Source organism: Actinopolyspora biskrensis, from assembly GCF_013408175.1.
Taxonomy (GTDB): Bacteria; Actinomycetota; Actinomycetes; order Mycobacteriales; family Pseudonocardiaceae; genus Actinopolyspora; species Actinopolyspora biskrensis.
The window spans coordinates 399467-457137 of sequence record NZ_JACBYW010000003.1; the positions used below are offsets into that span (position 1 = coordinate 399467).

53 protein-coding genes, 1 tRNA gene and 1 pseudogene (2 of these 55 running past the window's edge) are annotated in these 57671 nt (G+C 67.8%); 26 read left to right on the forward strand and 29 right to left on the reverse strand.

Annotated elements, in window-relative coordinates:
* The 3 genes from paaB to paaZ form a co-directional block, all read right to left on the reverse strand.
* Nucleotides 1–98 carry the 5' portion of a 1,2-phenylacetyl-CoA epoxidase subunit PaaB gene (gene paaB, locus FHR84_RS10245; RefSeq protein WP_246300413.1) on the reverse strand. It extends 256 nt beyond the left edge of the window, so only the first 98 of its 354 coding nucleotides appear in the window; its start codon is at nucleotides 96–98; the stop codon falls past the left edge of the window.
* Nucleotides 95–1063, reverse strand: a complete 969-nt coding sequence (gene paaA / locus FHR84_RS10250; RefSeq protein WP_179535222.1) for a 1,2-phenylacetyl-CoA epoxidase subunit PaaA — start codon at nucleotides 1061–1063, stop codon at nucleotides 95–97. Before paaA ends, paaB begins: the two co-directional genes overlap by 4 nt.
* A 94-nt stretch (nucleotides 1064–1157) precedes the next feature.
* A complete protein-coding gene (gene paaZ / locus FHR84_RS10255; protein WP_179535223.1) occupies nucleotides 1158–3203 on the reverse strand; it encodes a phenylacetic acid degradation bifunctional protein PaaZ in 2046 nt (681 codons plus the stop codon).
* Nucleotides 3204–3453: 250 nt separating this feature from the next.
* Between paaZ and paaI the strand changes: the two genes are divergently transcribed.
* From paaI to FHR84_RS10280, 5 genes are all read left to right on the forward strand, one after another.
* Complete coding sequence (gene paaI / locus FHR84_RS10260; RefSeq protein ID WP_179535224.1) at nucleotides 3454–3891, forward strand: hydroxyphenylacetyl-CoA thioesterase PaaI; 438 nt, start codon at nucleotides 3454–3456, stop codon at nucleotides 3889–3891.
* 89 nt (nucleotides 3892–3980) lie between these two features.
* A complete protein-coding gene (gene paaK, locus FHR84_RS10265) occupies nucleotides 3981–5237 on the forward strand; it encodes a phenylacetate--CoA ligase PaaK (protein WP_179535419.1) in 1257 nt (418 codons plus the stop codon).
* 82 nt (nucleotides 5238–5319) lie between these two features.
* The gene (locus FHR84_RS10270; RefSeq protein ID WP_179535225.1) at nucleotides 5320–5931 is read left to right on the forward strand and encodes a TetR/AcrR family transcriptional regulator; all 612 of its coding nucleotides are present in this window, start codon (nucleotides 5320–5322) and stop codon (nucleotides 5929–5931) included.
* Between the two features lie 93 nt (nucleotides 5932–6024).
* Entirely contained in the window at nucleotides 6025–7701 is a 1677-nt protein-coding gene (locus tag FHR84_RS10275; RefSeq protein ID WP_179535226.1) for an APC family permease, read from the forward strand.
* 22 nt (nucleotides 7702–7723) lie between these two features.
* Nucleotides 7724–7945 carry a hypothetical protein gene (locus FHR84_RS10280; protein ID WP_179535227.1) on the forward strand — a complete coding sequence of 74 codons (222 nt, stop codon included), beginning with the start codon at nucleotides 7724–7726 and terminating at the stop codon, nucleotides 7943–7945.
* 446 nt (nucleotides 7946–8391) lie between these two features.
* On the opposite strand, the pseudogene FHR84_RS22380 reads toward FHR84_RS10280, so the two are convergent.
* Nucleotides 8392–8574, reverse strand: a pseudogene (locus tag FHR84_RS22380) (helix-turn-helix domain-containing protein); the annotation flags it as partial.
* Nucleotides 8575–8713: 139 nt separating this feature from the next.
* On the opposite strand from FHR84_RS22380, the gene FHR84_RS10285 reads away from it, so the two are divergent.
* From FHR84_RS10285 to FHR84_RS10300, 4 genes are all read left to right on the forward strand, one after another.
* Complete coding sequence (locus FHR84_RS10285) at nucleotides 8714–8923, forward strand: DUF397 domain-containing protein (RefSeq protein WP_179535228.1); 210 nt, start codon at nucleotides 8714–8716, stop codon at nucleotides 8921–8923.
* 279 nt (nucleotides 8924–9202) lie between these two features.
* Entirely contained in the window at nucleotides 9203–10876 is a 1674-nt protein-coding gene (locus FHR84_RS10290; RefSeq protein ID WP_179535229.1) for an APC family permease, read from the forward strand.
* A gap of 193 nt (nucleotides 10877–11069) precedes the next feature.
* Nucleotides 11070–11996, forward strand: a complete 927-nt coding sequence (locus FHR84_RS10295; protein ID WP_179535230.1) for a lipid kinase — start codon at nucleotides 11070–11072, stop codon at nucleotides 11994–11996.
* 328 nt (nucleotides 11997–12324) lie between these two features.
* Nucleotides 12325–12516 (forward strand): hypothetical protein, encoded by a 192-nt coding sequence (locus tag FHR84_RS10300; RefSeq protein ID WP_179535420.1) that lies wholly within the window; start codon nucleotides 12325–12327, stop codon nucleotides 12514–12516.
* An 89-nt stretch (nucleotides 12517–12605) separates the two neighbouring features.
* Here FHR84_RS10300 and FHR84_RS10305 read toward each other — a convergent pair whose 3' ends face one another.
* The 4 genes from FHR84_RS10305 to FHR84_RS10320 form a co-directional block, all read right to left on the reverse strand.
* Complete coding sequence (locus tag FHR84_RS10305) at nucleotides 12606–14258, reverse strand: FAD-binding dehydrogenase (protein WP_179535231.1); 1653 nt, start codon at nucleotides 14256–14258, stop codon at nucleotides 12606–12608.
* 113 nt (nucleotides 14259–14371) lie between these two features.
* Nucleotides 14372–16042 (reverse strand): monocarboxylate uptake permease MctP, encoded by a 1671-nt coding sequence (mctP, locus tag FHR84_RS10310; protein ID WP_179535232.1) that lies wholly within the window; start codon nucleotides 16040–16042, stop codon nucleotides 14372–14374.
* A 1-nt stretch (nucleotide 16043) separates the two neighbouring features.
* Nucleotides 16044–16301 carry a DUF3311 domain-containing protein gene (locus tag FHR84_RS10315; protein ID WP_179535233.1) on the reverse strand — a complete coding sequence of 86 codons (258 nt, stop codon included), beginning with the start codon at nucleotides 16299–16301 and terminating at the stop codon, nucleotides 16044–16046.
* Nucleotides 16302–16491: 190 nt separating this feature from the next.
* On the reverse strand, nucleotides 16492–17163 hold the full coding sequence (locus FHR84_RS10320) for a haloacid dehalogenase type II (protein ID WP_343075221.1): 672 nt from the start codon (nucleotides 17161–17163) through the stop codon (nucleotides 16492–16494).
* A gap of 164 nt (nucleotides 17164–17327) precedes the next feature.
* On the opposite strand from FHR84_RS10320, the gene FHR84_RS10325 reads away from it, so the two are divergent.
* The 4 genes from FHR84_RS10325 to FHR84_RS10340 all read left to right on the forward strand — a co-directional run bounded on the left by FHR84_RS10325 (nucleotide 17328) and on the right by FHR84_RS10340 (nucleotide 23054).
* On the forward strand, nucleotides 17328–18530 hold the full coding sequence (locus FHR84_RS10325; protein ID WP_179535235.1) for a dipeptidase: 1203 nt from the start codon (nucleotides 17328–17330) through the stop codon (nucleotides 18528–18530).
* A gap of 166 nt (nucleotides 18531–18696) precedes the next feature.
* Nucleotides 18697–19212, forward strand: a complete 516-nt coding sequence (locus FHR84_RS10330) for a MarR family winged helix-turn-helix transcriptional regulator (protein ID WP_179535236.1) — start codon at nucleotides 18697–18699, stop codon at nucleotides 19210–19212.
* Between the two features lie 353 nt (nucleotides 19213–19565).
* A complete protein-coding gene (locus FHR84_RS10335; RefSeq protein WP_179535237.1) occupies nucleotides 19566–21062 on the forward strand; it encodes an FAD-dependent monooxygenase in 1497 nt (498 codons plus the stop codon).
* Nucleotides 21063–21482: 420 nt separating this feature from the next.
* Nucleotides 21483–23054 carry a Na+/H+ antiporter NhaC family protein gene (locus FHR84_RS10340; protein WP_179535238.1) on the forward strand — a complete coding sequence of 524 codons (1572 nt, stop codon included), beginning with the start codon at nucleotides 21483–21485 and terminating at the stop codon, nucleotides 23052–23054.
* A 702-nt stretch (nucleotides 23055–23756) separates the two neighbouring features.
* On the opposite strand, the gene FHR84_RS10345 is transcribed toward FHR84_RS10340, so the two are convergent.
* The 7 genes from FHR84_RS10345 to FHR84_RS10375 form a co-directional block, all read right to left on the reverse strand.
* Nucleotides 23757–24368 (reverse strand): response regulator transcription factor, encoded by a 612-nt coding sequence (locus FHR84_RS10345; RefSeq protein ID WP_179535239.1) that lies wholly within the window; start codon nucleotides 24366–24368, stop codon nucleotides 23757–23759.
* A complete protein-coding gene (locus FHR84_RS23235; protein ID WP_179535240.1) occupies nucleotides 24368–25480 on the reverse strand; it encodes a histidine kinase in 1113 nt (370 codons plus the stop codon). The genes FHR84_RS10345 and FHR84_RS23235 overlap by 1 nt, the downstream gene beginning before the upstream one ends.
* The gene (locus tag FHR84_RS10355; RefSeq protein ID WP_179535421.1) at nucleotides 25477–26244 is read right to left on the reverse strand and encodes an ABC transporter permease; all 768 of its coding nucleotides are present in this window, start codon (nucleotides 26242–26244) and stop codon (nucleotides 25477–25479) included. Before FHR84_RS10355 ends, FHR84_RS23235 begins: the two co-directional genes overlap by 4 nt.
* A gap of 5 nt (nucleotides 26245–26249) precedes the next feature.
* Nucleotides 26250–27173: an ABC transporter ATP-binding protein gene (locus FHR84_RS10360; protein WP_179535241.1), complete on the reverse strand. Its 924-nt coding sequence runs from the start codon at nucleotides 27171–27173 to the stop codon at nucleotides 26250–26252.
* Between the two features lie 173 nt (nucleotides 27174–27346).
* Nucleotides 27347–28525 (reverse strand): IS30 family transposase, encoded by a 1179-nt coding sequence (locus tag FHR84_RS10365; protein WP_179535422.1) that lies wholly within the window; start codon nucleotides 28523–28525, stop codon nucleotides 27347–27349.
* Between the two features lie 341 nt (nucleotides 28526–28866).
* Nucleotides 28867–30384 (reverse strand): sodium/proline symporter PutP, encoded by a 1518-nt coding sequence (gene putP, locus FHR84_RS10370; RefSeq protein WP_179535242.1) that lies wholly within the window; start codon nucleotides 30382–30384, stop codon nucleotides 28867–28869.
* 444 nt (nucleotides 30385–30828) lie between these two features.
* Nucleotides 30829–31635 (reverse strand): helix-turn-helix transcriptional regulator, encoded by an 807-nt coding sequence (locus tag FHR84_RS10375; protein WP_179535243.1) that lies wholly within the window; start codon nucleotides 31633–31635, stop codon nucleotides 30829–30831.
* 77 nt (nucleotides 31636–31712) lie between these two features.
* On the opposite strand from FHR84_RS10375, the gene FHR84_RS10380 reads away from it, so the two are divergent.
* The 4 genes from FHR84_RS10380 (at nucleotide 31713) to FHR84_RS10395 (ending at nucleotide 33981) form a co-directional block, all read left to right on the forward strand.
* Nucleotides 31713–32429, forward strand: a complete 717-nt coding sequence (locus tag FHR84_RS10380; protein WP_179535244.1) for an SDR family NAD(P)-dependent oxidoreductase — start codon at nucleotides 31713–31715, stop codon at nucleotides 32427–32429.
* Between the two features lie 87 nt (nucleotides 32430–32516).
* Nucleotides 32517–33302 carry an alpha/beta fold hydrolase gene (locus tag FHR84_RS10385; protein ID WP_179535245.1) on the forward strand — a complete coding sequence of 262 codons (786 nt, stop codon included), beginning with the start codon at nucleotides 32517–32519 and terminating at the stop codon, nucleotides 33300–33302.
* 47 nt (nucleotides 33303–33349) lie between these two features.
* Nucleotides 33350–33658, forward strand: a complete 309-nt coding sequence (locus tag FHR84_RS10390) for a hypothetical protein (RefSeq protein WP_179535246.1) — start codon at nucleotides 33350–33352, stop codon at nucleotides 33656–33658.
* Nucleotides 33655–33981, forward strand: a complete 327-nt coding sequence (locus FHR84_RS10395; protein ID WP_179535247.1) for a TilS substrate-binding domain-containing protein — start codon at nucleotides 33655–33657, stop codon at nucleotides 33979–33981. The genes FHR84_RS10390 and FHR84_RS10395 overlap by 4 nt, the downstream gene beginning before the upstream one ends.
* 409 nt (nucleotides 33982–34390) lie before the next feature.
* On the opposite strand, the gene FHR84_RS10400 is transcribed toward FHR84_RS10395, so the two are convergent.
* From FHR84_RS10400 to FHR84_RS10425, 6 genes are all read right to left on the reverse strand, one after another.
* The gene (locus tag FHR84_RS10400) at nucleotides 34391–34729 is read right to left on the reverse strand and encodes a hypothetical protein (RefSeq protein ID WP_179535248.1); all 339 of its coding nucleotides are present in this window, start codon (nucleotides 34727–34729) and stop codon (nucleotides 34391–34393) included.
* Nucleotides 34730–35609: 880 nt separating this feature from the next.
* Entirely contained in the window at nucleotides 35610–36743 is a 1134-nt protein-coding gene (locus tag FHR84_RS10405) for a Shedu anti-phage system protein SduA domain-containing protein (RefSeq protein WP_218862632.1), read from the reverse strand.
* Between the two features lie 391 nt (nucleotides 36744–37134).
* Nucleotides 37135–37674, reverse strand: a complete 540-nt coding sequence (locus FHR84_RS10410) for a hypothetical protein (RefSeq protein ID WP_179535250.1) — start codon at nucleotides 37672–37674, stop codon at nucleotides 37135–37137.
* Nucleotides 37675–37714: 40 nt separating this feature from the next.
* Nucleotides 37715–37993, reverse strand: coding sequence for a hypothetical protein (locus FHR84_RS10415; protein WP_179535251.1), 279 nt, complete (start codon nucleotides 37991–37993; stop codon nucleotides 37715–37717).
* Between the two features lie 26 nt (nucleotides 37994–38019).
* Nucleotides 38020–38280 carry a hypothetical protein gene (locus FHR84_RS10420; RefSeq protein ID WP_179535252.1) on the reverse strand — a complete coding sequence of 87 codons (261 nt, stop codon included), beginning with the start codon at nucleotides 38278–38280 and terminating at the stop codon, nucleotides 38020–38022.
* A 139-nt stretch (nucleotides 38281–38419) separates the two neighbouring features.
* Complete coding sequence (locus tag FHR84_RS10425) at nucleotides 38420–39340, reverse strand: AAA family ATPase (protein WP_218862633.1); 921 nt, start codon at nucleotides 39338–39340, stop codon at nucleotides 38420–38422.
* A gap of 535 nt (nucleotides 39341–39875) precedes the next feature.
* On the opposite strand from FHR84_RS10425, the gene FHR84_RS10430 reads away from it, so the two are divergent.
* Both FHR84_RS10430 and FHR84_RS10435 read left to right on the forward strand, forming a co-directional pair.
* On the forward strand, nucleotides 39876–40550 hold the full coding sequence (locus FHR84_RS10430; protein WP_179535254.1) for a hypothetical protein: 675 nt from the start codon (nucleotides 39876–39878) through the stop codon (nucleotides 40548–40550).
* A 57-nt stretch (nucleotides 40551–40607) separates the two neighbouring features.
* Nucleotides 40608–41495, forward strand: coding sequence for a hypothetical protein (locus FHR84_RS10435; RefSeq protein WP_179535255.1), 888 nt, complete (start codon nucleotides 40608–40610; stop codon nucleotides 41493–41495).
* A 322-nt stretch (nucleotides 41496–41817) separates the two neighbouring features.
* Here the strand turns inward: FHR84_RS10435 and FHR84_RS10440 are convergent, their stop codons facing one another.
* The 3 genes from FHR84_RS10440 to FHR84_RS10450 all read right to left on the reverse strand — a co-directional run bounded on the left by FHR84_RS10440 (nucleotide 41818) and on the right by FHR84_RS10450 (nucleotide 43598).
* Nucleotides 41818–41970, reverse strand: coding sequence for a hypothetical protein (locus FHR84_RS10440; RefSeq protein WP_179535256.1), 153 nt, complete (start codon nucleotides 41968–41970; stop codon nucleotides 41818–41820).
* 523 nt (nucleotides 41971–42493) lie between these two features.
* A tRNA-Lys gene (locus tag FHR84_RS10445) sits at nucleotides 42494–42566 on the reverse strand.
* A 78-nt stretch (nucleotides 42567–42644) separates the two neighbouring features.
* Nucleotides 42645–43598: a DMT family transporter gene (locus FHR84_RS10450; RefSeq protein ID WP_179535257.1), complete on the reverse strand. Its 954-nt coding sequence runs from the start codon at nucleotides 43596–43598 to the stop codon at nucleotides 42645–42647.
* Between the two features lie 162 nt (nucleotides 43599–43760).
* Between FHR84_RS10450 and FHR84_RS10455 the strand changes: the two genes are divergently transcribed.
* The 7 genes from FHR84_RS10455 (at nucleotide 43761) to FHR84_RS10485 (ending at nucleotide 52330) form a co-directional block, all read left to right on the forward strand.
* Nucleotides 43761–44342, forward strand: coding sequence for a superoxide dismutase family protein (locus tag FHR84_RS10455; RefSeq protein ID WP_179535258.1), 582 nt, complete (start codon nucleotides 43761–43763; stop codon nucleotides 44340–44342).
* A 169-nt stretch (nucleotides 44343–44511) separates the two neighbouring features.
* Nucleotides 44512–45651: a tRNA dihydrouridine synthase DusB gene (dusB, locus tag FHR84_RS10460; RefSeq protein WP_179535259.1), complete on the forward strand. Its 1140-nt coding sequence runs from the start codon at nucleotides 44512–44514 to the stop codon at nucleotides 45649–45651.
* Nucleotides 45648–46106, forward strand: a complete 459-nt coding sequence (locus tag FHR84_RS10465) for a hypothetical protein (RefSeq protein ID WP_179535260.1) — start codon at nucleotides 45648–45650, stop codon at nucleotides 46104–46106. The genes dusB and FHR84_RS10465 overlap by 4 nt, the downstream gene beginning before the upstream one ends.
* A 252-nt stretch (nucleotides 46107–46358) precedes the next feature.
* The gene (locus tag FHR84_RS10470) at nucleotides 46359–47219 is read left to right on the forward strand and encodes a GGDEF domain-containing protein (RefSeq protein ID WP_179535261.1); all 861 of its coding nucleotides are present in this window, start codon (nucleotides 46359–46361) and stop codon (nucleotides 47217–47219) included.
* Between the two features lie 263 nt (nucleotides 47220–47482).
* Complete coding sequence (locus FHR84_RS10475; protein ID WP_179535262.1) at nucleotides 47483–50491, forward strand: LCP family glycopolymer transferase; 3009 nt, start codon at nucleotides 47483–47485, stop codon at nucleotides 50489–50491.
* A 113-nt stretch (nucleotides 50492–50604) separates the two neighbouring features.
* Entirely contained in the window at nucleotides 50605–51261 is a 657-nt protein-coding gene (gene phoU / locus FHR84_RS10480) for a phosphate signaling complex protein PhoU (protein WP_179535263.1), read from the forward strand.
* 157 nt (nucleotides 51262–51418) lie between these two features.
* The gene (locus FHR84_RS10485) at nucleotides 51419–52330 is read left to right on the forward strand and encodes a Scr1 family TA system antitoxin-like transcriptional regulator (RefSeq protein ID WP_179535264.1); all 912 of its coding nucleotides are present in this window, start codon (nucleotides 51419–51421) and stop codon (nucleotides 52328–52330) included.
* Between the two features lie 303 nt (nucleotides 52331–52633).
* Here FHR84_RS10485 and pstB read toward each other — a convergent pair whose 3' ends face one another.
* From pstB to mshD, 5 genes are all read right to left on the reverse strand, one after another.
* A complete protein-coding gene (gene pstB, locus FHR84_RS10490) occupies nucleotides 52634–53410 on the reverse strand; it encodes a phosphate ABC transporter ATP-binding protein PstB (protein WP_017977037.1) in 777 nt (258 codons plus the stop codon).
* Between the two features lie 15 nt (nucleotides 53411–53425).
* The gene (pstA, locus tag FHR84_RS10495; protein ID WP_179535265.1) at nucleotides 53426–54340 is read right to left on the reverse strand and encodes a phosphate ABC transporter permease PstA; all 915 of its coding nucleotides are present in this window, start codon (nucleotides 54338–54340) and stop codon (nucleotides 53426–53428) included.
* Entirely contained in the window at nucleotides 54337–55398 is a 1062-nt protein-coding gene (gene pstC / locus FHR84_RS10500; protein WP_179535266.1) for a phosphate ABC transporter permease subunit PstC, read from the reverse strand. The genes pstA and pstC overlap by 4 nt, the downstream gene beginning before the upstream one ends.
* A gap of 159 nt (nucleotides 55399–55557) precedes the next feature.
* Complete coding sequence (gene pstS, locus FHR84_RS10505) at nucleotides 55558–56670, reverse strand: phosphate ABC transporter substrate-binding protein PstS (RefSeq protein ID WP_179535267.1); 1113 nt, start codon at nucleotides 56668–56670, stop codon at nucleotides 55558–55560.
* A gap of 206 nt (nucleotides 56671–56876) precedes the next feature.
* Nucleotides 56877–57671: the 3' portion of a mycothiol synthase gene (gene mshD / locus FHR84_RS10510; RefSeq protein ID WP_179535268.1), read on the reverse strand. Its footprint extends 174 nt past the window's final position; the window shows 795 of its 969 coding nt (coding positions 175–969); its start codon lies off the right edge, out of view — the gene reads right to left on this strand; the stop codon is at nucleotides 56877–56879.

The window sequence follows — 57671 nt, forward strand, 5'->3', positions numbered from 1 at the left end:
ACCTCGAACAGCGGCCACGCGGCCCGCGGGGCCTCGCCCCCCGTCGCGTCCGGGGCCTCCGCGCCCCCGGTGCTTTCCCGGTCCGGTCCCGTGGTCATACCGCCGCCTCCCCTCGTGCCGCCTGCTTGGCCGCGTGGGCTGCGGCGGCCTCGCGCACCCACGCTCCGTCCTCGTGCGCGCTGCGCCTGCGCTCCACTCGCTGGGTGTTGCAGGGACCGCCGCCCTTCAGGACCCTCCGGAACTCCGCCCAGTCGGGTTCGGAGAAGTCGTAGTGCCCGCGCTCGGAGTTCCACACCAGGCCCGAGTCCGGCAGGCTCACCCCGAGCGCCTCGGCCTGCGGCACCGTCATGTCCACGAACTTCTGGCGCAGCTCGTCGTTGGTGTGCCGCTTGATCCCCCACTCCATCGACTGGCGGGTGTTCGGGGAGTCCCCGTCCGGCGGGCCGAACATCATCAGCGAGGGCCACCACCAGCGGTCGGTGGCGTCCTGAACCATCGCGCGCTGCTTCGCGGTTCCGCTCATCATGGTCATGAGCAGTTCGTAGCCCTGCCGCTGGTGGAAGGACTCCTCCTTGCAGATGCGGATCATCGCCCTGGCGTAGGGGCCGTAGGAGGCGCGGCACAGCGGCACCTGGTTCACGATCGCCGCGCCGTCCACCAACCAGCCGATCACCCCGATGTCGGCGAAGGTCAGCGTGGGGTAGTTGAAGATCGAGGAGTACTTCTGGCGTCCGGAGACCAGCTTGCCGGTCAGTTCCGAACGGTCGACCCCGAGGGTCTCCGCCGCCGAGTACAGGTAGAGGCCGTGCCCGGCCTCGTCCTGGACCTTGGCCAGCAGGATCGCCTTGCGGCGCAGGCTCGGGGCCCGCGTCAGCCAGTTCCCCTCCGGCTGCATCCCGATGATCTCGGAATGGGCGTGCTGGGCGATCTGGCGCACCAGGGTCTCGCGGTACCCGGAGGGCATCCAGTCCCGCGGTTCGACGCGCTGGTCCCTGGCGATCTTGTCCTCGAAGTGGCCTTGCAACTCCCGCTCGGCGGTGACCGTGGCTTCTTCGGTGCTCACACCGCTTCACCTCTCCCGATAGGAACCGACCGCCCGGTCGGTTCCGGTTCCGATTCCCGTCGGCGACGGGGGAGGGCACAAGTCCCTCCCCGGCTCATCCGGAAGTGGTCCCCTCCTTGGCGACCAGGGTCAGGACGTCGTACTTCGCCACCGACTCGCCGTGCTGGTTGGTCACGTCCGCGTCCCAGCGCACCTCGCCGTAGTCGGCGTTGTGCCGCGGCGTGATCCGCTTGGCCGTCAGAGTCACCGTGATCTCGTCACCCGGATAGGTCGGAGTGAGGAAGCGCAGGTTCTCCAGCCCGTAGTTGGCCAGCACCGGCCCCGGCTCGGGCGCGACGAACAACCCGGCCGCCAGCGAGACCACCAGATAGCCGTGCGCCACCAGCCCCCCGAAGAACGGGTTGGCCGCGGCCGCCTCCTCGTCGGTGTGCGCGTAGAACTCGTCGCCGGTGAAGTCGGCGAAGTGCCGCACGTCCTCCGCGGTGATACCGCGCGGCCCGCCCACGACGCTGTCACCGACCCGCAGCTGCTCCAGGTACTTGCGGAAGGGGTGCGTGCCGGTGGTGGTCCGCGTGCTCCCGGGGACCCACTGCCCGGTCAGCGCCGTGAGCGTGTCGGGGTCTCCCTGGACGGCGGTGCGCTGCATGTGGTGCAGCACCCCCCGGATCCCGGCCATCTCCTCGCCCCCGCCTGCCCTCCCGGGGCCGCCGTGCACCAGCTGCGGCAGCGGGGAGCCGTGCCCGGTGGACTCCTCCGCGTCGGACCCGTTGAGCACCAGCATCCGGCCGTGCCGGGACGCCGCGCCCAGCACCACCGTCCGGACGAACTCGGTGTCGCCGGAGACCACGGAGCCGACCAGGCTCCCGCCTCCCCTGTTGGCCAGTTCGACGGCGTGCTCGGCGTCCCGGTAGGGCAGCACCGTGGCCACCGGACCGAACACCTCGATCTCGTGCGGCTGGGGCAGTTCGGGGTCGTCGCAGCGCAGCAGCATCGGGGGCACGAAAGCCCCCTGCTCGTAGTCGGCGTCCACCGGGTCGAAGGGCTTCCACGGATCGCCGTGGACCAGCCGTCCGGCCTCCAACAGCCCCTTGAGACCGCGCCGGACCTCCTCCCGCTGCTCCAGGTCGGCCAGCGCACCCATGCCCACCTCGGGGTTCCGCGGATCGCCCACCTCGATCCCGGCCAGACGGTCCACGACGGCCTCCACGACCTCGTCGACACGCCCTTCCGGAACGAATGCCCTGCGCACAGCGGTGCATTTCTGTCCGGCCTTGACCGTCATCTCGGTGACCAGCTGCCGCACGAACAGGTCGAACTCCGCGGTGTCCCGCGTGGCGTCGGGACCGAGGACCGAGCAGTTCAACGAGTCGGCCTCGGCGTTGAAGCGCACCGACTGCCGCACCACGTTGTCCTGGGCGCGGAGCCGTTGTGCCGTGGAGGCGGATCCGGTGAACGAGAGCAGGTCCTGCTCGGTCAGGTGATCCAGCAGGTCTCCCGCGTTGCCGCAGAGCAGTTGGACCGAGCCCTCCGGCAGGATCCCCGACTCCACGATCAGCTCCACGAGCCGGTGGGTCAGGTGCGCGGTCTGCTCAGCGGGCTTGATCAGCGTGGGGACCCCTGCGATGAAGGCCGGAGCCAGCTTCTCCAACGGCCCCCACACCGGGAAGTTGAAAGCGTTGATCTGCACCGCCACCCCCCGCAGCGGGGTGGCGATGTGCTGCCCGAGGAAGGTTCCCTGCTTGCCCAGCGGCTCCGCTCCCCCGTCGGTGTGGACGGTGGCGTTGGGGAGTTCCCGCCTGCCCTTGCTGGAGTAGGAGAACAGCACCCCGATGCCGCCGTCGACGTCGAACTTGGAGTCCGCCCTGGTCGCACCGGTGCGGGCCGAGAGCTCGTAGAGCTCCTGCCGGTGCTCCCTCAGGTACGAGGCCAGCGATTTGAGCAGGGCGGCGCGCTGGTGGAAGGTCAGCTCGCGAAGCGCGGGGCCGCCGACCTCCCTGCCGTGGGCGAGCGCGGCGGCCCTGTCGATGCCTGCGGTGGACAGGCGGGCCGTCTCCTCGCCGGTGACGGCGTCGTGCAGCGCGCTGCCCTCGTCCGAGGGGCTTCGCCACCGGCCCGCGGTGTAGCTGCGCAGTGGTTCCATCCTCGCGCTCTCCCTTGGAATCACGTTGCGTGGCGGCCGAGCCTGCGGCTCGCGCACTCGACCCACTCTTGCCAACCGACCAATCGGTCAGTAGGCATTGTGACGTAGAACAAGCTCGTGCACAATCACCGAATCAAAAGCTGCCCACGACATAACCGGGACCCGAACAGCGGAAACACCACTGCCTTCCCGGTGACAACCGAAATTGAGTGACCGACTGTTCGGTCAGTATTCGAGGTGGTGAAGCCAGTTGGACGCGGAGCGAGCACCGATAGCCGCCCCCACAGCGGCCATGTTCGACGACGACCACGCATCCAAGGCGCTCGGAGTGGAGCTGCTGGAGGCCGCCGACGGCCGGGCGCTCACCCGGATGCGCGTCACCCACGAGATGGTCAACGGGCACTCGATCGCCCACGGCGGCTACGTGTTCCTGCTCGCGGACACCGCCTTCGCCTGCGCCTGCAACAGCCACGGCCCCGTCACGGTCGCCGCGGGCGCGCAGATCACCTTCCTCACGCCCGTGCACGAGGACGACGTGCTCTACGCCCGGGCCGTCGAACGCCACACCCGGGGACGCGGCGGCATCTACGACACGACGGTGTTCCGCGGCGAACCCGACTCCGAGATCGTGGCCGAGTTCCGCGGGCACAGCCGCAGCGTCGAATCCCGAAAGGACGGCGAAGCATGACCGAGACGATCCGCGGACAAACCGGCACCGGAGAGACGAGAGCGGCCGGGACCGCGCACGGACGCGCGGATCCGGACCCGGCGGAACGCATGAGCCGCTCCGAGCTGGCCGAGCTCCAGCTCGAACGACTGCGCGAAACCCTGCACCACGCCTACGAGAACGTGCCGTGCTACCGGCGCAAGTTCGACGCGGCCGGAGTCCGGCCGCAGGACTGCCGCCGACTGTCCGACCTGGCGAACTTCCCCACCACCACCAAGGACGACCTGCGCGAGAACTACCCCGTCGGGATGTTCGCCGTACCGCAGGAGCGGCTCAGCCGCGTTCACGCGTCCAGCGGCACCACCGGAAACCCCACGATCGTCGGCTACACCGAGCGGGACCTGGACATCTGGTCCGAAGTGGTGGCGCGCTCCATCAGGGCAGCGGGCGGACGCCCCGGCCACAAGGTGCACATCGCCTACGGGTACGGACTGTTCACCGGCGGGCTGGGAGCGCACTACGGAGCCGAACGGCTCGGCTGCACGGTGATTCCCGCATCCGGGGGCATGACCGAGCGCCAGGTCCGGCTCATCCGCGACCTCCGGCCCGAGATCATCATGATCACGCCCTCGTACATGCTGACGCTGCTGGACGAGTTCCGCCGCCAGGGGATCGACCCCAGAAGCACCTCCCTGCGCATCGGCATCTTCGGAGCCGAACCGTGGACCACCGAGATGCGCGCGGAGATCGAGGAGTCCGCCGGGATCGACGCCGTCGACATCTACGGCCTGTCCGAGGTGATGGGCCCCGGAGTCGCGAACGAATGCGTGACCACCAAGGACGGACCGCACATCTGGGAGGACCACTTCTACCCGGAGATCATCGACCCCGCCACCGGGGAGAGCCTGCCCGACGGCACGCACGGCGAGCTGGTCTTCACCTCGCTGACCAAGGAGGCGATGCCGGTGATCCGCTACCGGACCAGGGATCTGACCAGGCTGCTGCCCGGAACGGCCCGGCCGGGGATGCGGCGGATGGAGAAGGTCACCGGACGCAGCGACGACATGATCCTGCTCAGGGGAGTCAACATCTTCCCCGGCCAGATCGAGGAGCTCGTGCTCCGACAACCCGGGCTGTCCCCGCACTTCCAGCTCGAACTGACCAGGAGCGGGCGGCTCGACGAGCTGTGCGTCCGGGTCGAGACCGAGGGGGACCCCGCCTCGGGGGATCCCGGCGCTTCCACCACGCTGGCCACGTCGATCAAGGACGCGGTGGGCGTCAGCGCCACGGTGGAGCTCGTGGCCCCCGAGACGTTGCAGCGCTCGGTCGGCAAGTCGCGACGGGTCGTGGACCTGCGCGAGGAATGACGCCCGGGACGACGGGACTCGCGGACGTCGCCGCGGCCGGGCCCGGAGACGCCGCCGGAACGGCACTGCGAGACTGACGAACATGGTGGGCGCGAGCACGAACGACGGCGCGGGACGGAAGAAGCCCGGTTACGACCTCGATTCCCTGCTGCGCACCGCCGTCAAGGTCTTCCACGAACGTGGTTACGACGGCACGAGCATGGAGGACCTGGCCAAACGGCTCGGTATCACCAAATCGGCCATCTACCACCACGTCTCGAGCAAGCAGGAGCTGCTTCGCCTGAGCGTCGACCGGGCCCTGGACGCGCTGTTCGCGGTGCTCGACGAACCGCGGTCCCGCGAGGGGGAGCCCATGGACCGGCTGCACCACGTGGTGCGGCGCAGCGTCGAGGTGCTCATCGACGAGCTCCCCTTCGTCACCCTGCTGCTGCGCGTGCGGGGCAACAGCAAAGTGGAGCGTCAGGCCCTGGCACGCCGCAGGGAGTTCGACCACCTCGTCGGTGAGCTGGTCGCCGAGGCGGAACGGGCGGGAAGCCTGCGCTCCGACCTGGATCCCGCGCTGACGAGCAGGCTGCTGTTCGGGATGGTGAACTCGGTCATCGAGTGGTACCGACCGCGGCAGGGACTGAGCAAGGACGAGATCGCCGAAACCGTGACCAGGATCGCCTTCGACGGGATGAGGCGCAGGCAGTAGGCGCTGCTGCTCCGTGTTGCCGAGCACCGCCACGTGACCGAGAGTGCTAGGCAAACACCTTGGTGTTTTCAGTCACTCGAATGGGGTGGACAGATGGGAACACCGGCCGCTTCGCCGACCAGCGCCACGGTGCAGCTCGATCACGGGGTGCGCAGGGACGTCAACAAGATCAGCCTGCTGTTCACCGGAGTCGGTGCGATCATCGGCTCCGGCTGGCTGTTCGGCGCCCTGTACGCCTCCCAGATCGCCGGACCCGCGGCGATCCTGTCCTGGGTCATCGGCGCGATCATGATCATGTTGATCGGCTTCGTCTACGCCGAGCTGTCGGTGATGTTCCCCGTGGTCGGGGGCATCATCCGCTTCCCGCACTACTCCTTCGGCTCCTTCGCCAGCTTCAGCGCGGGATGGATCAGCTGGCTCGCCGCGGCGGCGGTCACCCCCATCGAAGTGCTCGCCACCATGCAGTACGCCTACCCCTACGCGGGGTGGCTGATGACCCCGGTAGAGGGCGAATACCTGGTCAGCGGATACGGCTGGTTGATCGCGATAGCGCTGATGGCGCTGTACAGCACGATCAACGCCCTGGGGGTGGGGGTCTTCGCCCGGCTGAACAACATCCTGGTGTGGTGGAAGCTCGCGGTGATCGTGCTGGTCGTCATCGTGTTCTTCGCGGTCTCGTTCAACCCGGGCAACCTCACCGAGTTCGGCGGGTTCGCCCCGGAGGGACTCGGAACGATCTTCACCGCGATCCCGGCCGCCGGGGTCGCTTTCTCCTTCCTGGGCTTCCGCAACGGCGTCGAGTTCGCGGGCGAGACCAACGACCCCCAGCGCAACGTGCCCTTCGCGCTGATCGGATCGGTGATCATCACCGCGGTGATCTACGTGCTGCTGCAGATCGCCTTCGTCACGGGGTTGCCGCAGGACGTGCTGGGGCAGGGCTGGCACCAGCTGACCTTCGCGGAGAGCGCCGGGCCGCTGGCGGGGCTGTCCCTGCTGCTCGGGGTGGTCTGGTTGGCCTGGCTGTTGCGGGTGGACGCGATAATCTCGCCCGCCGACACGGGGCTGATCTACGCGGGTGTGACCACCAGGCTGTCCTACGCCAACGCCCGCAACGACAACGCACCGCAGGTGCTGACCCGGCTCAACCGGCGCGGTGTGCCGTGGGTGTCCGTCCTGCTGATGTTCGTGGTCGGCTGCTTCTTCTTCCTGCCGTTCCCCGCCTGGTCGAAGTTCATCGGCTTCATCACCTCGGCCTTCGCCGTCTCCTTCGCCCCCGGTTGCCTGGTGATCGGAGCGCTGCGGCGCCAGCTGCCGGACCAGCACCGCCCCTTCCGGCTGCCCGGAGGGGACACCATCCCGCTGCTGGCGTTCTTCTCCTCCAGCCTGCTCGTGTTCTGGTCCGGCTGGTCGATCAACGAGAAGATGCTGATCGGGCTGCTGGTCGGCTACGTGGTCTTCGCGGCCTACAACCTGTTCGGCAAGCACGCGAAACCACCGATCGACTTCAGGTCCGGCTCGTGGTTCCCCGTGTGGCTGCTGGGCATACTCGCGCTGAGTTATTTCGGCGAGGTGACGCCCAACGAAACCGCCGACCCGGCTCTGGTCCTCCCCGGTGGGGACGGCCCGATCGGTGTGGGGCTCGGCGCGCTGGTCATCGCGGGCTGGAGCGTGCTGATCTACTACTACTCCATGGCCGTGCGGCTCCCCTCCCGGCGGGCCGCCGCCTACATCGAGAAGACACCGACCGACGCGCCGACCACGGCCGGGTGAGCGTTCCGAAACCGTCGTGACGGTGGCGCGCCCGGCGGGCCGGGGTTCGAGCAGCAACGCGGATTCGGACCGGCCCGGTCGAAGACGGGAGTCCTTCCTGCTCTGCCCGCTGTCGTGGACGGACCTGATCCGCGGGGACAGCTACTGGGCCGACAGCCAGGTCCGGGCCTCGTTGACGCGTTCCTTGTCGCACAGGGCCTCGCCGAGGTCGGTGTCGAGGCGGTTGGCGATGGCGCAGAGGTAGATCAGGATGTCGGCGAGCTCCTCGTCGGCGGTGCCGGTGATCGAGCCCTGCTCGACGGGGGTCTTCCCGCTTGCGGACGGCCTTGCACAGTTCTCCGTGCTCCTCGCCGAGTTTGAGGGACTGCTCCAGCACGGTGCTGCCGGAGAAACCGTTCGAGTTCCATCTCGGCGACGTAGTGCTGGAGATCGGTGAGCGTGGTGTCCGTCCGGAGCGGCGGCATGTCGCGGGGCCTTCGAGGGTCAAGAAGCGAGTGGGCCGTACTGTATTCCTTGGTGGGATTTCGTGCTCGGGGCGTGTTGGAGCAGTGCCAGCTGGTCGTCTGTGGTTCCGCGCGGGGTACTGGACCAGCCCAGCCGGAGGGCGTCGGCGGAGGAACGGAAAAGGGGACACCCCTGGCCTGGTGACAGGATCCCGACAGCGCGAGCGCTCGGGGCTGCCGGGTGGCGTCACGCGGACGCCGAGATTTCGGGGACGCGGGGTTGATCTGCTGTGCCGCGGCGAGGCCCGGCTCCTCCAGGTCCGCGCAGCCGCACACCGGCCTCGATCAGCACACGATGGACAAAACCGCACGAGCGGCCCGTCACTGCAGCGAGAGCTCGGATGCTCGCCCCGCTCTCGTACTGTTTACGGCCCGACGTCCCGATACCCGCCGGTGTCGGGACGTTTTCCTTGACGGCCATCTATCCTCACCCGACCGGCCCTCGCACGGTCGCCGATACAACGGGTACTTCCTGAAGAGGACGTAACCTCACCCCCAGGAGCACCCACATGACCGCCCCGGACTTCAGTCAGGCTCGCTGGCGCAAGTCCAGCCGCAGCAACGGAGGCGGTGGAGCGTGTGTCATGGTGGCGCACGTGCCCACCGCCACCGGCGTCGCCGACAGCAAACTCGGTGACGACAGCCCCGTCCTGCCGTTCGGCAAAACCGCGTGGACACAGTTCCTCGACGCGATCAAAAGCGACCGCCTCGACGGCTGACCCCGCTTCGCGAAGTCCCGCTCGATGTGCCGTCGGGCGGGACTTCTTCGTGGCGCGCCGCCGTGCCGAACGTCGTGGTCGCTGTCGCCCGACCCCGTTCCTGCCTTCACCCGGGTCCACGCAGCGCGTTCGATAAGGCAGCGACATACCTTTGTGCACGAAATGTTACTTATTGACTTGAAAGTCTAACCGTTTCGTGTTGACGAGCCCGCTCGAATCCTAGAGAGTCCACGCTCACGGTAGTTATCGACCTCACAAAGGTATGGAAAGGGCGAATAGATGGCGACACCAACTGCGCAACCGACGCAGGCTAAGGTGCAGCTCGATCACGGGGTGCGCAGGGACGTCAACAAGATCAGCCTGCTGTTCACCGGAGTCGGTGCGATCATCGGCTCCGGCTGGCTGTTCGGTGCCCTGTACGCCTCCCAAATCGCCGGTCCGGCAGCGATCCTGTCCTGGATCGTCGGCGCGATCATGATCATGTTGATCGGTTTCTCCTACGCCGAGCTGTCGGTGATGTTTCCGGTCGTCGGCGGAGTCATCCGCTTCCCGCACTACTCCTTCGGCTCCTTCGCCAGCTTCAGCTCCGGCTGGATCAATTGGCTGGCCGCCGCGGCGGTCACCCCCATCGAAGTGCTCGCCACCATGCAGTACGCCTACCCCTACGCGGGGTGGCTGATGACCAAGGTCGACGGCGAGTACCTCGTCGACGGTGCGGGCTGGTTCGTGGCGATCGGACTGATGGCGCTCTACAGCGCGATCAACGTGCTCGGCGTACGACTGTTCGCCTACCTGAACAACCTGCTCGTCTGGTGGAAGCTCGCGGTGATCGTGCTGGTGATCGTGGTGCTCTTCGCCCTGGCGTTCAACCCGGGCAACCTCACCGAGTTCGGCGGGTTCGCCCCCAGCGGCCCGGGAGCCGTCTTCACCGCGATCCCCGCCGCGGGCATCGCCTTCTCGTACCTGGGCTTCCGCAACGGCGTCGAGTTCGCGGGCGAGACCAGCAACCCCCAGCGCAACGTGCCCTTCGCGCTGATCGGGTCGATCGTGATCACCGCGGTGATCTACGTGCTGCTGCAGGTCGCCTTCATCACGGGGCTGCCGCAGGAGCTGCTCGGCGACGGGTGGGCGAACCTCTCCTTCGCCGAGAACGCGGGCCCGTTGGCCGGCCTGGCCATCGCGCTGGGGGCCTTCTGGATGGCCGTGCTGCTGCGCATCGACGCCGTCGTCTCCCCGGCCGACACGGGGCTGATCTACGCGGGTGTGACCACCAGGCTGTCCTACGCCAACGCCCGCAACGACAACGCACCGCAGGCGTTGGCCAAGCTGAACAACCGCGGCGTTCCGTGGGTGTCGATCCTGCTGATGTTCGTGGTCGGCTGCTTCTTCTTCCTGCCGTTCCCCGCCTGGTCGAAGTTCATCGGCTTCATCACCTCGGCCTTCGCCGTCTCCTTCGCACCGGGTTGCCTGGTCGTCGGAGCGCTGCGGCGCCAGCTTCCGGACCAGCACCGCCCCTTCCGGCTGCCCGGAGGGGACACCATCCCGCTGCTGGGCTTCTTCGCCTCCAGCCTGCTCGTGTTCTGGTCCGGCTGGTCGATCAACGAGAAGATGCTGATCGGGCTGCTGGTCGGCTACGTGGTCTTCGCCGTCTACCACGCGGTCACCAACCACGACACCCCGCCGATCGACTTCAGGTCCGGCTCGTGGTTCCCGATCTGGCTCGCCGGGGTGATGGTGTTCAGCTACTTCGGTGAGGTGGACCCGACCGCCGAGGCGGGGGCCAGCTTCCTCGGAGGCGGTGACGGGCCCATCGGCCTCGGTCTCGGCGCCGTGGTACTGGCCGTGTGGAGCGTGGTGATCTACTACTACTCCATGTCCGTGCGGCTGCCCGCGCACCGGGCCGTCACCTACATCGAGAAGACACCGACCGACGCCCCGACGACCGCGAGCTGAGAACGCGGCCGCACCGTCGGAGAACGCACGGGGGCGGGGTCGCCACGCGCGAACCCCGCCCCCGCTTCTCGTCCCGCCCGCTGCCCCGCGTCAACGGGAACCGCGAGTAGCACGCACCACACGCCGGGGAGCACGCGCGGCTGCCCGCATACACTGCGAAGTGTCCGGCGCAGCCGACCCGACAGGAGCAGTGGTGTCCACGAACGGCGAAACCGTGAACAGGGTGGCGGTGGTGGTCAACACGCTGTCCCGCACCGGCAGCATCGCCTACTCCCAGGCGATTCGGAGCCTGACCGCCCAGGGGGTCCCCCTCGGAACGACCTATCCGCTGCGGGACCCCGCCCGGCTGGTGGAGACGGTGCGTTCGGCCGTGGACGACGGGCACGACTTCGTCGTGATCGGCGGCGGCGACGGGACCATCAGTTCGGTGGTCGACGTACTGGCGCACACCGGGGTGCCGATGGGCCTGCTTCCCCTCGGCACGGCCAACGACTTCGCCCGCACGCTCGAGATCCCCACGGACCTGGAACAGGCGTGCCGGACCATAGCCCACGGCAAGGTCGTCGACATCGATCTCGGCCTGTGCGGCAACAACTACTACGCCAACAGGGCGTCGATCGGCATCGGATCCAACGTCGCCACCGCCATGTCGCCGACCCTGAAGAAACGCATCGGGTCGCTGGCCTACCCGATCGCCTCGGCCAAGGGATTCATGCGGCACCGCCCGTTCCCCGCCCGGCTGAGCTTTCCCGACGGGGACCACGAGGCCAGGGAGTACAACAGCCTGATGCAGGTCTCCGTGGCGAACGGACGCTACTTCGGGGGCGGGCAGCTGGCGGTGCCCGACTCCGGCATCGACGACAGCACGCTGGACATAACGGTGATCAGGCACGGCAACGTCCGCGAGCTGCTCACCGTCGCCCGGAAGTTCAAGAGCACCGAGCTGCTCGAAACGGACCAGGCCGAGCACATCCGGACCCGGCGGGTGCGGATCGAGACCAAGCCGGACCTGCCGATCAACATCGACGGCGAACTGGTCGCCAGCACCCCGCAGGAAGTGTCCGTGGCACGCAACGCGCTGCACGTCGCCGTTCCCCGCAGCTGGGTCGACGGCGGTTGATGGGCGAGTTTCCGTCTCGGCTCGCGTGGCTCGGTGCTCTCCGGCGCGGGCAGCGCCGGAGCGTCCACGCTGCCCGCCGGCACCGCCGCGGGGTCTCCCGTGGTGCTCCCGCGCGGACGGCCCCGACGTCGTGCAGGCCGCTACCCGATACCGGCGCCCCCGCAGCGAGAGGTTCCACCAAGCAACCACCCGCGCGAGCGGAGCAGGCGGAGTTCCGAAGGTGCCGTTCGGCACACACGAACCGGCCGGGTGGATTCGGCGGAGTCGAACCGGTAGACCGGTCGCCGAACCGGCCGGCCCCGACCTCGGAGGGACTACCTCGTTGACGATGTGGAACTACAGCAACGCGCCACGCTGCACCGTGTGCTCGCACCGCGCGATCATCGACAAGCAGCAGGCGCAAACACTGGTCAACTCCTCGGACGGCAGACTGGTGGCCTATCAGTGCCCGATAGAGCTGTCCAGCTGGCACGTCTGGGCCCCCGAGTTCGAGAAAGCCGCCGGAGCGAGTTCGGAGTAGGAGCTCCGGGAGACCGGAACCACCCGGTGGCCGGTTCCCGAGAGCTTCCCACCGACACTTCGGCGGCCGCTCCCCTCGAACGGGTCCGCTCAGCCGAGGTCCCGTGCCAGTGCCCTGCCCGCGTTCCTTCCGGAGAAGACGCACCCGCCGAGGAAGGTGCCCTCGAGGGCGTTGTAACCGTGCACCCCGCCCCCGCCGAACCCGGCGGCCTCGCCCACGGCGTAGAGCCCGTCCAGCACGTCGCCGTCCGGACGCAGCACCCGGGAGTCCAGGTCGGTCTCCATGCCGCCCAGGCTCTTGCGGGTGAGCACGCGCAACCGCACCGCGACCAGCGGCCCGTGCCGGGAGTCGAGCAGTTCGTGCGGGCTCGCGACACGCAGCACCCGGTCGCTGACGAACCGACGTGCCGAACGAATCGCGGTGATCTGCGCGTCCTTGCCGTAGGCGCGGCTCATCTCGCGGTCCCGCGCCACCACCTCGCGCCGCACCCTCTCGTGGTCCAGCAGCTGGTTCCCGGTCAGCTCGTTCATCCCCGAGACCAGGTCACGCAGGTTGTCCCGCACGACGAAGTCCACCCCGTGGCGTTCGAACGCCTCGACCGGGCCCGGCGGGCCACCGCCCACTCTGGCCAGCAGGTCCCGCAGCCTCTTGTTGGTCAGGTCGGGGTTCTGCTCCGAGCCGGAAAGGCCGAACTCCTTGGCCAGGATGCTCCGGTCGAGGACGAACCAGCTGTGGTCGTGACCGGTTTCGAGGATGCGCCGCAGCGTTCCCATGGTGTCGAAGCCGGGGAAGTACGGCGGGGGCAGCCGGTTGCCCGTCGCGTCCAGCCACAGCGAGGAGGGACCGGGCAGGATGCGGATACCGTGTCCGGGCCAGACCGGGTCCCAGTTGGCGATGCCCTCGGTGTAGTGCCACATGCGGTCGCGGTTGACGACACTGGCCCCGGCCCGCTCGCCGATCCCCAGCATCCGACCGTCCACATGGGCGGGCACCCCGGTGAGCATGCGGCCCGGTGCCCGGCCGAGCCGTTCCGGCCAGTTCCGCCGCACCAGCTCGTGATCGCCCCCTATGCCTCCCGAGGCCACCACCACGGCCTGCGCGTGGCGCTCGAACTCGCCGACCACGGTCCGGGAGGAGGCCACCCCCCGCCGTTCGGCCGAGGGCTCCAGCACACTGCCCCGCACCCCCCGGACCGCGCCTCCGGAGACGAGCAGCTCGTCCACCCGGTGGCGGTATTCGAAGCGCACCAGACCGGCGCGCTCGGCCCGACGCACCCGCTCGGCGAAGACCCGCACGACCTCGGGGCCCGTTCCCCAGCCGAAGTGGAACCGCGGGACGGAGTTGCCGTGGCCGGTGGCGGTGCCGTCCCCGCGCTCGGCCCAGCCGACGAAGGGCATGAACCGCATCCCCAGCCCCCGCAGATAGGCGCGCTTCTCGCCCGCCGCGAAGGCCACGTAGGCCTCGGCCCAACGGCGCGGCCAGTGGTCCTCCGGCCGGTCGAACGCGGCCGAGCCCATCCAGTCCCGCAGCGCCAGCTCGTGGCCGTCCCTGATGCCGAGCCTGCGCTGTTCGGGGCTGTCCACGAGGAACAGACCGCCCAACGACCAGTGGGCCTGGCCTCCGAGGTTGTCCGCGTTCTCCTGCTCGACCACCACCACGGAACGCCCGGCACGGGTGAGTTCGTAGGTGGCCACCAGACCCGCGAGTCCGGCACCGATCACGACGACGTCCGCGTCCGCCACGACCCCGCCTCCTGTCCGTTTCGACGACCACGGCTTCGAGAAGCTCTCGGAGCGAGTCGCGTCACGTTATCCGGAACGCGACGGCCCTGAACAGCGTTCTCGGAACGAGCAACTCAACCCGCACGTACCTCGTCGGTCCCGGGCTCCACCCGCTCCCGGCCCTCCCCCGCCCCGGTGGCCAGGTAGTCGTCCGGGCTGGTGTGATCGGTCCCGCGCGAAGCCCCGGAACGACGCAGCACCGGGGTGAGCACCACGGCCACCAGCAGGTTGAGCAGCAAAGCGACGGCACCGACGTAGATCTGCGTCCGGACGTCCGGCAGCGGCTGCCAGCCGAAGAGGCTGAAGTCCGACAGCGGCATGGCGGAGCCGCCGAAATGCCCCTGACCGGTGACCGGGTCCTTGGGAATCAGGTACAGCTGCCACAGCCCCCAGGACATCCCCACGCCCCATCCGGCGACCAGAGCCCAGCGGTGCAGCCATCTCGTGTAGAGCGCCACGGCCACTGCGGGCAGCGTCTGCAGGACGATCACACCACCGATGAGCTGCATGTCGATGGAGAACTGCGGATCGATGAGGACGATGCTCAGCACCGCTCCGAACTTGACGACCAGCGAGGCGAGCTTGGCCTGCTTGGCCTCCTGGGCCGGGGTGGCCCCCGGCCGGAGATGTTCCTTGTAGATGTTGCGCGTCCACAGGTTCGCCGCGGCGATGGACATGATCGCGGCCGGGACGAGCGCTCCGATGCCTATCGCCGCGTAGGCCAGCCCGGCGAACCAGTCCGCGAACATCCTGTCGAACAGCACGGGGACGATCGTGTTGGAGTCCGGTTCGCCGGTGGCCCCGTTGACGATCGGTTCCACCCCGATCGCCAGTGCCGCGTACCCCAGCAGCGCCAACATTCCGAGCAGGAACGAATAGGCGGGCAGCGCGACCATGTTGCGGCGGATGACCCTGCGTCCCGAGGAGGCCAGGATCCCGGTCAGCGAGTGCGGGTAGAGGAACAGCGACAACGCCGAGCCGAGGGCCAGCGTGGCGTACTGGAGCTGGTTGTGCTCTCCCAGCAGGATCGAGCCGGAGGCCTGTCCGGTGTCCGGGTCCGGCCGGGACAGCACGGCGGCCGAATCGTCGATGATCGACCCCCATCCGCCGATCTGCGTGGGCAGGTAGAACACCGCCACCAGGATGACCACGTAGATCAGCAGGTCCTTGACGAAGGCGATCAGCGCGGGAGCGCGCAGCCCGGAGTGGTAGGTGTACAGCGCCAGCACCACGAAGGCGAGGAACAGCGGGGCGTGCCCGGCGAGGCCGCTTCCGTTGAGCCCCATGGTGCGCAGCACTGCCTCCAGCCCCGCCAGCTGCAGCGCGATGTAGGGCATCGTCGCCACGATCCCCGTCACGGCCACCAGGGTCGCCAGCAGCGAGGAGTCGTAGCGACCGCGCACGTAGTCGGCCGGGGTGACGTATCCGTGCGCTTTGGATACCGACCACATGCGCAGCAGCGGGAGCAGCACCAGCGGGTAGAGCACCACGGTGTAGGGCAGCGCGAAGAAGCCCATAGCTCCGGCGCCGAACACCAGGGCGGGCACGGCCACGAAGGTGTAGGCGGTGTAGAGGTCCCCTCCGACCAGGAACCAGGTTATCCACGATCCGAACCTGCGACCACCGAGCCCCCACTCGTCGAGGTGCTCCATGGAGGCTGCGCGCCGCCAGCGGCTCGCCGCGAACCCCATGACCGAAACCAGCAGGAACAGCGCGGTGAAAACGCCGAACTCGGTCCACTGCATGTCAGCGCTCTCCCCCGTCCCGCTCCGTCCCGCGTTCGCGCCGATTGGCGGCGCGCACCACGAGTCCTACGCACACCACGCCCAGCGGGACGAAGAGGAACTGCGCCCAGTAGAACATCGGCAACCCGAGCACCCGGGGCTCGTCGTGGTTCCACAGTGGAGTAACCAGCATCAGCAGCGGCACGAGCAGCAGCAGGTTCCACGGTGAACGGTCGTGGTTCGGTGTGCGCCCCGTCGCCGCGCGCTCCTGATCGACCATCCACAGCACCCCCGGACGCCGTATTCCTGATCACTCGATCGAGTAGCAGCATGCTAATGGGAGCCGATCCGCGTGGGAAGAGGTCCGAACCGCCCGGACCGGCGGGAGCGCTGAGCGCACTCCTGACGGAAGTCCAGCGGCCCCGGGGCTCGGCCAACGCGAACCGAGCCCGCCGGCCCTCCGACCTCGGTCATTCCCACGGGAGGGCGTCGGGCAGCTGAGCGAGCCCGTCGAGGACCACCTCCGGTGCCGGGGCGAACGGGTAGTTCGGACTCGCGGGCGAAGCCAGCTGCGCCACCCGCATCCCCACCAGGGCGGCCCCAGCGCAGTCGAACGGATTGCCGGAAACCAGCCAGATCCCCTCGAGCGGGACCTCCAGCCGCGCGGCCAGGTGCCGGTACGTCTCCGGTGCGGGTTTGAACGCCCCGACCTCGGAACAACCGACCACCTTCTCGAACCGGTCCGCGATCCCGTGCTCGGTGAGGATCCTGTCCAGCCCTCGGACGTCCCCGTTCGAGAACACGGCCAGCCTGGCCCCACGGGTGGAGAGCTCGTCCAGCACCTCGGGGACACCGTCGAACAGCTCGGGGACGGCGACCCGCTCCAGCGCGGCCGCGCGCTGCTGCTCGCCGAGTTCCACGTGGGTGGCCGCCAGCGCCATGTCCAGGGCCTGGGCCGTCACCGTGGACCAGTCGAGCTTCCTGTCCGCTGCGGTGAGCAACCAGGAGACCTCCAGCTGGTAGCGCCGCCACGACGCGGCGATCACCTCGGGTTCGCTCGTGTGCGGCCGCAGTCCCCGCGCGTAGCTCGCCGGATCGGCGAGGGTCCCGAAAACGTCGAACGCCACTGCCGGTGCGGACACGCCCAACTCCCTCACGTGCGGGTCACGGTCGACGGTTCCGGTTCCCACCGTCCACGACGAAGGTCGCAGACCCGTTCGCCCGCGGCAACGCCACCGGAAGCTCCCGGGAGCGGACTGGGATCATCGGGGTGTCCGCCGAGAACCGCACACGAGAACGAGGGCCCATGAGCGACACAGCGCGCGCCGAATCGCGAGAACGCGCCCGAGAGCTGCTGTCCACCACCCCGGTCCTGGACGGCCACAACGATCTGCCCTGGGCGCTGCGGGAGCAGGTGGGCTACGACCTCGCCCGCAGGGAACTCACCGAGGACCAGTCGGAATCGCTGCACACGGATCTGGGGCGGCTGGAGTCCGGTGGGGTCGGCGCGCAGTTCTGGTCGGTGTACGTGCGCACGGACCTCGGCGGCGACAACGCGGTGACCGCGACCCTGGAGCAGGTGGACTGCGTGCGTTCGCTGCTCGAGCGCTACCCGGAGCGGCTGGAGCCGGCCCGTTCGGCCTCCGAGATCGAACGGGCCCGTGAGCTCGGGAGGACGGCTTCGCTGATGGGGGCCGAGGGCGGGCACTCCATCGCCTGCTCGATGGGTGCTCTGCGCGGGCTGTACGAGCTCGGGGTGCGCTATCTGACGCTCACGCACAACGACAACGTGCCCTGGGCCGATTCGGCCACCGACGAACCCGCCGCGGGCGGGCTCACCCGCTTCGGGGCCGAGGTGGTGCGGGAGATGAACCGCCTGGGCATGTTGGTGGACCTCTCGCACACCTCCGCCGACACGATGCGCGACGCGCTGCGGACCAGCCGTGCCCCGGTGATCTTCTCGCATTCCAGCGCCCGGGCGGTCTGCGACCACCCCCGCAACGTGCCCGACGACGTGCTGGGCGCGCTCCCGGACAACGGCGGGGTGGCGATGGCGACCTTCGTGCCGAAGTTCGTGCTGCCCGAGGTGGCCGAATGGGACGCCCGGCTCGACCGGTACCTGATCGAGCGGGGACTGCACCCGCTGGCCGACGAGGACGAGGCGTGGCGGGCTCGCCGGGAGTTCGAGGACGCCGAACCGCGCCCGGAGGCGCGGGTGTCCGATGTGGCCGATCACCTCGACCACATGCGCGAGGTGGCCGGAGTCGACCACGTCGGGCTCGGCGGCGACTTCGACGGGACGGTGTTCACCACTTCGGGGCTGGGGGACGTGTCCTGCTACCCCGAGCTGGTGGCCGAACTGCTCGACCGCGGCTGGTCCGAACAGGACCTGGCCAAGCTGACCTGGCACAACCCGATCCGCGCGCTGCGCGCGGCCGAGGAGGTGTCCGAACGGCTGCGCCGCACCGAGCCACCGTCGATCGCCACCGTGGAGCGGCTCGACGGGTAGGCCGCCGGTCGAGCGGGCTCCGCCGCTTCGGGAGCCTGCCCGGAGAACCGCTCCACGACCAGCGGCTCCGTTCGCGGAGGCTCCGGAGCGGCTTCCGCCCCGGCGGCGAGCCCGAGCCGAACCGTATTTTCGACGTCGAACTGTCTTCTGGCGTACTATCGCACGTATGACCGGCACCGCCAACGTCCCCGACGGAGTGGAGACTTCCGCACGGAGGTGGCGGGAGCAGCGCCCCGATCTCGACGTCTCTCCGCTCGCCGTGACCGGCGGGCTCGCGACGGCCTCCCGCCGGATCGAGGAGCGCCTGCGGGTGGTGCTGAACGAGCACGGCCTGAACGGCTGGGAGTTCGACGTGCTCGCCACGCTGCGCACGAACGGCGAGCCGTACGAGATGTGCCCCGGAACCATCGGGGGGCATCTGAGCGTGTCCAACAGCACGATGACCAACCGGATCAACCGGCTGGAGAGCTCCGGGCTGGTCGAGCGGCACTTCAGCCCGCAGAACCGCAGGATCATAATCGTCCGGTTGACGGAACGCGGTTTCGAGGTCGCCGACCGGGCGATGAGCTCCTACCTGGCCGAGAGCAAGAACGCCATCGGCGCCCTGTCCTCCGCTGAGGTCGACCAGCTGTGCGGGTTGCTGCGCAAGCTGAACGCGGGGGTTCCCACCACCGCCGACTGACCCGCCCGTTTCCGCGCACCGTCGGGCACGTGCTCCGTCCCTGGTTCCCGGTCGCCCGATCCCGGTGGTCGCGGTGGCCGCCGTCCCCCTTCACCTCTCCCGGAACCGCTGTCCACGGGATTCACGTTCTCAGCCCGTCCACGGCGGAACAGCTCGCGCGGAACCCTTCAGAAACCCGTTGCTCCACGACGTACTGTCCAGTATCTTACTATTCGACATCGAACAGTACTCGATCGAAATGTATCTGGCGTGGACGCGGACCCCGAACCGGCGGGCTCCCCGGGATCGGATCGGGCGAACGAGCAGCGACCGGTCGAGCGTCCTCGGCGGGCGAGGCGGAGAGGCGGGCAACCGTGAACGAACAAGAGCACGTGGACGTCCTGATAGCGGGCGGAGGCCCGGTCGGCCTGCTGCTGGCCAACGAACTCCGCAAGCGGGACGTCTCGGTCCTGGTGGCCGAGGCCGCGTCGGAGATCCGCCGGGAACCACGCGCCGGGACCCTGCACGCGCGCACCGTTCAGACGCTGTCCAGGCAGGGGTACCTCCGCGCCCCGAACCCCGGATCGGGATCCCCCGGATCCGCCCCGTTCCACTTCGCCGGACTGCCCGCGCTGACCCTCCGGACCCCCGCGACGGAAGGGCCACCGCTGCTGAGCGCCCCCCAGGCCGAACTCGAACGGACGCTGGACGAGCTCGCACGGGAGTCGGGAGCCGACGTCCGACGTGGCCTGCGCGTCGCGGAGTTCGAACACGACGCCCACGGGGCCGAGGTGGTCCTCCGCTCGCACCACGACGAGCACCACGTGCGGGCCAAGTACGTGGTGGGAGCGGACGGGGCCCGCAGCACGGTCCGCGAGCACGCCGGGATCACCAGCGCCACCCACCCAGCCAACTTCACCGCCCTGCTCGGAATGGTCCGGCTCGGTCGTCCCGAAGGGGTCCCGGGCGGGTGGACGCACGGACGCCACGGCTGGACCCTGATCAACCCCAACCCGGCGGGGCACAGCCGGGTGATCGCGCACGACTTCACCCGGCCGCTGCCCCACCACCGCTCACCGGCCGACCTCGAACAGCTGCGCGAAACCACCTCACGGATCCTCGGTTTCGAGGTCGCCATGAGCGATCCGGAGTTCCTCACCAGGTTCAGCGACTTCTGCAGGCTCGCCGACCGCTTCCGGAACGGCCGCGTGCTGCTCGCCGGGGACGCGGCGCACGTGCACTCGCCGCTGGGCGGGCAAGGGGTCAACCTCGGACTGCAGGACGCGACCAACCTCGGCTGGAAACTCGCGCTGGTGGTCTCCGGCAAGGCCCCGGATGAGCTGCTGGAGACCTACCACGTGGAACGACACGCGGCCGCCCGCACGGCGATCGACAACACGCGGGCGCAAGCGGCGCTGATGTATCCCGGCGAGGAGTTCGACCAGCTCCGCGAGCTGTTCCGGAGCTTGCTGGAACTGCGCGAGGCCAATGACCACGTGCAGGGGCTGATCAGCGGCCAGAGCGTCACCCACGAACCGCTGGACACCGCCGATGCCGGACACGAGGGACGTTTCCTGTCCAATCTCGGCCTGTCGACCGGGGGGAGGCGGACGAGCGTCGCCGAGCTGCTGGTGCGCGGCGACGGGTTGCTGCTGCTCACCGAAGAGGCCGCGTGCGGCCTCGCGGACGCGGCCCGGCAGTGGAAGGACCGCGTCGACGTTCGCGAGGTGGAGCTCGACGAACGGCAGGAGTGGAATGCCGCGCTGCTGCGTCCCGACGGCTACCTCGCGTGGACCGACGCGGCGGGCGACACCTCACCGCGGGGGTTGCGGCGACACCTGAACCACTACTTCGGCCCTTCCGAGGATTGACACCTCAGCACATCTCGGTACGGTCGTCACAACGAGACGACGACCGCACCGAACGTGTTCGAATCCGACGACGGAAACGGAAAACCCGAACCAAGAACATACCGGGAAATCACCGTCGTCCAGCAGAGTATCCGCCGGCGGGGCCCGTCGGCGAAAAATAGTTTCACCGGCATTTTTGCTATCCTGGGCAAGGTGATCCCCACCCGGCCTGTCCGGCGCAACGGGCCGCTTCGAGCAAAACCGACAGGAGACGACGCGGAGAAATGTAACCGACGGCGAACCGAACGCGACTCGACCCGAAACCGCATCCGGAAGTCCGGCCCGAGCGAGCCACCTCCCCCTTGCGGCCTGTCGGTACCGTAACCTCCACGCCGCTGTGCGGCACGTTCAACGACCCCGAGCATCCCCAGGAGCGCGCCGATGTCCGACTCGTTCTTATCCCTGGTCCCCCCGATACTGGCCCTCGGACTGGTCGTGCTCTCACGAAAAGTTCTGCTTTCGCTGAGCATCGGAATTCTTTCCGGTGTGGCCCTGCTGAACGGGTTCGAACCGCTGCCTTCCCTGGGGATGCTCTACGAGATCGTGGCGGGGATATTCGTGTCGGACGGCGGAATCAACACGGGCAACGTGTTCATTCTCGGTTTTCTGCTCGTCCTCGGAATGACCGCGGCGCTCATATCGGTGTGCGGCGGGAGCAGGTCGTTCGCCGAATGGGCCGCGCGCCGGTTCGAAACGCGCCGCGGCACCCTTTCCTTCCCGGCGCTGCTCGGGGTGATCCTGTTCATCGACGACTACTTCAACGCGCTGGTCGTCGGCAACGTCAGCCGGCCGGTGACCGACCGGCACGGAATATCCCGGGCCAAGCTCGCCTACACCGTCGACTCCACCTCCGCCCCGATCTGCATTCTCATGCCCATCTCCAGCTGGGGCGCCTACATAATCTCCGTGTTCGCAGGCATGGCGACGGTGAGCGGATTCGCGGGCGTGGGCGGGCTGGAAGCCTTCGTCCGGACCGTGCCCGCCAACTACTACGCCCTGATCGCGCTGCTCATGGTCGGCTGTGTGGTGTTCTTCGGCCTCGACATCGGCCCGATGCGCACCCACGAGAAGCGTGCCCTGAGCGGCGGGGGACTCACCGATCCGGCGAAGGGGACCGTCGCGGGCGACACCGGAGACGAGCAGGCCAACCCCGCGGGCAGGATCCGGGACCTCGTCCTGCCCATCGCGGCCCTGGTGGTCGCCACCGTCACCGCGATGATCGTGACCGGGGCGCGGGCGAGCTCCGAGACCACCCCGCTCTCGGTCTTCGAGAACACCGACGTTCCCACTTCGCTGCTGTGCGGCGGTGTCGTCGGCTGGCTCGTCGCGATCTTCTTCGCCCGCCGCCGCGGCACCGGCAACGCGGCGCTGGGCCGCGGGCTGTGGTCCGGGGTGAAGTCGATGATGCCCGCCATCTGGATCCTGCTGTTCGCCTGGACCATCATCGAGGTGATCGACCAGCTGGGCACCGGGGAATACCTCGCCGGTCTGGTGAGCGGGCGCATCGACACCGCGCTGATCCCGCTGCTGATCTTCCTGATAGCGGGGTTCATGTCGCTGTCCACCGGAACGTCCTGGGGAACGTTCGGCATCATGCTGCCGATCGCCGCGGACATAGCCGCCTCGACCGACCCCGGCCTGATGTTCGCCGTGCTGGGGGCCGTGCTGGCCGGTGCGATCTGGGGCGACCACTGCTCCCCCATCTCGGACACCACGATCATGTCCTCGGCCGGTGCGCAGTCGCACCACATCGACCACGTGGTGACCCAGCTGCCCTACGCGTTGATCATCGCGGGTGTCTCCGCGGTCGGTTACCTGGCTCTCGGGCTGACGGGGAGTGGCTCGATCGGCCTGCTCGTCTCGCTCGCGCTCTTCGCCGCGACCGTCGCCGTGCTGCGGAGGCTGTCCCGCGAGACGCGCTCCCCCGAGGGCGAGCCGTCCGGAGCGCCGTGAGTGCAACGCCGCCGGTTCCGGCCGTCGTCGGCGACCGGCGGCTCCCGCCGCCTCCGCCGCTCGTCCGTTCGTTCCCGGCGCACCGGGGGGTCCTCGCGCTCCGGGCGCGTCCGACCCGACCCGTTCGGCCTCCTCCGGCGGCCGAACAGCACGACCGGGCAGAGCACCAGCAGGATCCAGGGCCAGTACCAGCCGTAGTTCTCACCGATGTGGCGCGCGGTCAGGTACCAGCCGACGAACAGCGCCAGGGCGGTCACCACCCATTCCGGGGAGAACCCCTCGTTCACGCGGGTGTTCTCCCGGGCCTCGCGCCCGGAGGAGTCGTCTCGCCGCACCGGCACTCTCCCGTCCACTCGTCCGACTCGAACCGGGGGAGAGCTCCACGACGCGGGCACGATCCGGGCTCCGCCCCCTCGGGTACTCAGCACATCACCGCGAACGCGGGCGCGGCATCAGTACTCGCACCGAGCAGGATCCGGAAAAACACTCATATAGAGAGCGCGCGGGGTGGTCTGCTCGGGTGGGTGAAAGCGGCTGCACCGCTTTCCCGAGGACCGACCCGAGCGAGCGAGTGCTCGCCCTATCCGCGCACCCGCTCAGGAGGTTGTGCGGATCGGTTCGCGCGGCTGGTCGGGTAGCCGTCACGTGAGCCGACGCCTCGGGAACGTCGCGGGGCACCTCGAGCAGCCGCCCCCGCTCGCGTCACAGCCAACCGCGTTGCCTGGCCATGTTGGCCGCCTCCGCGCGATTGCGTGCCCCGAGCTTCGCCAGTGCCGTGGACACGTAGTTGCGCACCGTACCCTCCGCCAGGCACAGCTCCTCGGCGATGTCGGCGTTCGTCGCCCCCTCGGTCACGGCCCGCAGCAGCTCGCGCTCCCGTTCGGTGAGCGGATCCCCGCCCTCCCACGCCGTGACGGCCAGTTCGGGCGCCACCACCCGTTCCCCGGCACGCACCCGGCGAATCGCGTCCACGAGATCCCCTATCGGGGAATCCTTGAGCACGTAGCCGAACACCCCCGCGTCCATCGCACGACGCAGGTACCCGCTCCGCGCGAAGGTGGTCACGATGACCACGCGGACCGCGGACCGCTGCTCGTGCAACCGCTGCGCCACGTCGAGCCCGGACCACCCGGGCATCTCGATGTCGGCGAGCAGCACGTGGGGGCCGTGCAGCCGGACCGCCTCGAGCGCCTCCCCGCCGGTGGTCACCGAGGCCACCACCGAGATGTCCGGTTGCGCGTCGAGCAGTTCCGCGAAGGCGCCGAGCACCATGGTCTGGTCCTCGGCCAGCACGACGGTGATCTCTCCGCCCATCAGACGGCCACCTCCAGCGGGAGCGTGACGGTCAACGTGGTTCCGGAGGAACTCCTCCTGCGCAGCTCCCCGCCCACGGCGGTGACCCGCTCCCGGATCCCGGCCATGCCGTTGCCCTCCCGGAACCTCCCGCCCACCCCGTCGTCCGAGATCGTCATCCGCAGTTCCCCCCGCTCCGCGCGCAGCCCCACGTGACACGTGCGCGCGCCCGAGTGCCGCACCACGTTGGTGACCGCCTCCCGCAGCACCAGCGCCAGCTCGTGCTCGGTGGAGGCCACCAGCTTCAGACCGCTGTCCCGCTCGACCGTCAACCGCACCCCGGCGCTGGACAGCGCGTCCCGCGCGGACTCCAGCTCACCGTCGACGGTGGCGTGCCGCCATCCGCCCACCGCCGAACGCACCTCGGACAGGGCGTGCCGCGCGGTGCCCTCGACATCGCCCGCCACTGAGCGCGCCCGCTCCGGATCGACCTCGACCAGCTGCCGGACCAGCTGAGCGTGCATGATCACCGCCGTCAACGAGTGCCCGAGCAGATCGTGCAGTTCCCTGGCCATCCGCTCCCGTTCGGCTACCGTGGCCAGGTGCTCGATACGGGCCAGGCGCAACCGCAGTTCCGTGGCGTCCCGCTCGCGCTCGGCGTGTTCCACCTGGGTGAAACCGATGATCCAGACGAACAGCACCGAGGGAACCACTCCCCACAGCCGCCACGGCATCGGCACCGTCGACAACGTCGTCAGCGTACCGAGCAGCAGGGTCAGCCCGATGAACCAGCGGACGGCCACGCGCCGGGGCTCGGAGATCCCCGCCGTGGCCGCGGTGTAGACGAACAGCACCCCCGCACCGGTGTTGAACGGCACCGTGAGCGCGCCGAGCACGGTCATCGGCACCATCGAACCCCAGAGCGCACGGTCCGGACGCAGCCACGGGACCAGGTACAGCGGAACGGTGAGCAGCACGATCACGCCGTAGAGCCCCCACTCCCACCGCTCGGGGGCGGGATCGAACGCGGGCTGGAACGCGGGGATGCCCAGATACACCAGATGAGCCCAGCCGACCCTGCGCCACCACCCGCGGTGCCGCGCGCCGGACCCGGTGGTCGATACCGGGGTCACAGCCGGGCGTACCTGTACGACAGCCCGGCCGCCGTCGCCGCCACCGCGGTCGAACCGAGCAGCACCGCGACGTGCCCGAACACCTGCCCACCGTCCAGCTGGGCGAGCGCGAGCCGGGCGAGGTGGTGCGTGGGCAGCAGGATCGCGACGTCGGCGAAGAAATCCGGCAGCATCCGCAGCGGCATCCACAGCCCGGAGAACACGGCGGCGGGCATCAGCACCGCGTTCAGCACGGCCGCCGCGGCGTTCGCCCTGAGCCGGAACCCCACCGCGACCCCGAACAGCGCGAACGGCACGGACCCCACCAGCAGCACACCGAGAACGCGCAGCAGCTCGGCAGGCGAGGCGCTGAGCGAACCGGTGAGGGCGGCGGTAACGGTCATCGCCACCAGCACGCCCACCGCGTAGGGCAGCGCGGCCGCGATCTTGGCGAGCAGCGTCACGCCGACCGGAACGGCCGATACCCGCTTGGCGCGCAGCCAGCCGAGCTCGCGGTCCTGGGCCACGCCCACACCGGGGTTCATCAGGGTCACCGACAGCACCCCGAAAGTGCCGAACGTGGCCAGCATCCGGGTGCCCGCGGGTATCGCCCCGGCGTCGTAACCGCCGAAGATCGAGACGAACAGCGCGAAGAACCCGACCGGCATGAGCACGGAGAACAACAGCGCCGTCGGCTCCCGGAGGATCGAACGCAGCTCGTCGGCGATCTCCACGCGCAGCACCGCACCGAGGAGGACGCGGTTCCGCGCGGAAACACCGGTCATCCCGCTCACAGTGCCACCTCCGGCTCCTCGGTGCCGTTTCCCGGAGCGGCGGCGTCGGTCAGCGCCACCACCGACTCCTCGAGCCCGGCGCCTTCGACCCGCAGATCACTCACCCCCGGGTCCGCGTCCAGCAGCTCGCGCAGCAGCGCCTCCGGAGCCCGGGTGCCCAGCCGTACCGTCGTCCCGCGCATCTCGACGGAGATCACCCCGGGAAGCCGGTTCAGCCCGGAGCGGGACAGGCTCGTCCGTGCCGTGACGGTGCGGTCGGGCAACCGGTTCGCCAGTGCCCCGGGGGGCTCGTCGGCCAGCACCGCTCCGTGGTCGACGACCACGATCCGGTCGGCCACCGCGGCCGCCTCCTCGATCAGGTGCGTGGTCACCAGCACCCCGGTCCCCTCCGCACGGCGCCGCTCCACGACCCGCCGGAAGTGCCTGCGCGCGGACACGTCCAGGCCGGCCGTCGGCTCGTCCAGGATCAGCAGCGCCGGTTCGTTGACCAGGGCCATCGCCAACCGGACACGCTGCTGCTGCCCACCCGAGAGTTCGGCGGCTCCCCTGCCCGCGAGTTCGCCCAGCCCGAGCTCGGCGAGCACCGGCCCGGCGGTCGCGGCCGGGCGACCGCAGCGCACGGCGGCCCCGGTCACCAGCTCCCGCACTTTGAGCGCCTTCGGCAGGCCGAAGGACTGCTGCACCACCCCCAGATGCCGCCGGACGGCGGCCCGCCGCGGGTCTCCCCCGGCCGTTCGCAGCGCTCCGTGCCGGGCCGACAGCAGCCCGGTCGCGAGATTCACCAAGGTGGTCTTGCCGGCTCCGTTCGCCCCGAGCAGCGCCACGCACTCCCCCGCGTCGACCCGCAGGTCCACTCCCCGCAGCGCATCCGTGCTCCCGTACCGGAACCACACGTCCCGCGCGTCCAACACAGTCCTCATCGGCCCCTCCCGTCCGCTCGCCCTCCACGATCGCGCCTGCCGCCCACCGAGCGGTAGTGAAGTGGCGTCATCTTTCGCGGATGACAAAAGTCAGTCCGGACGGGATCCGCCCGTGGAACGAAAACGCCCCGGGAGGACGGCGGATTCTCGGGGTCCTTGCAACACCTGATGGCCTATGTGGTTGTTAGTAGATCATGCAGGCGCTCGGCTGGAGATCTCCAGCCGAGCGTTTTGCGTGGTCGTCCGTTGAGTTGCTGGGCGACGTGTTCGAGGTCTTCGGCGCTGTGGACGGACAGGTCGGTGCCCTTGGGGAAGTACTGGCGCAGCAGGCCGTTGGTGTTCTCGTTGCTGCCGCGCTGCCAGGGTGAGTGCGGGTCGCAGAAGTAGACCGGCACCCTGGTCGCCACGGTGAACTGCTTGTGGGCGGCCATCTCACAGCCCTGGTCCCAGGTCAGCGAGCCACGCAGGTGTTCGGGCAGGGTCGCGATCAGGGGGACCAGGACGTCGCGGACCTCCTCGGCGGTGTGTCCGCCGGGCAGGTGTCCGAGCATCACATACCGGGTGGTGCGTTCGACCAAGGTCACGATCGCGGACTGCGACCCGGTGCCGACGATCAGGTCGCCCTCCCAGTGCCCTGGCACGGCCCGGTCGGCGACCTCGGGGGGCCGGTCGGAGATCATCACCATCTCGTCGACGAAGCGAGGCGTGCGCTGATCAGGCTGGTGATGTGGCTTGCGGCGGGTGCGTCCAGTGCGCAGCGCGTCGGCGACCTCGCGTCGTAGCCCGCCGCGAGCCTGAACGTAGATCGCCTGGTAGATCGTCTCCGTGCTCACCCGCATGCTCTCGTCATCGGGAAACTCCTCCACCAGAGCGTGACAGATCTGCTCCGGAGACCACCGTTGCTGCAGCTTGCCAGCGACGTAGTCACGCAAGGACCCGTCCTGAGCGAGCTTGGCCGTCTTCGGGCGGGCGCGACTGCCTGCCCATGCCCGCTGCGCCGCGTGCGGCCGGTAGACCCCGTCGAACGAACGGGCGTCGATCTCGCGCTTGACCGTCGATGCCGACCGGCCCAGTGCTCGCCCGATCGCCCGCAGCGAAGCGTCCTGACGGAGTAGGTCGGCGATCATCTCCCGCTCCGTCACCGTAAGGAAACGGGGGTGCAGGTCAGCCTCAACCGCGGCCAGCGACGGTGCTGACGAGGCGGCGACAATGGTGGTCACACCGATCTTGTAGTCGATCCGACGGCCATCGTCATGGATCCGCACGTGCCCTTGCTTGCGCCAGCCCCGATCCCAGTCCTGCGCGGTGCGCAGGTGAACACCCACCCGCGAGGCAGCAGCCCGCCGCGGCACGCCCGCCACACGAAGACGCTCGTACTCCAGACGCCCCGGATGCCTGGCAGGACCGACCTTTCCCCGCCCTGAGATGCCAGCCTTACGCGCCCACCCGTAGGCCGTATTCCGGTTCACTCCCACCACACGGGCAGCCGCCAGAACGTTGCCCGACTCCCGCCCCAACGCCTCGAAGAACCGAGCCTTCAACTCTCCGGAAACCACGATCCCCGCAACTCCCTGAATCCCAGAGTGTTGCAGGGATCGCTAGAACCCGCCGACGGTGTGCGGGGCACGTCGTCCTCCCGGGGCGGACACGGACCGGCTCGAGGACCCCCTGCGGAGTGATCCGCAGCGATACCTCAGGCCTCAGCGGCAGCGCGCTCCTCGACGGGATCGGTCATGGATCCGGACCAGAGCCGCTCGGGGCGCTTGCCGAGCCCGTTGAACACCACGACGGCCAGCAGCGCCACGGCCCAGCCGGGGATCATCGCGTAGACGCCCGTGCCGTTGAGCGCGTCCACGTTCTGCCACACCACGACGGTGACCGCACCGCCGACGATGCCGCCGAGCGCTCCGGTCCAGGTCATGCGCGACCAGAACAGCGAAAGCAGAATCACCGGGCCGAAAGCGGAGCCGAAGCCCGCCCACGCGTAGGACACGATGTCCAGCACAGCACCGCCGCCGAGCGCGATCACGTAGGCGACTATCGCCACCACGATCACGGCGCCCCGCCCGACCCACACGAGGGCGCGCTCCGAGGCGGCCCTGTTGACGAAGGCGCGGTAGAAGTCCTCGGTCAACGCCGTGGAGGCGACCAGCAGCTGACTGTCGGCCGAGGACATGATCGCGGCCAGCACCGCGGCCAGCAGGACACCGGCGATCCAGGGGTTCAGCAGCTGCTGTGCCAGCGCGATGAACACCCGCTCCGGGTTGTCCAGCGGCTGGTCGAGCAGACCGATGCCGACCAGACCGACCAGCGAGGTCCCGGCGAGGGTCACCAGCACCCAGCCGGTGCTGATCCGGCGGGCGACGGGAATGTGGTGCACGCTGCGGATTCCCATGAACCGGGCGAGAATGTGCGGCTGACCGAAGTAACCCGGTCCCCAGGCCAGCAGGGACACGATCGAGATGAACCCGAGCTCGCTGCCGCTCGACCAGCTCCCGTCGGAGAAGCTCGCCTCCTGACCTATGTCCAGCAGCGCCGGGGAGTGCTCGGTCAGCGTGCTGCCCAGCCCGCCGAATCCACCGAGCAGGACGATCCCCACCATCGGCAGCACCAGCAGCGCCAGGAACATCAGCGTTCCCTGCACCACGTCGGTGAAGCTCACCGCGAGGAACCCGCCGAGGAAGGCGTACAGCACGATCACCGCCACGGACACGCTGATCGCCAGCCTCGAGTCCACGCCGAACAAGTCCTCGAACAGCACGCCGCCCGCGACGAGACCGCTGGCGACGTACACGGTGAAGAACACCACGATCACCAGGGCGGAGACCATGCGCAGCGCCCGGCTCCGGTCCTCGAACCGCGACTCCAGGTAGGCGGACAGGCTCACCGCGTTGCTCGCCCGCTCGGTGTAGGTGCGCAGCCGTGGAGCGATGAACAGCCAGTTGAGATACGTGCCGAGGGCCAGCCCCACCGCGATCCAGGTGGCCCCCACTCCCTGGGCGTAGACCGCTCCGGGCAGGCCGAGCAGCAACCACCCGGACATGTCGCTGGCCTGCGCCGAGAGTGCCGCCGTCGGCGCGTTCAGGCGGCGGCCGCCGAGTGCGAAGTCCGCGAGGGTGTTGGTTCGTCGGTACACCCACACCCCGATCACGATCATGACGACCAGATACGCGGCGAAGGTCGTCAGTACCGATGGGCTGATTTCAAACACTGCTACTCCTTCAGCCGAGATGGCACATGCACTCCCGACGAGGCGGACTGCTGGGTCGACGTTCGCGTCTCGAGGCCAACACGTGTATTCGCGGTAAGTGTGCGATGGATAGTAGGTGACCTCACCCACGCCGTATTCATGTGATCCTACACGAGTTGTCCTGCGCTCTTGTCCGTTCGGACAACGAGGAGGCCCGTCGGGACGGCCGAACGCCGCAATCCGCTGCGCCACGCGGATTCATTCGCAATCCGTATTCGAACCCGCACGATGTGCGCCCGAAATCAGCCGCGGCAGCACTTCTCGCGCACCGCGCGATCGTCGATTTCTTCCGGACCGACTCGGGGAGGCTGCGGATCCCCGAATGGGCGTGCCGAGATCCGCGTTCCGGAATCGAGTGTCCCGCCACCCGCACCGCGGTTGCCCTGCGCGGGTGGCGGTGCTCCGCTACGAGCCGTCCCGTCCGGGCAGCCGGGCGAAGACCTCGGCGGCCGGGGAACCGGGGTCGGCCGTGACGAGGACGAGCTGCTGGTCGTCCTCCTCGATCGGCAGCACGTCGCAGTTGACGCGGAGCCGCCCGAGTTCGGGGTGGGCGAGGACCTTGCGCCGGTGTCCGGGAGCGTGGACCGGGTGGGTGCCCCAGAGCTCGCGGAACTCGTCGCTGCTCGCGAACAGCTCCGCCAGCAGTCGCGAGAGCGGTTCGTCGTCCGGGTACCGCGCACTCGCGGCACGCAGCCGTGCCGCCGCTATGGGGCCGAACGCCTCCGTCTCGGAGTTCTCGTCGGGCCCGATCCGCAGGAAGTGGCGCCGGGCGAGGTTCGGCTCGTCCCGCAGGCCTTCGAGCAGGGCCTCCGCCAGGGGGTTCCAGGCGATGGCGCTGTAGGTGGCGTCGGTGACGAGGGCAGCCGTGCCCGGGATCCGGTGCAGCATCGCGGTCACGTGGGGGCGAACCCGGCGCACCGGCCCGGTGAGTGGTGTCGCGCCCGCACCTGCCAGTCGGAAGAGATGCGTTCGCTCCGCCCACGAGAGGTGCAGAGCTTCGGCGAGCGTGCCCAGGATGCGCGACGAGGGACGCGGTCCGCGCGCCTGCTCCAGTCGGGTGTAGTAGTCGACGGACATGTGGGCGAGCCGGGCTACCTCGTCACGGCGCAGCCCCGGTGTGCGCCTGCGTTGCCCGGCGGGCACACCGACGTCGGCCGGAGTGAGGCGATCCCGCCTGGTGCGCAGGAAGTCCGCGAGTTCCGTACGTGGCATGTCGCCTCCTGTCCACACTCGTGAGGGGGATCGTCCGTACCTGGTCGGACCGACGGGTGGCTGGAACCGTCAGGGGCGTGAAGCATTCGACAGCTCTGGTCACCGGTGCCAACAAGGGTATCGGCAAGGAAATCGCCCGGCTGCTCATCGCCGCCGGGATGACGGTGCACGTCGGTTCCCGCGACACCGAGCGCGGTCGGCGAGCCGTCGAGGAGCTCGGCGGTGACGCCCGGCTCGTGCGACTGGACGTCACCGACTCCGCCTGCATCGCCGAAGCCGCCGGAACGGTCAGCACGCTGGACGTCCTGGTCAACAACGCCGGGCTCTCGGACTCCTTCGCGGAGGCCCCCGATTCCGGGGCGGAGGAGTTCCGGCGCGTCCACGAGACCAACGTGTTCGGCGTGCTGGAGGTCACCAACGCCTTCCTGCCGGCGCTGCGGCGCTCGGACCACCCGCGCGTCGTCAACGTCTCCAGCGGCACCGGGTCGCTGACGTGGAGCACGAACACCAACCCCCGGTTCGCGACCGGAGGAGGCGGTGCCGCCGCCTACCGCACGTCGAAGGCCGCGCTCAACGCGCTGACCGTTCTCCACGCGCAGAGCCTCTCCGGGGAGGGCTTCAAGGTGAACGCGCTCGCTCCCGGGCTGCGGGCCACCGAGCTCAACGACAGGGCGGCGAGCGACGGCGGGGATCCGGCCGAGGCGGCCGAGCAGGCGGTCCGGCTGGCGCTGCTGGACGACGACGGCCCCAGCGGCGAGTTCTTCTCCTGGGACGGGACGACGGTGCCGTGGTGAGCGAACGTCCGGCCGTTCGCGCACTCCCGGCGGAGATCCGCGATCAAGCGTTCACCGGCCGCGGGTGCGGCGGATAGGCTCCCGAACGTGCGACACCACACGATCCGAGGCGCTGAGCTGGCCACCCGGCAGTCGGGCAACGGCGACCGTGAACTCGTGTTCGTTCACGGCTTCCAGAACGACCACACGGGATGGCGTCCGCTGGAGGAACGGCTCGACGGGGACAAGTACCGGTCCACGTTCTTCGACCTGGCAGGCTGCGGCGCGAGCGGGGGAGCCGAGACGTGGCGGCGTTGCACGATCGACGAGTACGGCGCCGACCTGACGGGCCTGTGCGCGGAGCTCGACATCGACCGGCCGGTCGTGGTCGGGCACAGTCTCGGCGGCGCGATCGCGCTGCGGGCCGTGCTCGATCACCCGGACCGGTTCGCCGGGCTCGTGCTCGTGGCTCCCGCGTCGACCACCGGGCTCGACTTCCTGCCCGACGAGGCGAGTTTCGACGCGCTCGCCCACCCGACGCGGGACCAGCAGCGCGCGTTCGCTCGCGCGGCGTTCCGCCGGCCCCCGTCCGCGGAGTACCTGGAGGAACTCATGGGGGCGGTCGAGTCGGCGTCACCGGAGCACATCGAGGGCTCGGCCCGCGCGATGCGGAACTTCACCCCCCGATCGGAGCTCGCCGCCGTCGACGTACCCACGCTGCTCGTCTGCGGTGATCGCGACCGGCACGTCCCGCTGCGCAACCACCTGGACACCCAGCGGGCCATTCCGCGGTGCGGTCTGCAGGTGTACTTCGACATCGGGCACGTGCCGTTCGTCGAGGCTCCCGACAGCTGTGCCGCCGACATCGAGCGGTTCCTCGCCACGATCGCGTGAGCGGCGCCGGGACTGGACTCGGTAGCACATTGCGCTACAATCGGAGCGTGACAACCGAGCTCTGGTGGGATGAAGAGGATATCGAGCACATACGTACTCGTTCGATTCGTTATCCCGGAGCGACCGACATCGAACCGAGCTGGACGGTAGAAGCAGCCGCGGACTCGCACCGGGTGCTACGTGACCCGGACCCGAAAAGCCGAGCGAGCTACATCCGGATCATCGGTTACTCCGCGAGCGCCGAGTCCGTGATCACCGTCATCGTCGACCCCGAGGACTTCTCAGGGGTCACGGCCTGGAAAACGCGCGGGGCCGACCTGCGCGACTATCTGGAGAACAAGGAGGCCGGAACATGACGAAAACCGAGGACAGCCGGGCGAACCGCCGTGCCAGACATGCCGCGATCCGGGCCGAGGTCGCCGCGGAAGCAGCCGAGAACGCCGAAGCGGAAGCAGCCGAGAACGCCACGACACTGGACGTCCCGCTGCACCTGCGCATCGACCAGCAACTGGACGCCCAGCTGCGCGAGTGGGCCGCCACCGAGCACATCCCCACCTCGGCGCTGGTACGCCGCCTGCTGCGACAGGCCATGCGGGAACACCGCGGTGACTCCCCCACCACTGCTCAAGTGGAAGAGATCGCCCGCCGCGTGGCACGCGAGGAACTCCACCACAGCTGAAAAGCCGGGCAACCACAGCTGAAAAGCCGGGCAACGCCCCGCAACGAATCCGTGCTCGACGCCCTGGAGCTGCCGGAGAGCGAAGAGTCCGACCAGGGTTCGGGTGGGGCGCCAGGGGATCGAACCCTGAACCGTGGGGCGATGACCCATCGCTGCCATCCGCTGTCAGCGATGCTCGATCACGCTATGCGCTGCGGCGGAACGCCATTCAGCATATCCGTCGCGGGGCGGGGGCAGGCGTTGTCCGCCAGTGTCTCGTGCACCTGAAGTGCACTTCCACTGGGCTTGGACACCTCGCGCGGAACCGTGTGCTCGACTGGTCACGGTGTCGGGATGGTCGGTGCGGGTGCGGCAAGGAAATCCCGCGCCCCTGCCTCGGCGCGGGGACCGCTGCCTCGTGCTCGAGCGCTCAGCTCTCCGGGAGCACGTGGTAGCTCAGCGTTCCCGGCAGTACGTAGCCTTGCCCGGAGGGGTGGACAACTCGCTGGGTCCATGGATCTTTCACACCACAGGAATCGGCGCTGAACAGGATTCGCGCGTTCGTGCCGTTTATGACACGACCCAGTTTCTTCCAGTGGTCCGGGAGCTGGTGGCAGCCGTTGGCCGGTTCGTGGGCGATAGCGGCGATCTTCTGCCCTGACCTGCTGAGGAAGGTGAGTGCTCCCCGGGCGGCGTGGGCCGGGGTCGCGGCCAGTGCCAGCACGCAGACAGCGGCGATCGTGGTCAACGGGCTGGCGATGTGACGCATCCACGTTCTCTTCCGTGTTGATTCGATGGGTTGCTGTCACAACCGGAGGCGTTCTAGCAGCAGTCGCGCACGACCGCACAGCAAGATCACCGGATCGTGGTCGATTCCGGGCCGGCAGACCGGTGGGGCCCCTGCCGAACAGAGCCGTCCCCGACATGAGAGCGGGCCGAACTGAGCTCAACCGGATGCGGGACTACACCACGGGTATGGCGGCCTGCCCGTAAGAAGTGGCCGGCGAGGACGGCCGCGGCGGGACCGGACTTCGCGGGAACAGTAGCTTGACCGGCCATGATGGCCAGTCGAACCGGCGTGCGGTGGTGAGCTTCCTCGAGGGGCCCGACAGGAATCGTCCTTGAACGGGCCATCGACAACTAGTTCACGAGTTTTGCGCACTCAAAATGCGCTCGTGATCTTGATCGGTTACCAGCGGAACTAGCTGACCGGGGATTTCGGTGGGCCGCCAGGGACTCGAACCCTGAACCCGTGGAGTAATGATCCATCGCTGTCATCAGTTGTCAGCGATGCTCGATCACTGCTGTGCGCTGGGAAGGAACGCCGATCAGCATATCCGTTGCCGGTGGATGTCAGTCGTTGTCTGTCATCGTTTCGTACACGTAAAGTGCACTCATGATCTTGATCCCGAGTTACCTGACGAGGTAGGGCTTCGTCCTCATCTCGTTTGATCTGACTTTGCCCGACCAGGCCGTGTTAAACGGTGTAGCAGTCACACTAGACGATACGATTCGTTACCAAGATTGCATCCTTAACCCTGTTTTATCGAGCTCGGGTGGCCAGGCAGGATAAAAACCCTGGCCACCCCTGAGAAGCAAGTTATCTCTCCAGGACGATAACTCTCAACGTTATAGATTTTTTATGTTACTTATTTTTGCGCTGCCGACTCGACGTGCCATTCGGCGCGAGCCACCAGTTCGTCGAAAGTTATGATTTCTGGCTCACTTAGGTTCCGTCGAAACAATTCGAAGCTTCGAACCTGGTCGAGTACAGCCCCTCCTTCAGAGCCAGTGAGTTGGTTCAACGTTCCCACGATGACGAAAGATCTCGGCCGAAGGAGGAACGTGCCCGATGGGAGTCGTTCTCCTTCGGACGAAGTGTCAGGAAGGTATTCATCGAGGCTGCTGCACGCTAGGTGGGCGGTCTGTTGTGCTTGAACGACAGCTCCAGCAACTTCATCCGATGGCTTCCAACAACCGGCGCGATAGTCTCCCTTTTTGTCGAGCAATTGTGTCCGATGGTGCTTTATCTCGGCAAAGGTGAGCGAACTGATGAGTCCAGTTGTGCGCAGGAGAGCATCGACCCTCTTGCCGACTCCTTTGACGCTTCGCCCTGTGACATCTTGTTCGAGCTTTCTTTTGTCCCAGGATGTGTATAGCTTCCCCCCGAGTCCTACCCCGAGGATCCAAGGGTTGTTTTCGAGCAATTCTTGCCACGCCCTCTCGGGGCCGTTTGATTTGGCAGCTGCCGCGTTAAATTCCTCCTCGTTCTCTAGCCATCTACGCATCTGATCCACAACACTCCTGCGATGTTTAAGTGCTATTACATCATCTGCTTCAGCATCGTTTTCGATCAACTCTCGGAAGCGATTGGGATATTGTGAATACATATTTTCCACAGCTGAGGGGTCAGCGAAGATATCGCGGAGAAGTTGATCATCAACGCGAACTGATTCTCCGCCCTCAACCGGGATACCATCGACCGCCCGCAGCATCTCAATCAGACGTGTCGCCTGCTCGCGATTCAGCTCCAGAACTTTTTCGAGCCTCGTACGGTCACCGTTAGTTGGCACCTTCTGAATCTTCAGCTTGCGAACCGCCCCCTCGGTACGCGCCACTTGGAGCTGCAGCTGCTTACGCCCCCCGGGTGTCGTGTAGACCACTTCACTCGTCCAATCCCAATCGTCCTCATCGTCAGTGGGTATCTCATCGAAGACCCGGTAGATGTAGCGCGACGGATACCCTTCGTCCTGGCTAAACCGCGTCATGAAGCTGCTTGACACGTAGGTCCTCGTCGTTAGGCGCCCTTCGGCGAAGGTCACCTCGTTGGCCTCGGGAGATTCCCCGAAGCTTACGAAGTGCATAGTTCTAACCTCCCTCAGTAATTACCGCGACATAAGTTTCGCGTATTAGGGGGCCCAGGACCAGTGGTTACTTCCCTTACCAACTTCTGCTTGTTGGGGGCCTGTCGGGTAGGTGGCTTGCGACGTTCGGGGCAAGGCTGTGGGCAGCGCGGATCGCCCCGCGATCCCCGATGTCCACGGCCGCGGCAGCGATCGCCGGGACCAGCGGCACAAGGCCGGCCACGTCGGCGATCGTCGGAAAGCTTCCCGAGCGCTCGACTTCCTCCTTAGCGGCCCCGGCAGGGGCCGCCCTTGATGAAGAAAAGAAACTCTAAACACACGCACGCTGGGACTGCGCGCGTGGCTCGGCTGACCTGGCTAGTGTCCAAACTTTGACCAGCATCACCGACGTTGCTGCTGTTGATGGTGCGCCCGGATTCGAGAGAGGCGGGCAACTCGGCGGCCAGGGCCTGCACGGTGTCGGCGTCACCTGCTCGTTCAGCTTCGGCGAGCAGGGACCGCCAGGTACGGCCGTTGTCGAGCAGGGGCGCACGCGGTTCCAGGCGCGTTGCTGACGGGTTTCGGCCAGCAGTTGCGCATTCACGTCACCGGGGCGGTCGAGCTGCTCGGCGGCTTCGCGGGCTTGTTGCCGATCGTGGTCGAGCAAAGACCGAAGCCGTGCAGCGTGGTCACGGTATTCGGCGCGAACCTGCTCGATCAGCGTTGCCCGGTACTCATCGCTGTAGCGCTTGTCGGCTCGGAGCGCGTCGACGCGTTCGGCGAGCTGGGAGCGGTAGGCACGAGTGTTCTCTCCATATTGAGCGATCTCGTGGGGAACATTTCGGGCGCGGCTAGCCGTCTTGTTCGGCATGGCTGGCGTTTCCTTTCTCGTGATTTTTACTGGGTATGGATCAGCAGGTACGACGCTCGGCTTCGGTGTCTTGCAATCCGACCGAGTGCCGGCGCACCGTGGTGGTTTGCATCGCTGCCACCTGCTGTTCGTGCTCGCCCGGGGGTTGGTGACCGAATTCGACGGTGTACCCGCGGCGGACGAAGTACGCCGCATAGCTGGCATGGGTGTCAGCGTCGAGGTAGGCCACACCGTTGACCCACCAGAAGTCGTGTGGCGGGTTGAGATGGTGCGGGCCGTGCACGACAGCGCCGGAAGGCGCGGTGACTTTGGTTGCCATGAATCGTGCTTCCTTCCTGGTCGGGATTACTCCGGTTGGCGATCGCCAGGGAACTTTTCCTCGGCGGGTTCGATCGCGGCTCGCCTGGCCTGTCGCCAGGTGGCTGCGAGTGCCCGCTGACCCCGCGTCTCGCGGTCGAGGCGGGCGCGTTCGACCGGGTCGGTGGGCATGTCCCACGGTTTCGGCGTGGCCGCGGCGTAGGGGTTCGGGGTGGGCGGCTGTCGAGTGCGCCCACCCTCGACCCCGTCGCTGCGTGCCTGCTCGATCTGCTCGCAGATGGGCGTCATGACTGGTGTTCTCCGTTCGGTGCGTACTTGTCTCGGTGGGGCCGGGTGGCCCGGTGCGGGTTGCACCGGGCGCACAGGCGTCTGCGATCACTGGGCGAGTCGCACTGGGTGCAAGTGCGGGAAGTCCACTGTTTGCGGCTCATGAGGCGGCCTCGGGGTCGCACATGGGGTGATAGCCGCTTCCGTCGTCGAGCCGCATGGGTTCGCGGCACGCGATACAGGTCGCCGAAGGTGATGCCGAAGATGACGAAGGTGACAGGGGCTGGTGCGTAGTCACCTTCGTGTTCTTCGTGTCATCTTCCGGAGTTTCGGCGCTCTCGGTCAGTGCCCAGACCCACCCTTTGCCGAAGCCGGACTTCTGCGACTTCACTCCGGCTTTCCGGCGAGCGCGTTGCACGGTGTGCTTGGCGAAGCCGTCTTTTTCCGCGGCTTTGATGACGTCTCCGGCCGGGGCTTCTCCGCCGTTGTCGGTCAGGTAGCCGCGCAGCCACTCGGAAGCCTCGGTACGTTCCGAACGGTCTTCCGGGGTTCCGGTGTCGTGGTTGAGCAGCTCGCCTACGGTCTGTTCGGTGTCGCCGAGGGGAACGAATCGGCCCACGTCGGTGGGGCCGTCGGAAGTGTCCACGGTGGCCGACTCGATCCGGTAGCGGACGCTGGGCAGTCCGGCTGGTGCGATGTTGGTCTTCACCAGCGACAGCACGCACGATCCGTCCTCAGCTTCCCGGTCCGCGGCGAACCCGATCGCGCTGCGCACCACCTGCCCGAATTCGGCCGACCCGGCGATCATGTGCAACGGGTTCGGATCCGAGGCTTTCCGGAAGTGCGCCACTCCCACCACGGCGATATTCAGGTCTTGAGCAAGCTGGGCCAGCGGTTCCAAGTACCGGCGCACCGTGCCCTGCTCGGTGAGCTTGGCACTACCGAACGTCGACAACAGCGCATCCAACACCACCAGCCGCGCTCCGGTCGACGCGATCTCGTCCCGCAGAGTGTCGATATCGACCGCGAGACTGACCGTGGTTTCGTCTCCGTGCTCGGTCTCCACAAACAGCCGATACACCCGGGACAGATCCGCCTCGGCCGAACCGGCCACCGGACCGCGGCACGGTCACCGCACGCCCACCCGCCGTCGTTTCAGCCCCGAGGCCAGTGAGGTGCCGGGAGTTCGACCGGTACCGGTTGGTGACGCGTTCACGCTCGCCGCACGTCGCCGGTGAGTACGGCAACCGGGCCACGGTACGGCGGTGGGAACGAGACCGCATGCGGGGTACCCACCAGGACTTTCCGAGGAAGAACGCCTCAGTTTTCCCGGCGCGACGAAAAATCGCGTACGCGAATTCATTTCTCCGCACGGTGGACTTTGTCCGAATAGTTTTCGTCGAACACAAGTGAAAATAATTTACAATCATTCGATCGCGTGATCCGCATGGCAAGAAGGTGCCGTACTGCCGTAGTATGACCACAACAGCAACGACCGGTCCCGATTAAGCGGATGACCAACACCTGATCGCGCTACCGAAAATTACACGTATCCTGCTTTGATCGGACCGCACCAGCTGTTCCCCAAAAACACGAGACAAGAAATGGTTTCCGATATGCCTCAGGGCGAACAGTACAGCATGACCTTCTTGCACAACGACCCAGATCTGGCAAACACCACCTTCGCCGCGTTCGCGAAGCCGATATACGACATCCAGAACCCATTCGGGATCGCATGGTTCTCACACAGCCTCAACTACTCACACTGGGTGACCTTTTATTGGGAGCTGGACTGGGGGTACGCTTACTCCGAGCACGGATTCAGCCAAGGGAAGAAGTGGGTCAGCGGGGGATATCAGTACGCTGACCCCCAGGACAAAGCCACGTGCTCCATGAACTTCTACTACTCGAACGGTGACTTCGACTGGGAGTCGGACTACGTTCACCCCCCTTCGCCGGATCGCGACAAACTGTGGGTCACTTTCGATCCGAGCGTAGAGGATCACCCCGCCACGCACGGCCTGTGTCTCAGCACCTCATCCGCGGAATCGAACCAGAGAGACGAATTTCAACTCATACCGATCATCGCTGGTGACGTCCAGGCGCGCATGATTCAGAATTTCACACTCGACCCGACCTACTTCGTAACAGTCGGAAGCTACAAGCAGGGACAGATGGCATCCATGAGTGAAATTTTGCCGCTGCAACAAGTCCAGTACGCAGAAGGAGTCAAGGACATGACCGCAGAGCTGGTCAAAGGCAACACCTGGAAAGTCTACCCAAGTCAGTAGGCAAGATCACTCAAGATGGTCAGATCACCATGAAGGGGGCGGCATGAAGGAGGCGGTTTGGGCGGGACCCAGTACTCACTGAAGTGGATGCGTTATGACGAATCGACCGGGGACTGGACAGAACCGCAGCTGCTCACCCAGGACGCATCCGGATACGCGGCCCTGTCCGCCTTTCCCGGTCGGGGTGAGCTCTGGTGCCTCTACCCCACCGAGGATGAATGGTACCTCAACTGGACTCGCTATGACAGCGATAACGACGAATGGTCGTATCCTGACCGCGACCCGACGCGCCAACTGCGGAGCTTCGGCACGAGTTCGCTCGGCAATGACCTGTGGTGCCTCCAGTTCCCGAACTCGGGAAGCGACTGGCGGCTGAGAGGATACCGGGCAGCGGGGAACTCCTGGACTCCCCCGTCGGTGTTCGACCCGACGGGCGAATGGTCACCCGGGCTGGCGGAGTGCGACGGATACCTCTACTGCGTGCACATAGCAAATCCCGGATCCAAGCAGCCATACCAAGTGCAGTGGACACGTTTCGACGGGAAATCATGGGAGCCCAACAAGGACATAAGCGGAGCGGAAGCTGGACAGTCACCAGTGCTCGCCGAGTGCCTGGGGCAGCTGCACTGCGTGTATTCCCCCACTTCGTACACCAGCTTGCAGTGGTCAAGGTTCAGTGAAGGGGCGTGGAGCACCCCCGAAGAAATCCCGGCCACTGCGGGAGCGACAGGAGACACAGTTCCCGCAGTGGCCGCCACTGGTTCGGGGAAGCTGATATGTTGCTACCAGGATGCCTACACGCGTCAGCTGTACTGGACGTCCTACAAGCAAGAGAGCAACTGGGAACAGCCGAAGCAATTTGAAGGCGTTTCCAATGTGGAGTCCGGTCCGAGTCTGGCCTGTTACAACGAGGACGTCTACTGCGTCTACCCCGTGTCGGGGTGAACGTCGACGTGCTCACCCCTGGCTGCCCGTTGTGCGGAGCTCATCCCCCGTCCCGACCGGACGGGGGGTGGGGGTGAGGAACTGTTCCACTTCTGTGCCCTGGTATCCCGTGCGAGACCTCGACGCGCGGGATCGGGAGGGCACCTCGAAGTCGCGGCCGTGGCGAGCCGTGCGTAGCCGTCCGACTGAGCCGGTTTCCCGACGCGGGATGTCCCGGACGTTCCCGTGGAGGAGACTACGGGAACGGTGGGCCACAGTCCCCCCGATCGCCCGTGGACTGCCCACCGCGTTCAGGGTTCCTCGCTGTCGCGCACGGGAACTCTCACGTTCGAGCTCGCGGTTTTCCGGTGAACCGCTCGCGAATGTCGAGCAGCGTCTTGACCGCACCGCGCACGTCGTCCTCCGTCACTGTGCCGCCGAGGACTTCGCCGAGCTCGCGGCTGTCGTTTCGACGTACGCTCGTCTCCACGGGCATCGTGCCCGTTGAACCGGCGAGCTGGACAACCGCGACTGCTGCCGCACGATTTCGCCGGCTTCGGGGCGGTGGCAGCGCCGCGCGAGCCACCCGCCCCCGCCAACTCGTCAGACGCATGAGCAGCTGGGACCGGAATGGGCGGACAGCGGGAAAGTCTTCACCACCGAAGAAGACCGTGCTCCGCACTCGGCCGAGATGACCGAGACGTTCCACCGGATCACCCGCTTCGCGGCCCTGCCACCGGTACGGCTACACCGCCTTCGGCACGGAGCGGCGTCGATCACGCTCACGGCCGGTATTCGCTGGGAAAGTCCAGGCAACCTTGGGGCACGGCTCCGATCGGCCCCACCTCGGACACCTACACGAGCGTGTACCCGGAAGTCGCGCAAGCTTCGGCGGAGAAGGCGGCGGCTATCGTGCCGCGCTCGTCCACGGGAACGACCGACAGCAGTGGTGTGAACACACCGTTGTCACACACCCTGGCGGATTCTCCGACCAAGCACGGAATTCGCTGGTCACTGGGTGGGCCGCCAGGGACTCGAACCCTGAACCCGTGGATTAAAAGTCCACTGCTCTGCCCGTTGAGCTAACGGCCCGCGTGTCACAGCCTACAACCCGGCTCCGATCTTGTGCATCGCCGGGCGGGGTGATCCCCGCCCGGCCGCTCCTGTCAATCAACGCGCGACGACCGGCTCGACCCCGACGGCCTTGCCGGTGCCGCTCCGCTCGTTCCAGCCCAACGCGGTGATCATGGCCACGATCAGCACGAATCCGATCCACTGCGTGACCGTGAGCGTCTCGCCCAGCACACCCACCCCGACCACGGCGGCCGTCGCCGGGAAGGACAGCTCGGCCACGGTGGCCCGCGCCGCGGCGGTGGTGCGCATCCCGAGGTAGTACAGGCTCAGCGCCAGCAACCCCGGAATCAGGGCGAGCAGCAGCAGCCCGCCGATGTTCCCCCAGCCGACGGCGAGGGCTTCGCCGATGTTCGACAGCCCCTGCCACGGGGAACCGTCCCGGAAGAAGACCACCAGCGCGGCGGTGGGCAGGCCGACCGAGTACCGCAGGGTCGTGACCTCCATGGCACTGAGTTCCCGGCTGAGCATCCGCCCGAACACGGTCCCGGCCGCCCAGAGGACCGCCGCCCCCAGCGCCAGCAGCGCGGGCATCACGCGCGAAACGCTGACCTGGAGCGGGTCCGGGAAGGCCAGCATCCAGGCCCCCAGCACCGCGGGCACCGCGAACACCGGGTACCAGCCGCCCATGCGTTCCCGCAGCAGCAGGAACGACGCCACCCCGGCGAAGACGGGCTGCAACTTCTGCAGCACCACGGGTGTGACCGGGTCACCGTAGGTGAACGCGGCCGTGAAGAGCAGCGTGGCCAGCGCGGAGGTCCCCGCCCCCACCACCAGCACGCCGAGGCGTTCCCGCGGTCCGCAGCTCCGGAACGCCCGCCAGGCCCGCGGCAGCAACGGCACGAGCAGCAAGGTCACGATCAGGTGCTCGCACAGCACCACCGTGGTCGTCGGCAGGCTGGTGGCCAGCGGCATCCGCCACAGCGCGTCGGTCCCCCACATGGCGGTGGCGATCGCGACCAGCCACGTTCGGTCACGTCCCGGATCGGTCATCCGATCAACCTAGCGCGCCGCGCCCCCCGCACGCCGCCGCACGAGGGCGGGATCCTGCTCACAGTCCCCGGAACCCCGGATCTCCCCGAGCACCGAGACAGACCCACCCGTTTCAGTGAAAGTTCCGCGCGGAGCGGCACTTCTGGGGTATGGATTGGGCATATGCGACGTTTCTCGATACCGAGCGCGATAGTGCTCGCCGTGCTGACCGCCACAGCGCCGACCGCGGCCGCGGCCCAACCGGCCGAGAAGGCCGACCCGTCCGCTTCCACGCACTCGTACGGAACCTTCGGCCATCACGAGGAGGGGGCCACCGCGGTCACCTACGAACCTTCCGAGGTTCCCGTCGGATCCACCGCGGGATTCCTCGCCCGCGAAATCCCCGGTAACCGCACCGGGGTCGTGGCCGCCCTGCGCGGCCTGCGTCCGGACCGGGACTACGGCGCGCACGTGCACACGAAGCCCTGCGGGGAGACGGGCTCCGCCGCCGGACCGCACTTTCAGCAGGAGCAGGCCCCCGAGGGGGTTTCCGGCGATCCCGCCTACGCGAACCCGCACAACGAGGTGTGGCTGGACTTCCACACCGACCACGCGGGTAACGCGGTCACCGGATCCTTCGGCGACTGGGACCTGGAGCGGGCCGGAAAGGCCTCGATGGTGATCCACGAGCACCACACCCGCACCGCCCCCGGAGAGGCCGGTGAGGCCGGGGACAGGCTGGCCTGCCTGACCGTCGAGTTCTGAGCCGCTCTCGCCGGGGGCTCTCCCGAAGCGCCTGCTCCCTCCACACCCTGCCCGGAGAGGCGGACCCGAACTCCGGGCAGCAGGCCGAAGGTCACGCGCGGGCGGAGCACGGCACCGGCACTCCGGTGCCCGGTGCCGACACCGCTCGAAGGCCCTAGATAATGGAGGCATGTCGCTCGCACCCGCCACCGCACCGCTGCGGATCGGCCCGTACGAGGTCGACCCGCCAGTGGTGCTCGCCCCGATGGCCGGGATCACCAACATCGCCTTCCGAAGGCTGTGCCGCGAATACGGCGCAGGGCTCTACGTCTGCGAGATGATCACCTCGCGCGCGTTGGTGGAACGGCATCCGACCACCTTGCAGATGGTTTCCTTCGACGCGGACGAGTCACCGCGGTCCATGCAGCTGTACGGCGTGGACCCGGCGACCATGTACGACGCGGTCCGGATGATCGTCGACGAGAACCTCGCCGACCACGTCGACATGAACTTCGGCTGCCCCGTCCCGAAGGTCACTCGCAAGGGTGGCGGCTCGGCACTTCCCTACAAGCGCAGGCTGTTCGGCGAGATAGTGCACGCGGCCGTGCGCGCGGCCGAACCGGCGGGCATCCCGGTCACGGTCAAGTTCCGGGTCGGCATCGACGACGAGCACATCACCCACCTGGACGCGGGCCGCATCGCCGAGGACACGGGCGCGGCCGCTGTGGCGCTGCACGGCCGCACCGCCGCGCAGCGCTACTCCGGCACGGCGGACTGGGATCAGATCGCCCGGCTGAAGGAAACCGTGCGCGGCATACCCGTGCTCGGCAACGGAGACATCTTCAGCGCCGACGACGCGCTGAAGATGATGTCGTCCACCGGGTGCGACGGCGTGGTCGTCGGGAGGGGCTGTCTGGGACGCCCCTGGCTCTTCCGGGACCTGCAGGCCGCCTTCGCCGGGGAGCCCGTACCGGAAGGCCCCGACCTCGGCGAGGTCTCGCGCGTGCTGCGCAGGCACGCGGAACTGCTGACCGACCACATGGGCGAGCACAAGGGCGTACGCGATCTGCGCAAGCACATGGCCCAGTACCTGCGCGGGTTCCCCGTCGGCTCCGAGCTCAGGAAGCAATTCGGGCTGGTGTCCACCCTGGCCGAGCTGGACGACCTGCTGGGCTGCCTGGACCCGAACATTCCGTTCCCGACCGAGGCCGAGGGCCCGCGTGGCAGGCAGGGCTCGGTGGGCAAGGTGGTGTTGCCGGAAGGTTGGCTGGACGATCCGGAGGACTCCTCCGTTCCGGAGGGCGCGGAGCTGGACCACAACGGGGGTTGAGCACCCCCGCCCCCGGACGTTGGCGTGCACGCGGGCTGCTGCTGCTCGGCATGCCGATCTGCCTGCTCTGGGGTGGTTCGGCTCCTCCCGAGGAGGGGACCTCCCCCTCGGAGCGGCGGAGCGCGGTCACCGACTACTTCGCGGCCAACAACGCGGCGGCACGTCGCGGCCCGGATGCTCAACGGGCCTTCCTGCGGCGCACCCAGCACCCGGACTTCCGGGAGAGCACCTGCTCGCTCGCGGGCAGGACCGTCACCATCGATCCGGCGCCGCGCACACTTCGGCGGGACCCCGACTTCACGGTGCACGGCCTGCGCCCGGCGGGGCGCGTCCGGGTGGTCGCGGTGGAGGTCACCGTCCGCCGAGCCGGTGAGATCGTCGGCAGGCAGATCGGCTCGAAACACCTGGTCTCGTTGGACGGAGAGATCTACGGGTTCGCCCCGTGCCCGGCCTGACTCCCGTCCGTCGCGAAGAACGTGCGGGCACTTCCCCCCAACCGGTGACAACACAGCGAATTCGAACACGAACGCTGCGTAAGTGCGCGCGAGCCTGTTCAATGAGCGGCACGCGGGGTTCGGCAGGCCGTGCGCTCTTTCCCGCCCGCCCTCGGGACGAGTACGCCGGTTGAGCGAATTCACGCACAGTTGAGCACTACCGGCTCAAGCGGAGCACATCGTTCGACGAAACCAGGGTGGGAGGTGAGTGCGATGTCCGGACTTCGCGATGGCATTGCCAGGTCGGGTACCTGGCAGGACGAGGCCGCTCGGGCACGCCTGCACGACCTTCCGTGCACCGAACATTCGACGGGCAAGCACTACGCGACCGACCCGACCACGGCGGTCGGTCTCGCCCAGCTGCACGAGGCCATAGCCGAGCTGCTCGCTACGCGTGGAAGGTGGCAACAGGCGTACCGGCATCTGCGCGCTGCCCTGGACCTGCGGGACAGCGAGCTGGCTCCGCGCGTTCCCGAGCAGCTGCGTCACGAGGTGAACTGGCTGCGCAGGGAGCACGCCAGAGCGAGAGAGCAGAGCCTGCGGGACACCCTGACCAACAGCTACAACCGCCGCTACCTGGACGAGCGGCTCAAAAGGCTGTCCGAGGAGAGCACCGGAGGGATCGGCATAGCTCTGGTGGACCTGGACTGGTTCAAACAGATCAACGACACCCACGGTCACGTGCTCGGCGACCGCGTGCTCCAACACGTGGTGGAGTTACTGCAGGAAGAACTTCCCGCGCGGGGATTCTGCGCCAGATACGGGGGTGAGGAATTCGTACTGGTGCTGCCCGAAGTGGACGTGAACACCGCTGTAGCCGTATGCGAACGCGCCCGCACCCGAATCGAGAGTTTTCCGTGGATTCGAATGGCCAGCGGCCTGCGCATAACGGTGAGCATCGGATTGACTTACGACACCGAGCACACCAGCACGTCGGCACCGACAACCACGGAGCAAAAAATACTCAGTGCCGATGTGTTGCTGTACGCGGCCAAACAATCCGGACGCAATACGGTGGCGTACCGCGCCGACGGAGAAGTGCAATTGACCGGCACGGCGGAGCATTCCGAATAGTCACCGAAAAACTACTGAACGCGATCACCCTCCGGTGTGGACACGAACGTCCACCGCTCCCCCGCACGGGGGAGCTCAGCTTGTGATTTGCCCGACAACACCCCGCGCTGTAGTGCACATATCGTGAAGAATCCGGTGCCACTATCGTCAGTCCGAACGATCGGCCGTAGCATCTTGGCCGAGTGTGGCGATACAGCATCGGGGGTGGGGATCGCCAAACATCGGGATGAACGCCAATGGCTGTAAGGTGGGAGGGAACACGGGTGCCGGAAAAACCCCGCGAAGGCAGTTCGGGGCACCAGAGTTCCCACTCGGAGTGGGCCTCCTCCCCGGAGGAGACAGGGAACGAAACCGGCGAGCAGTCCAAGTCGCGCAGGCGCAGGCGCGCGCTGGGGGACGACGGCACCGGGGGGACGCGAGTCGGGGACCTGCTGTCCAAACACGGCAAACGTCAGACTCAGTCCACCGGGTCGCACCGCAGGATCGAGGAAACCGAACAGGACGCGCCCCAGGATCCGCCGCCGCAGTCGCCCCAGCCCCCGGCCACCGACGGTCGTCGAGCCGCCGGGAACGGGGAAGCTCCCACCCGGGCGGACGAGGGGGAGACCTCCGCCCGGCAACCGGCTCCGGAGGCACCGAACGCGCGCCCCGGTCGCACCCGCCGCGCGCGGCGACGTGCACAACACGCCTCCGAGCAGGAGGACGAAGCACACCACCAGGGCCCGTCACCCGGTGAGTGGCGGGCTCCGGCGGGCGAGGACAAGCAGCAGTCTCCCGCAGCACCGCCCCCGCAGGAATCCGACCCGGTGAACAAGGCCGACGACACCGCACGGATCCCACCGTTCCGGGGAGCGCCGCGGAGGCCGAACGGCCCGCGCAACCGCCCCAACGAACGCCCGGCGACCGAGCAGCGACCGCACTCCTCCGGGACCGCTGCTCCGGAGGAAGCGGCCACGAGTGTGCGTCCCGCTCCCGACTCCGGGGCGCCACCCGCCTTCACACCACCAGCTCCCCCGGCGCCGCACCAGCAGTTCCCCCCGGCCGCGGGGGCCCGGCAGCAGGAGAGCGGACAGCTCTCCGAATCCGCCGACCAGGACGCAACACTCCAGCACCCGCCCGTGCGGGCACCGCACGCTCCCGAGACGCGGCAGATTCCGGCTTCCGGAGCGCCCCCCGCGGGGCCGGCAGCTCCCGGAGCGGTCCCCCCCGCATCACCCGCGAACACCCCGGCAGCGGCCGGTCCACGTCCGGGCGGCGAGGTTCCCGAGAATCCGCCCCCCCACCGCCCGCACGCGGACACCTCCGCCCGGGAAGTGGCTCCGGAGGAGGCGCCCACCCGGTACGAGCCGCTTCCCTCCGCACCCGAGCGAGCACGGTCGGACATCGCGGACGCGGAGGGATCCTCCGACGGGGAGAATTTCCCCCGGCACGAGCACTCGGCCGACTCCTCCACCGATCAGGAGCGGAAACGTCGTGGCTCCGAACCGGAATCCGCGGAAGAGGACGCGGACGACGAGGACGTGGACGATGCCGCGGAGGACGAGGGCGCGGACGGGGACAAGGCCGCGGATGACATCGACGCCACTCTGGCCAGGTTCTCCGCGGTCCACGACGAGATAGCCGCGGAGGAGGCCAAGCGGCGCAAGCGCTTCGCATGGTTATTCGGCAACCGCAAGGAGCCCGAACCCGGCCAGGACATGCCGTTCGACTTCGCCGACGATCGCGGAGGCAGCGCGTCCCGTGTCGAGTGGCGCAAGGACAAGCGGCGTAAACGCGTTCGGACGCTGGGAAAGTCGCTCGCGGTCGCCGCTGCCGCGCTCGTCTTCGTGAGCACGGGAATCGGCTGGGGAAGCATGACCTGGTGGGACTCCAAGTTCAAGGAGATCTCCGCGCTCAGCCGGGACTCGAACTCGATCCGGAGCCCCGAGATGCAGGAGGGCGATCTGAACTTCCTGCTCATCGGATCCGACACCAGGGCAGGGGCGCGGTCCGGGGACAACGTCGGTACCAGCCAGGGGGTCGCGGGCGCGCGCTCGGACACCACCATGATCGCCCACATCCCGGCCGACCGCAGCCGCGTGGTGATCGTCTCCATCCCCAGGGACCTGGAAGTCGACATCCCGGCCGACACCTGCGAGTCCTGGAACGCCAAAACCGGTGAGTACACCGACAAGATGGTCCCGGCCAGGAACAACGTCAAGTTCAACGTGGCCTACGCCGACGGTGGTCCGCAGTGCGTGACCGAGAAGGTCCAGGAACTCTCCGGCCTGAAGATCACGAACTTCCTCGGGATCAACTTCCAGGGGTTCAAGTCGATGGTCGACGCGGTGGGAGGCGTGCGGGTCTGCTCCAACAAACCGATGATCGACAACGAGCTCGGCACGGTGCTCAAGACCGGTGGGTGGCACGAGCTCCGGGGTGAGCGGGCCCTGCAGTACGTGCGGGCGCGCAAGGTCGTGGGCGACAGCACGTCGGACTACGGCCGGATGGAACGCCAGCAGATGTTCCTGTCCGCGCTGCTGCGCAAGATGACCTCGAGCGACGTGCTGTTGAACATGAACAAACTGGGCGACCTGGCCAACGCCGTCATCGCCAACACCTTCGGCGAGAACGTCAACAGCAACAAGCTCATCGCTCTCGGCAAGTCCCTGGAGGGGCTGGACCCGAAGAAGGTCACCTTCGTGACCATCCCGACCACGGGTGAGAACAACGCGCGCGGCAACGAGGAGCTGCGCGAGTCGGCCACGAGCTCACTCTTCCGGGCCGTCATCGAGGACAAGCCCATAACTCCCTCCGAGGGGTCGGGCGAACAGCGGAGCCAGGGGAACTCCTCCACCACCAACTCCTCCATGGCCGGTTCGCGGCACGAGCCGGCGCAGACCACCCCGAGTCAGGCCTCCACCGACCCCACCCCCTCCGGCACGAACGTGGCCGTGCTCAACGCCACCGAGCGCAGTGGGCTCGCGGGCAACACCGCCCAGAAGCTGCGGGAGCACGACTACGCGGTCGGCGAGGTCGGCAATCTGGACTCCCACAGCGATCAAACCGTCATCAGGTACTCGGAGGGCAACAAACAGCGGGCTCAGCTGCTCGCCTCGTCCGTGCCCGCGGCCGAGTTGATGAAGGACGCTTCCGCCGGGAACACCGTCAGGTTGGAGATCGGCGGCGATTACGAGAACCGGATCCTTCAGCCCGACACCGGTAAGGTGGAGGTCCCGGAGGGGCTGTGGACCGTCAACGCGGGCAAGGACGTGTGTGGCGGGGTGAACTGAACCACCGGACGGCCTAAAAACGAAGATCATTCGAATTACTGCTCAGACCACGTTCACCGGTGGTTAACCGCCGGGAACCCTGCACGACTCCCGTACGAAGTAGGCTGGAACCCATGCGTGAGGTCTACCAGGAACAGCTCGACAAGCTCGCCGAGGAGCTCGCCGCGATGTCGACGATGGTCGGCAACGCGATGGAGCAGGCAACCACCGCGCTGTTGGGAGCAGACCTGTCGTTGGCCGAACAAGTCATCGACGATGACATGAAGGTGGACGAGGCCCGGGCTCGCTGCGAGGAGCACGCCTTCGGGCTGTTGGCGCTGCAGGCGCCGGTGGCAGGCGACCTGCGCACCGTGATCTCCACGATCCACGCGGCCGAGAGCCTGGAGAGGATGGGTGATCTCGCGCTGCACGTCGCCAAGGCCGCCCGACGCAGGCATCCGCAGCCGGTGCTCCCCGAGGACGTCAAGACGTACTTCTCCCAGATGGGGCAGGTAGCGGTCCAGCTCGCCAACCGCCTGAACCAGATCCTGCGCACCCAGGACGTCCAACAGGCGCGCGACCTCGAGGTCGACGACGACGAGATGGACGACCTGCACCGGCACCTGTTCAGCGTGGTGATGGGGCCCGAGTGGTCGCACGGGGTCTCCGCCGCCGTGGACATCACGCTGCTCGGCCGGTTCTACGAACGCTACGCCGACCACGCCGTTTCGGTCGCCCGCCGGATCGTCTACGTCGTAACCGGAACCATGCCGAGCAGCGAACGTCCGTGACGCGGAGCGAGATGGTGCGGGGCGGGCCGGGACGAGGACAAGCCGCTCGAGCTGTTCCCTCGTTTCCACGCTCCCGCCCCACTCGACCGGGTGAGCAGTATTAATACTCGGCGTTGATAACCGGGCCGCGCCCCGCGGTTGTGCGAGGCTCCCGGACGTGAACGAGAGTCCGACCGTCCATCGCCGACGCCTCGGTGGTGAGCTCCGCAGGCTGCGTGAAGCGGCACAGCGGACGCACCGCGAGGTCGCCGCCCACCTGGATTGTTCACAGGGCAAGATAAGCCAGATCGAGCTCGGGCGAGTACCGGTGCGCACCGCCGACGTCCGCCTGATGGCCGGGTTCTACGGCTCGAGCGCCGAACAGATCTCGGAACTGCTCGAACTGGCCGAAGGGTCCAAGCAACGCGGGTGGTGGCAGGAGTATCCGAGCACGGCTCGCCGCAACGGGTTCGACACCTACCTCGGTCTGGAGACCGCGGCGACGGCGCTGAGCGTCTTCGAACCGGATCCGCTTCCGGAACTGCTCCAGACCGCCGAGTACAGCGCCACGCTGCTGGGGTCGAGCAGGGAGGAGTTCACCGCCCCCGAGATATCGGAACGACTGGTCGTGACCTCGAGGCGCCAGCAACGACTGCTCGGCACGGCTCCGCTGGAGCTGTGGGCGGTGCTGGACGAGGCCGCGCTGCGCCGGCTCGTGGGCGGCAGACGACTCATGCGCGGGCAGCTGGAGCATCTGGTGCTGATGAGCTATCGGCGCAACGTCACCGTCCAGGTGTTGCCGTTCGACGCCGGGGAGCATCCGCTCATGGGTGAGCGTGTCACGGTGTTCTCGTTCCGGAACAGCACCGATCAGCAGGTGGTGCACGCGGGGGATCCGACGAGCTCGCGTTTTCTGGACAAGGGCGGCGAGACCGAGCCGTACCTGAGCGCCTTCGAGCAGGTGTGCTCCATGGCGCTGCCGCCCAAGGAGTCGACGATGCTGATCTCCAGGATCGCCGACGAGCAACCGTGCCGCCCGTTTCGCCGCCCGGCGCGGACGGAACAGCGGGGATCCCGGTCACGTCGTTGAACGGTGCCCGGAGCCGGGTGTGTCCGGGACCCGTTCACCGGGAACGTTTCGCGCGAAACGTTCGAAAGCTCCCGAGACTCCCTCCGAGCGGAGCGGCCACTTCTCTCCGCGCACGCCGTCGGCACCGCCGAAGGATCCGCGCTTCAGCCCGAGCAGGACGAGAACATCCGGTGCGTGAGTCGGATGCTTTGCAAGGCCGGGCCGCTCGCCGCGTAGGTCGCTACTCAAGAGCGGCCCAACGTCGCAAGGCGCCGACTCACGTGACGGCTACCCGACCACGCACGCCACGCACTTCGCAGGAGGTCACCCGAAGCGGCCGGATATGTAGTCCTCGGTGGCCTTCTGACTGGGGTTGGAGAAGATCTTCCCCGTCTCGCCGATCTCGACCAGCTGGCCGGGCTCGCCGACGGCGGGCAGGTTGAAGAACGCCGTCTGGTCGCTGACCCGTGCGGCCTGCTGCATGTTGTGCGTCACGATCACGATCGTGTAGTCCTTCTTCAGCTCGGCGATGAGGTCCTCGATCGCCAGCGTCGAGATCGGGTCGAGCGCGGAGCACGGCTCGTCCATGAGCAGCACGTCGGGCTGCACGGCCGTGGCGCGTGCGATGCAAAGCCGTTGCTGCTGCCCCCCGGAGAGACCTCCGCCCGGCTTGTTGAGCCGGTCCTTGACCTCCTCCCAGAGGTTGGCCCCGCGCAGCGAGCGCTCGGTGATCTCGTCCAGCTTCTTCTTGTCCTTCTCCCCCGCCAGCTTCAGCCCGGCGACGACGTTGTCCTTGATCGACATGGTGGGGAAGGGGTTGGCCTTCTGGAACACCATTCCGATGGTGCGCCGCACCTGCACCGGGTCGACCCCGGGCGCGTAGACGTTCTCGCCGTCGAGCAGCACCTTGCCCTCGACCCGGGATCCCGGCACCACCTCGTGCATGCGGTTCAGCGAGCGCAGCACGGTCGATTTTCCGCAACCGGAGGGACCGATGAAGGCGGTCACACTGCGCGCGTGCACCTGCAGCGTGACGTCCTGAACGGCGTGGAACTTGTTGTAGTACAGGTTGAGGTTCTCGATGTCGAGCCGCTTTGCCATGATTCGGCTACCGCCCTACTTGGTCTTTACAGCGAAAAGCTTGGACAACAGCGTCGCGATCAGGTTGATGAGCATGATCAGCAGCACGAGGGTGAGCGCTGCCCCCCACATCCGGTACTCGCCGGCCTCGGTCGAGGTCTTGCGCGCCGTGTAGACCGTCAGCGGCAGCGAGGCCATGGGGCCGTCGAAGAGGTTGAAGTTGATCGCCCGGGAGTACCCGACGAGGATCAGCAACGGAGCTGTCTCCCCCATCACCCTGGCCAGTCCGAGGATGATGCCGGTCAGGATCCCGGACAGCGAGGTCGGCAGCACCACTTTCACGATCGTTTTCCACTTGGGGACGCCGAGCGCGTACGACGCCTCCCGCAGCTCGTCGGGCACGATCATCAGCATCGTCTCGGTCACCCGGACCACCACCGGCAACATCAGCAGCACCAGCGACAGCGAGACGGCGAAACCGCTGCGGTCGAGTCCGAAGGTGGTGATCCAGAGCGCGTAGATGAACAGCCCGGCCACGATCGAGGGGAGCCCGCTGAGGATGTCCACCATGAAGGTGGTGGTCCTGGCCAGTCTGGAGTTCCTCCCGTACTCGATGAGGAAGATCCCGACGCTCACACCGAGCGGAACCGAGATCAGTGCGCAGACGAACGTCTGCTCCAGCGTCCCGACCAGGGCGTGGTAAATACCGCCACCGAAGTCGTTCGGCAGCAGACCGTAGAACGAGTGCGTCCACCAGTCCGCGTTCAGCATGGGGGACAGGCCACGCCGGACCAGGGTGAACAGCACCCACAGCAGGGGGATGACCGCCACCACGAAGGCGAGGGCGAACAGCGTGGTGGCGATGTGGTTCTTGGCTTTGCGTCCCGGGCTCAGCTGCTGGAACGCCGGGGTCTTCGCGGGCCGCTCGATATCGGCGGTGTCCGTTCTCATTCCTTCCCCTTACCGCTGCTGCTCTCGATCCAGCGGGCCAGCGCGTTGACGGCGAAGGTGCTGATGAACAGCACCAGCCCTGCCGCGATGTAGGCACCGACGGTCAGGTTGTTGTTGAACTCCGCCGAGCCGAGGGCGATCCGCGACGCGAAGGTCGCCCCGGCGTCGAAGATGCTGTAGTGCGGGCCTTCGTAGGTGTAGCTGAGGATGACCGTCAGGGCCACCGTCTCGCCGAGGGCGCGTCCCAGTCCGAGCATCGACCCACCGACGAACCCGCTGCGGCCGAACGGCCACACGGTGGTGCGCACGACTTCCCACTTGGTCGCCCCGAGCGCCAGGGCGCCCTCGATCTGGGCGTTCGGCGTGCGGGCGAAGACCTCGCGGGCCACACCGGTGATGATGGGCAGGATCATCACGGCCAGCACGATCCCGGCGGTGAAGACGTTGGAGCCGCTGTCGGCGGGCACGTTCCCGTCGCCGAACACGGGGATCCAGCCGAGGTTGGTGTTCAGCCACACGGCGACGGGTTTGATCACCGGCGCCAGCACCAGGGCTCCCCACAGCCCGTAGATCACCGAGGGGACCGCGGCCAGCAGGTCCACGATGTAGCCGAACGGTCTGGCCAGCACGCGTGGCGCGTACTGGGTGAGGAACAGGGCGATTCCTCCCGCTACCGGCATCGCGAGGACGAGCGCGAAGATCGAGCTCGCCACGGTGATCCAGGCGAGGTCGACGATGCCGAAGGCCAGGTCGTCCGGATCACCGGTCTCCCACTTGCCGGACAGCAGGAAGTTGGCCTCGTTGGCCTGCAGGGCGGGGATCGCTCGTATGAGCAGGAAGAGCCCGATGGCGGCTATGATCGTCACGACGAACACGCCGGATCCGGTGGCGAGGCTCCGGAATATTCGATCCCCGATGCGCACCACCTTCTTGTCGGTGGGCGTGTTCGGCGGGGTGACCGGGGCTTCGAGGACGGGGGCTTCCGTGGTGTTCACGGGAGCATCGCCAACCTCGCCCGGTGGGTCCGGCCTCCGCTCGGAGTTCCTCGACTCGCTCACTGCCGCTCGCAGCCTCTCAGTTGCTCGGCTCGCTGTCCGTGCGGGTGCCTCGCGGTACCGCGAAACATCCGGCCCGGCCATCCGGTCGGCGTGTCACCGACCCTCCGGACCTCCGCACGAGTTCGGACGGGGTGTGCTGTTCGGTCGCGCCGGTGCGGTTCATTCTTCGATCGCCCGGACGGCACCGAGGACCTTGCTCTTGAACTCGGGGGGCAGCGGGACGTAGCCCGCCTGTTCCAGGTTCTCCTCACCCGCGTGGGCCGCGACCTTCAGCGCGGCTTTCACGGACCTGGCGGTCTGGGGGTCGTACCCACCGGAGCACACGACCTCGTAGGTCGCGAGCACGATCGGGTAGACGCCGGGTGCGTCGTTGCCGTAGATGGACTCGAGATCCAGCTTGAGGTCGTTGCCCCTGCCCGCGATCTCGGCCGATTCGATCGCCTTGCCCGCGGACTCGCTGTTCAGCTCGACCGGCCCGTTCCCGCTGTCGATCGAGGCGATGCCCAGCCCCGCGTTCTTGGGGAACGCCCATGCCGCGTAGGTGATTCCGCCTTCGGTCTGCTCGACCGAGGACGTCACACCGTCGGTGCCGGAGCGGCCCTGCCCGACCCCGTTCTCCGGGCGGAAGGTCTTGCCCTCACCCGTCCAGAGCCCCTCGGTGGCTGTGGACAGGTACTCCTGGAAGTTGGCCGAGGTCCCCGACTCGTCCGAACGGTAGAAGGGGACGACGGGGATGTTCGGGAGGTCGGTTCCGCTGTTCAGCCGCTGGATCTCCGGATCGTTCCACCGCTTGATCTCGCCCTGGTAGATCCTGCTGATCACCTCGGGGCTGAGCACGAGGTCGCTGACGCCGGGGATGTTGTAGGTGACGGCCAGCGGACCGAAGACCATCGGGATGTTCCAGGCCGGGTTTCCCGAGCAACGCTTCCTGGCCGGTTCGGCTTCCTCGGTGGTGAGCGCCTCGTCGGACCCGGCGAAGTCGACCTGACCGGCCGTGAAGGCCGAGATTCCCTTCCCCGACCCGGAAGCGGTGTAGTTGAGCTTCTTCCCGGGGCACTTGACTCCGAAGTCCCTGGCGAAGACGTCCATCGCGTTCTTCTGCGCCGAGGACCCCTCGGCCGCCACGGACTCGTCCCCGCAGTCGACCTCCAGCTGCCGCAACTCGGGATTGAGGTCGGCGTTGGTCACGTTCTGATCGGTTCCGCATGCGGAAAGTGCCAGCACCCCCACGGCGAGGGCTCCCAGCACGGCCTTGTGCCGCCCGATGTGCACGTCGTTCCTCCAAGACCGGAAGTCAACGGCGTGTGCCGTCCACGCCCGGCAACCCTAGGGCCATTCGGTAGACATCTACCGCCATTCAGGTGAACAAAGAGTGAACTCCGCACTCTAAGTAAGCAATCCCACATCTTTCCGGGTGAGCGGAAGCTAATCCGCTCACCCGGACACCGCGACTGGACACACTTCGTGAACGAAACGAGTCACCGACCGAACTGCGCGTCGACGTCCCAGCGCTCGAAACCGAGGCGCCGGTAGACCGCGACGGCAGGCCCGTTGTCACCCTCCACGTACAGCATCACCCGCGAGCATCCGGCTTCCCGCAGATGACGCAACCCGGCCAGCGTCAGAGCACGCCCGAGACCGCTACCCTGAGTAGCCGGGTCCACGCCGACCACGTAGACCTCACCGGTGCCGTCCGGGTGAATCTTGGTCCAGTGGAAGCCGAGCAGGTTCCCCGACTCGTCGACCGCCAGCAGGAACCCGGCCGGATCGAACCAGTCGAGCTCCTCCTTCTCGCGCAGTTCCCGCTCGGTCATACCGCCCTGCTCCGGATGCCAGGAGAAGGCGCGCTGATTCACCCTGACGACTTCCCGCTCGTCCTCGTCCACCCGGAAGCCGCGTATCGCCACCCCTTCCGGCAGCACCGGCTCCGCGAGCTCGGCCCCGCCGAGTTCGCGTCCCATCCGCCACAACTCGCGAACCCGGCTCGCGCCGAACCGGTCGGCGAGCGCGACCGCGCCGGGCAACAACCCGTGCGACCACACACGCAGCCGCCCGGCGTCCTCCGGCGGTTCCTCCCCTCGCACGGGGACCTCCGCGCGCTGGGCGAGCGCGCGGACGAGCTCGCCGCCCACTCCCCTGCCGCGGAAGTTCGGGTGAACGGCCAGCTCCGCCACGAGGGGTTCTCCCGAAGCCAGCCCCTCCGTGTCCAGATGCGCGTACCCGGCCAGCTCCCCCTGCTCGGCCCGGACCACGAAGTGCTCCGAACCACCGGT

What these genes read in the sequence shown, in the direction of transcription:
- paaZ (WP_179535223.1), bottom strand. Translation starts at nt 3,203, where the DNA reads ATGGAACCACTGCGCAGCTACACCGCGGGCCGGTGGCGAAGCCCCTCG.
- paaK (WP_179535419.1), top strand. Translation starts at nt 3,981, where the DNA reads ATGAGCCGCTCCGAGCTGGCCGAGCTCCAGCTCGAACGACTGCGCGAA.
- FHR84_RS10270 (WP_179535225.1), top strand. Translation starts at nt 5,320, where the DNA reads ATGGTGGGCGCGAGCACGAACGACGGCGCGGGACGGAAGAAGCCCGGT.
- FHR84_RS10275 (WP_179535226.1), top strand. Translation starts at nt 6,025, where the DNA reads ATGGGAACACCGGCCGCTTCGCCGACCAGCGCCACGGTGCAGCTCGAT.
- FHR84_RS10285 (WP_179535228.1), top strand. Translation starts at nt 8,714, where the DNA reads ATGACCGCCCCGGACTTCAGTCAGGCTCGCTGGCGCAAGTCCAGCCGC.
- FHR84_RS10290 (WP_179535229.1), top strand. Translation starts at nt 9,203, where the DNA reads ATGGCGACACCAACTGCGCAACCGACGCAGGCTAAGGTGCAGCTCGAT.
- FHR84_RS10300 (WP_179535420.1), top strand. Translation starts at nt 12,325, where the DNA reads ATGTGGAACTACAGCAACGCGCCACGCTGCACCGTGTGCTCGCACCGC.
- mctP (WP_179535232.1), bottom strand. Translation starts at nt 16,042, where the DNA reads ATGCAGTGGACCGAGTTCGGCGTTTTCACCGCGCTGTTCCTGCTGGTT.
- FHR84_RS10315 (WP_179535233.1), bottom strand. Translation starts at nt 16,301, where the DNA reads ATGGTCGATCAGGAGCGCGCGGCGACGGGGCGCACACCGAACCACGAC.
- FHR84_RS10325 (WP_179535235.1), top strand. Translation starts at nt 17,328, where the DNA reads ATGAGCGACACAGCGCGCGCCGAATCGCGAGAACGCGCCCGAGAGCTG.
- FHR84_RS10330 (WP_179535236.1), top strand. Translation starts at nt 18,697, where the DNA reads ATGACCGGCACCGCCAACGTCCCCGACGGAGTGGAGACTTCCGCACGG.
- FHR84_RS10340 (WP_179535238.1), top strand. Translation starts at nt 21,483, where the DNA reads ATGTCCGACTCGTTCTTATCCCTGGTCCCCCCGATACTGGCCCTCGGA.
- FHR84_RS10345 (WP_179535239.1), bottom strand. Translation starts at nt 24,368, where the DNA reads ATGGGCGGAGAGATCACCGTCGTGCTGGCCGAGGACCAGACCATGGTG.
- FHR84_RS10355 (WP_179535421.1), bottom strand. Translation starts at nt 26,244, where the DNA reads ATGACCGGTGTTTCCGCGCGGAACCGCGTCCTCCTCGGTGCGGTGCTG.
- FHR84_RS10360 (WP_179535241.1), bottom strand. Translation starts at nt 27,173, where the DNA reads ATGAGGACTGTGTTGGACGCGCGGGACGTGTGGTTCCGGTACGGGAGC.
- FHR84_RS10375 (WP_179535243.1), bottom strand. Translation starts at nt 31,635, where the DNA reads ATGCCACGTACGGAACTCGCGGACTTCCTGCGCACCAGGCGGGATCGC.
- FHR84_RS10395 (WP_179535247.1), top strand. Translation starts at nt 33,655, where the DNA reads ATGACGAAAACCGAGGACAGCCGGGCGAACCGCCGTGCCAGACATGCC.
- FHR84_RS10400 (WP_179535248.1), bottom strand. Translation starts at nt 34,729, where the DNA reads ATGCGTCACATCGCCAGCCCGTTGACCACGATCGCCGCTGTCTGCGTG.
- FHR84_RS10410 (WP_179535250.1), bottom strand. Translation starts at nt 37,674, where the DNA reads ATGCCGAACAAGACGGCTAGCCGCGCCCGAAATGTTCCCCACGAGATC.
- FHR84_RS10415 (WP_179535251.1), bottom strand. Translation starts at nt 37,993, where the DNA reads ATGGCAACCAAAGTCACCGCGCCTTCCGGCGCTGTCGTGCACGGCCCG.
- FHR84_RS10420 (WP_179535252.1), bottom strand. Translation starts at nt 38,280, where the DNA reads ATGACGCCCATCTGCGAGCAGATCGAGCAGGCACGCAGCGACGGGGTC.
- FHR84_RS10430 (WP_179535254.1), top strand. Translation starts at nt 39,876, where the DNA reads ATGCCTCAGGGCGAACAGTACAGCATGACCTTCTTGCACAACGACCCA.
- FHR84_RS10440 (WP_179535256.1), bottom strand. Translation starts at nt 41,970, where the DNA reads ATGCCCGTGGAGACGAGCGTACGTCGAAACGACAGCCGCGAGCTCGGC.
- FHR84_RS10450 (WP_179535257.1), bottom strand. Translation starts at nt 43,598, where the DNA reads ATGACCGATCCGGGACGTGACCGAACGTGGCTGGTCGCGATCGCCACC.
- FHR84_RS10455 (WP_179535258.1), top strand. Translation starts at nt 43,761, where the DNA reads ATGCGACGTTTCTCGATACCGAGCGCGATAGTGCTCGCCGTGCTGACC.
- dusB (WP_179535259.1), top strand. Translation starts at nt 44,512, where the DNA reads ATGTCGCTCGCACCCGCCACCGCACCGCTGCGGATCGGCCCGTACGAG.
- FHR84_RS10470 (WP_179535261.1), top strand. Translation starts at nt 46,359, where the DNA reads ATGTCCGGACTTCGCGATGGCATTGCCAGGTCGGGTACCTGGCAGGAC.
- phoU (WP_179535263.1), top strand. Translation starts at nt 50,605, where the DNA reads ATGCGTGAGGTCTACCAGGAACAGCTCGACAAGCTCGCCGAGGAGCTC.
- pstB (WP_017977037.1), bottom strand. Translation starts at nt 53,410, where the DNA reads ATGGCAAAGCGGCTCGACATCGAGAACCTCAACCTGTACTACAACAAG.
- pstA (WP_179535265.1), bottom strand. Translation starts at nt 54,340, where the DNA reads ATGAGAACGGACACCGCCGATATCGAGCGGCCCGCGAAGACCCCGGCG.